The organism is Massilia timonae (assembly GCF_001866515.1).
Classification (GTDB): domain Bacteria; phylum Pseudomonadota; class Gammaproteobacteria; order Burkholderiales; family Burkholderiaceae_D; genus Telluria; species Telluria timonae.
The window spans coordinates 2,194,052-2,251,722 of the sequence record NZ_JRYB01000001.1; the positions used below are offsets into that span (position 1 = coordinate 2,194,052).

Sequence of the window (57,671 nt, forward strand, 5' to 3'; positions counted from 1 at the left end):
CCTGGCCCGCACCGAGCAAGAACCGCTGCTCAAGAAAGTGCGCAAGATCCTGCGCGCGCAATACGGCTTTTCGCGCGGCGAAAAGCAGAAATACCATATCGACGCCGTGTTCTCGATGGAACCGCTGCGCTATCCCGATGCTGGCGATGCCTGCGCGGTCGATCCGAACAGCATCACGGGTCTGAACTGCGCCGGTTTCGGTTCGAGCATGGTCGTCACCGCGACCTTCGGCATGGTGACGGCCGGCCAGGTGCTGCGCCGGCTGGCTGAGGCGGCGGTTGCCGCCAAGGCTGCAGAGGCGGCCCTGGAGGCCAGTGCGGTCCCGGCAGGGCAAACTGTGCAAGCCGAAGCGGCCTTGTTATCATAAGATTGTTGCAACCGTCCGGTTGCCTATTCTTGGAAGAGCACTCATGATTCGTCGATCCGCATTCATTGCACTGCTGCTGGCCGCCGCGAGCGTCCAGGCGCAGGAAGGCGCGCAGGACGCCAGCAAGCCGACCACCCAGCCGCCGCCGGACGTGCAGCAGTCGAGCACGCCGCCGGTCGCGCCGCCTGACAACCAGGTCCCGGCGCCGGTGGCCGAGGCCCCGGCGCCCCAGGTCGAGATCGTCGACCGCGTGGTCGGCACCGGCAAGGAAGCGACGCTGGGCAGCAATGTCGTGGTCAACTACTCCGGCTGGTTCCACAAGCCGCTGGCCCGGCAGCAGCGCGGCCGCAAGTTCGACTCCTCGCTCGAGCCAGGCCGCGAGCCGCTCGAGTTCCAGCTCGGCGCGGGCCGCGTCATCAAGGGCTGGGAGCAGGGCGTGGCCGGCATGAAGGTCGGCGGCAAGCGCACCCTGATCATCCCGAGCGCGCTGGCCTACGGCAAGCGCGGCGCGGGCGGCGGCGTGATCCCGCCCGATTCCGACCTGATCTTCGACGTGGAACTGCTGGACGTCCGATAACGTCAAAATTTGTTCGACAACGGGAGGCGGCATGAGAATCGCGAACGATGTCACTGAACTGATTGGCAATACCCCGCTGGTGCGCATCCGCAAGCTGGCGATGGAGAGCAAGGCCGACCTGGTCGGCAAGCTCGAATTCCACAATCCCGCGCACAGCGTCAAGGACCGCATCGGCCTGGCCATGATCGAGGCCGCCGAGGCGGCCGGCCTCATCACCCCCGACACCACGGTCGTCGAGCCCACCAGCGGCAACACCGGCATCGCGCTGGCGATGGTGTGCGCGGCGCGCGGCTACCGCTGCAAGCTGGTAATGCCCGAGACCATGAGCAACGAGCGGCGCATGCTGCTGCGCGCCTACGGCGCCGAGCTGGTGCTCACGCCCGGCAGCGAGGGCATGCTGGGCGCGATCCGGCGCGCCGAAGAGATCGTCGCGAACGATCCGCGCGCCTTCATGCCGCAGCAATTCAACAATCCCGCCAACCCCGAGGTGCACCGCCGCACCACGGCCGAGGAAATCTGGCGCGACACCGATGGCAAGATCGACATCCTGGTCGCGGGCGTCGGCACCGGCGGCACCATCACCGGCGTCAGCGAGATCATCAAGCAGCGCCGGCCCGGCTTCCAGGCGATCGCCGTGGAGCCCGAGGCGTCGCCGATGCTGTCGAAAGGCACCAAGGGCCCGCACCCGATCCAGGGCATCGGGGCCGGCTTCGTGCCGCAGGTCCTGAATACCGCGTCCTACGACGAAGTCATTTGCGTGAAGAACGAGGATGCCTTCGAGACGGCGCGCGCCGCAGCGCGCGAGGAGGGGCTGCTGGTCGGCATCTCGTCGGGCGCGGCGCTGTGGGCCGCGATCCAGGTGGCGCGCCGGCCGGAGAACGCGGGCAAGCTGATCGTCGTCATCATTCCCTCGTTCGGCGAGCGTTACCTCAGCACGGCCTTGTACGCCAATCTGGCGGGATAATCGTCTTCAACGCGTCCTGGTCAGTGCGCGTGGCCCTGCAAGGTGCAATGGTGGTGGATCGTTCCCTGTTCCACCTGCAGCGTGCAATGGTGGATCGCATAGTCCTTGCGCAGCGTGTGCTCAATGGCGTCGAGCGCCGCGTCGCCCGGATAGCCGCCCGGGATCACCAGGTGGGCGGTGAGCGCGGTCTCGGTCGTGCTCATGGCCCAGATATGCAGGTCATGGACCTCGGTCACGCCGGGCTGGCCGGCCAGGAAGGCCTGCACCTTGCCGGCGTCGACGTTCGGCGGCACGGCCGCCATCGACAGCTGCACCGACTCGCGCAGCAGCGACCAGGTGCCGATCACGATCACTACCACGATCCCCAGGCTCACGATCGGATCGATCCAGGTCCAGCCCGAATACATGATCGCCAGGCCCGAGATGACCACGCCCAGCGACAGCGCGGCGTCGGCCGCCATGTGCAGGTAGGCGCCGCGGATGTTCAGGTCGCCCTTGCTGCCGGCTAAAAACAGCCAGGCCGAGAAGCCGTTGATGACGACGCCAATGGCGGCCACGATCGAGACCGTGGCGCCGGCCACCGGCGCCGGCTCGGCGATGCGCTGCACCGCTTCCCAGGCGATGGCGCCGCAGGCCACCATCAGCAGCAGGCCGTTGCCCAGCGCCGCCAGGATCGACGAGCCGCGCAGGCCATAGGTGTAGCGGCCCTTGGGCGCGCTCTTGGCCAGCAGGGCGGCGCCCCAGGCCAGCATCAGGCCCAGCACGTCGGACAGGTTGTGGCCGGCGTCGGCCATCAGCGCGGTGGAGTGGGCGATGAAGCCGTAGGTGAACTCGACGATGACGAAGGCCAGGTTCAGGCCGATCGCCAGGGCGAAGGCGCGGCCGTGGCCGTCGGGCGAGGGCATGTGGTGGTGATGGTGCCCGAAGCCATGGGAATGGCCGTGATCGTGACCGTGGTCGTGGTCGTGATGAGCGTGTCCGTGCTGGTGGTCGTGTGCGTGGTTCATGCGTCCATTCCGTTGGCGGGTTCGGCGATGTGTTCGAACATGGTGGAGAGCAGGCTGCTGATGTGGGCGTCGGCAGCCGAATAGAAGACCTGCTTGCCCTGGCGCTCGGCCTTGACGATGCGGGCCGCGCGCAGCAGGCGCAGGTGGTGGCTGACCAGGGAGTTGGACAGCGTCAGGCTGGACGCGATATCGCCCACCGCCGTCGGCTGGGCCAGGCAAGCCAGCACGATGCGCAGCCGGGTCGGGTCGCCCAGCAGGTGGAACAGGTCGGCCAGCTGGCCGATCGCTTCCTCGGGCGGCGGGGCGATGGGCTGGGCGGGCGGGTGTGCGGTCGTCAAGGGTGGCTCTAACATGTGAATAGATGTTCATATGTTAGGCGAAAACAACCGCGCCCGGCAAGCGCGGTCGTGTTCAGTGTCGTTTCCTGTCGATCGGCTGACCGTCGTCGTCGCGCTCTTCGAGCTGCCCCAGCCCGAGCTTCTGCAGCTGCGGCAGGATCTTGCGCCGCTCGCCGACCGCCACCACGATCATCCGCTCCGGATCGAGATACTCCCGCGCGACTCGCTGCACGTCTTCCATGCCGACCTGCGCCAGCTGCCGCGCCAGACTGTCGTAGTAATCCGGCGCCAGGCCATACACGAACAACTCGGTCAGGCTGGCGCCGATGTCGGCATTGGTCTCGAACTGGCCCGGCAGCGACAGCAGCTGGGCGTTGCGCGCCGCGTCGAGTTCGGCCTGCGACAAGGGTTGTTCGCGCATGGCCGCGATCTCGCGCAGGATCTCGCGCACCGACTCTCCGGTGGCGTCCTGCTGCACGCTGGCCTCGACCGAGAACGGCGCCGGGGTGCGGTCGTAGTCGAAGTGCGAGTAGATGCCGTAGGTATAACCCCTGGTTTCGCGCAGGTTGTTGTTCAGGCGGCTCGAGAACATGCCGCCCAGCGCGCCGTTCATCACCTGCAGTGCCGGGAAGTCGGGCGTGTCGCGCGCGGGTCCCATGCACGCCACCTGCAGCGCCGTTTGACCTGCGTCCGGCTGGTCGACCAGCACCAGGCGCGCCGGCGTGGGCCGGGTCTCGGCCGGCTTCACCTCGGGCGCGGCGGCGGCCGGCCAGGCGCCGAACTGCGCCTCGGCCAGCGCTTCCAGCTCGGCGCGCGTGATGTCGCCGGTGACCACCAGCGCCGCATTGGACGGCACGTAGTGGCGCTTCCAGAAGCCGGCGATGTCCGCGCGCGTGGTGGCGCGGATCGCGCCTTCCAACCCCAGCTGGCCATGGGCCTTCGGATGGCCGCTGCCGAACAGGGCGCCCGCCGCCGCCAGCGCCGCCACCGTCTCGGGGTCGTCGCGCTGCTGCGTCAGGGAGCCCAGGCGGTCCTGCCGCTGGCGCTCGATCTCGGCCGCCGGGAACGACGGATGCTGGACGATGTCGGCCACCACCTCGAGTGCGCGCGCGAAGGTCGCGCGCAGGGCCAGCAGCGACACGGTCGAGACGTCGTCGCTGCTGCCGGTGTCCATGAAGGCGCCCAGTTGCGCGATCTCGTCCGCGATGTCCAGGGCGCTGCGCGTGGCCGTGCCTTCTTCCAGCATCTGGGCCGTGAAGCCGGCCAGGCCGGGCAGCTCGACCGGATTGGCCGCGCCGCCGCTTTTCACCACCAGCTGGCTCGAGACCAGCGGCAGCGCCGGATTGTGGTGGTGGATCACGGTGAGGCCGTTCCTGAGCTTGAAGGTCTCTCCGCGCGGCAGCTTCACCTTCGGCGTGGGACCGGCCACGGGCGGCGTCGCGCGCCACGGCTCGGCATCGTTGAGCGCAGCCTGGGCGGACTGCGGCGCCGCCGCCCTGGGCGCCTTGGGCGCGCGCGGATCGTCGACCTTCGGCTTGCCGGGCACGCCGGTCACCACGGCGCGCGCGTCCGGCTTGAGCCAGGCCTGCACCGCGCGCTGCACGGCGGCGGCGTCGATGGCGCGCAGGCGCGCCAGGTCCCTGGCCAGGTAGCCCGGGTCGCCCGTGTACAGGTTGTAGTGGTTGAGCTGCTCGGCCAGGCCGTCGCCGCCGAGTTTTTCGAGCGACGCCAGCAGGGCCGTTTCCAGGCTGTTGCGGGCGCGTTCCACTTCGCGTTCGGTCGGGCCGTCCTTGCGCAGACGCTCCAGCTCGGCGTCGATCGCCGCTTCCAGTTCCTGCGGCGTGTGGCCGGCGCGCGCGGTGACGTCGACCACGAAGGTCGAGCCCAAGGCCAGCGAAGTCTGGGTGCTCGACACGTCTTGCGCGATCTGGCGTTCGTACACCAGCGATTTGTACAGGCGGCTCGACTTGCCGCCGCCGAGGATGGTGGCGGCCACCGCCAGCTCGGCGTCGCCCGGCTGGTAGGCGGCCGGCGTCAGCCAGCCCATGAACACGCGCGGCAGCTCGACCCGGTCGCGCACCACGACGCGGCGCTCGGCCGTGATCGGGGGCGTGACCACCCTGGGACGCACGACGTCCGGCCCGCGCCGCAGGCTGCCGAAGTAGCGCTGCACCAGTTCGCGCGTCTTGCCCTTGTCGATGTCGCCGGCGATCACCAGGCTGGCGTTGTTGGGGCCATAGTAGTCGGTGAAGAATGCGCGCACGTCTTCCAGCCGCGCGCCCTGGATGTCGGCGTGCGAGCCGATGATCGAGGCCGCATACGGGTGGCCCTTGGGGAACAGCGTCTGCAGCAGCGCTTCCTCGACGAGGCCATACGGCTCGCCCTCGACGGTCTGGCGGCGTTCGTTGCGCACCACGTCCTGCTGGTTGCTCAAGGCCTGCTGGTCGAGCACGTCCAGCAGGTAGCCCATGCGGTCGGCATGCACCCACAGCGCCAGCTCGAGCTGGTTGCTCGGCACCGTGTCGTAGTAGCTGGTGCTGTCGAAGCCGGTGCCGCCATTGCTGTCGGTCGCGCCGGCGCCTTCGAGCAGGCGGTCGGCCTCGCCGCGCGGGATGTGGCGGGTGGCCGCGAACATCATGTGCTCGAACAGGTGGGCGAAGCCGGTCAGGCCGGGCGCCTCGTTGGCCGGGCCCACGTGGTACCACAGGTTGACGGCCACGATCGGCAGGCGCTTGTCCTCGACCAGGATCAGCTGCAGGCCGTTGGGCAGCACGGTTTTTTCGAAGGCGATCGACGGGACCGGCGCCGAGGCGGGCGCCAGGGGCGGCTCCTGGGCCTGGCCGGACGCCGCGGTGGTGGCCGACGCCGTGGCCAGCATCACCGGGACCATCAGGGTGGAAATATTCAAATACTCTCCGTAATTCAATGACAACTGCCGATGCCGCGGTCGAGCGTCGCCCCGGCCGGCACCCGCTCGGGTTCGGCGGCCAGGAATTGCCACTCATAGCCGTCCGCCAGCAGCCGCAAACGCAGCACGCCGTCGAAGCTGGCTTCGCGCACCTCGCTATTATCCCGGATACGCAGGAAAGGCGTGGCGTAGGCGCCGCCGGTGCCGACCACGAACTGGCGCAGGCCGCGCGCCCGGTCCGGCCGCCCCCGGGCATCCTGGGGCGCGAAGCGCTCGTAGTCGTGGTCGTGGCCGGACAACACCAGCTCGGCCCCGGCCCGGTGCAGGATGTCCCAGGCATCGGTCATGCGGCCCGGGCCGCGGTGGCCGCCGGAACTGAAGGAAGGATGGTGCCAGAATGCCAGCGTACAAGAGGCGGTGCTGTTTTCCAGCTCGGCGCGCAGCCACGCCAGCTGGGTCGCGTGCCGTTCGCCTTGCAGGTTGCTGTTGAGCGAAACGAGCAGCCACGAACCCAGGCGCAGGCTGTAATAGCCATTGCCGTCGACCCCGCGCGCACGGTCACCGAAGTAGTCGAAATAGGGCAGGGCGTCCTTGGTGTTGTACTCGTGGTTGCCCGGCGTCGGCCAGGTGCGCTCGCGAAAGCGGCCCCAGGTCGGGGCGTAGCAGTCGGCGAATTCGCGCGTCGTGCCATTCGGATAAGTGTGGTCGCCCAGGGTCAGCACCACGGCCCTGGGGTCGGCGCGCAGCGCCCATTCGACCAGGGTCGCGGTGGCGGCGGCGCCCGACCAGCGCGGGTCGGGATGCTTGCAGCGCGCGATGTCGCCGGCCGCGTAGACCGTATGCGCCGCGGATGAAGCGTGGGCCGGCGCTGCATGGGGCGCTGCATGGGACAGCCCAAGCGCTGCGCAGGCCAGCGACAACAGGATGGCGCCCGCGGCCGGGCAGCGCAGCGCCATCGCCGGTCTTACTCGACGAAGCGCAGGATGCCGCGCAGCGCGTGGGCGATGGCCTGCTCGCGCACCGCCTCGCGGTCGCCGGGGAATACCAGGCGCTCGGTATGGACATGGTCGCCGCGCGCCCAGCCGAAGCACACGGTGCCGATCGGCTTGCCGGGCACGGCGCCGGTCGGGCCGGCGATGCCGGTGGTCGAGACGCCGATGTCGGCATTGCTGTTGGCCACGGCGCCCGCGGCCATGGCGGCGGCCACTTCTTCGCTGACCGCGCCGAACTGGGCGATCACGGCGTCGGGCACGTCCAGCATCTCGTTCTTGGCGGTGTTCGAATAGGTCACGAAGCCGCAGTCGAACCAGTCGCCCGAGCCGGGGATGGCGGTGAGCGTGTAGGCGATGCCGCCGCCGGTGCAGGATTCGGCGGCGGCCAGCATCATTTTCTTGGGGCCGAGGGTGTCGCTGACTTTCTGGGCAAGATCGATGAGTTCGTTCGTCACGTGGGTCTCCTTTGCAAGCCGCCGGCCGGGCGAGTGCCACGTCGGGAAACCGGTCGGACTTGCTTCATTCTAGCGCGCTGCGCGAGCGCACGGTGAGCAAACGGCAGGCCAAAGTTTCAAAAATTGCTACCCAAACCGCAAGCGAACGTTTACAGTGCCAGCCGCATTCTCATCCCGGCCCGGCTTGATAAATGTTTCGTGCGACACACAGCACAAGCGTGCTGCTATGCTGGGATGATCGATTTCTCGTCTTTGTTAGAACTTTTACATGCCGCGCATGCGTTCCCGTGAGCGGTCCGTGGAGGAAGCATGAGCCGCCAGCGCTCTATCCGCAAGAAGCTGGTGGCGGTGGTGATGACGACCACGTTCGTCGCGCTGCTGGTCTCGATCGCCATCGTGATCGGCTATGACTTGCGCAGTTACCACCGCGCCCTGGTCAACGACCTCTCGACCCAGGCCGAACTGGTCGGCCACATGACGTCCGCCGCGCTGAGCTTCGACGATCCGCGCCTGGCCAACGAGAACCTGGCGCTGCTGCGCACCAGCCCCCTGGTGCGCGCCGCCGCCATCTACGATTTCCAGGGCAAGCTGTTCGCTTCCTACGCCGCCGCCGGCGAGCCACGCGATATTCCCCAACGCCTGGACGCGGCGAGCCTGCCCGGCGAAAACAGCGCGGAACTGGTGGTGCGCCAGCCCATCGTCGAGAATGGCGACACGGTGGGCACCGTCGTGCTGCGCGCCGAGAACCGCCTGCTGGCGCGCACCATCGACTATCTCGCGATCGCGGCCGGGGTGACCCTGCTGGCGATGGCGATCGCCTACCTGCTCATGTGGCGCCTGGGCCGCGGCATCACCGAGCCGATCATGGCGATCAGCGAAATCGCACGCGAGGTGGTGGCCACGCGCGACTATTCGCGCCGCGCGCCGCGCATCGGCGACGACGAGGCGGCCGAACTGGCCGACTCCTTCAACGCCATGCTGACCGAGATCGAGGGCCGCACCCGCGAGCTCGAGGGTTCGCACAGCACCATCCTGAGCGAAGCCCAGCAGCGCACGCGCGCCCAGCAGGAAGTGATGCGCCTGAACGAGCAGCTGGAACAGCGCGTCGACGAACGCACCCTGCAGCTGGCGCTGGCCAACGCCGAACTGGCCAACGCCAACGAAGAGGCGAAGAGCGCCAACCAGGCCAAGTCGGCCTTCCTGTCCTCGATGAGCCACGAGCTGCGCACGCCGCTCAACGCGATCCTCGGCTTCGCCCAGATCCTGACCTCCGACACGCTGCCCTCGACCCTGGAGCAGAAGAAGGAATTCGCGAACCACATCCTCAAGTCGGGCCGCCACCTGCTCACCCTGATCAACGAGATCCTCGACCTGGCCAAGGTCGAATCGGGCACCATCACGCTGTCGATGGAACCGGTGGCGCTGGCCGACATCCTGCTCGAAGTGCGCACCATGATCGAGCCGATCGCCGCCACCCGCAAGGTGCGCGTCCTGTTCCCGGCGGTCGACGGCGCGGTGGTGATGGCCGACCGCACGCGCCTGAAACAGGTGCTGCTCAACCTGTTGTCGAACGCGGTCAAGTACAACCGCGAAGAGGGCGCGGTCGTCGTCTCCTGCGAGCAGTCGGGGCCGGAGCGCCTGCGCCTGTCGGTGCAGGACACCGGCCACGGCCTGAATCCGGAGCAGCTGGCCAACCTGTTCCAGCCCTTCAACCGCCTGGGACAGGAAGCCGGCGCCCAGGAAGGCACCGGCATCGGCCTGGTGGTGACCAAGCGCCTGGTGGAACTGATGGGCGGCGAGATCGGCGTCACCAGCAGCCCGGGCGTGGGCAGCGTGTTCTCGATCGAACTGGGCAGCACCGCGCCGCTGGCGTCGGCGCTGCCCGAGCGCGGCCCGGAGGCGCAGGCGGCGCCGAGCGCCCCGCCCGCCGAAGGCGAGCCGCACCTGGTGCTGTACGTCGAGGACAACCCGGCCAACCTGCGGCTGGTGGAGGAAATCGTCGCCTTCCGGCGCGACCTGAGCCTGCTGTCGGCCCCCGACGGCCACCTCGGCCTGGAGCTGGCCAAGGCGCACCGCCCGGACGCCATCCTGATGGACCTGAACCTGCCGGGGATGAGCGGCTTCGAGGTGCTGCGCCAGTTGCGCGCCGATCCCGAGACCACCTGGATCCCCGTGATCGCGCTGACAGCCAACGCCATGCCGCGCGACATCGAGCGCGGCATGGCGGCGGGCTTCCACCGCTATCTCACTAAGCCGATCGACATCGACAAATTCACCGAAGCGATCAACAGTACGCTGGCGCAGCAGCCCGGGACGGGCCAGCCAGGCGAAAGGAAGGCCAGATGATTTCCCTGTCCGACATCCGGCGCGCGCGCATCCTCGTCGTCGACGACGAGCCGGTGAACGTGCAGCTGCTCGAATACCTTCTCAAGACCACCGGCTACGAGAACGTCAGCTCCACCTACGATCCGCGCCAGGTGGTGGCGCTGCACCTCAAGCACCGCTTCGACCTGATCATCCTCGACCTGCACATGCCGGGCATGGACGGCTTCGAGGTGATGGAAGCCCTGAAGCCGCTGGAAAGCGATTCCTGGCTGCCGGTGCTGGTGGTGACGGCCGAGCCGGACAAGAAACTGGCGGCGCTCGAAGCCGGCGCGCGCGACTTCATCGGCAAGCCCATCGACACGGTCGAGGTGATGACGCGCATCCGCAACCTGCTCGAGGTGCGGCTGCTGCACCGCGAATCGATCGACTACGGCAGCCAGCTAGAGCGCCAGGTGCGCGAGCGCACCGCCGAACTGGCGCGCTTTCGCGGCGCGATGGACGCCACGCCCGACGCCCTGTTCCTGATCGACACCGCCAGCATGGCGATGGTCGACGTGTCGGAAGGCGCCTGCCGCATGCTGGGTTTTTCGCGCGACGCGCTGCTGCGCATCGACCCGGTGGCGCTGGGCCTGGCCACGCGCACCCAGCTCGAACGCCTGCTGGGCGGCGGCCCCGCCCACGATGGCGAGTCCGAGTCCGAGGCCGACATCGTCGAGACCGAGCTGCTGCGCGCCGGCGGCGAAGGCTCGGTGGCGGTCGAGATCAGCTGGAAGCTGCAGGAACAGGACGTCGGGTACGCCGCGCAGCGCATGCTGATCGCGGTGGCGCGCGACATCAGCGAGCGCCTGCAGGCCCAGGAAAACCTGCGCCATGCGGCCAGCTACGACGCCCTGACCGGCCTGCCGAACCGCACCCTGTTCTTCGAAAACCTGCGCGACACCATCGAGCTGGCCCAGGACAAGAACTGGCGCGTGGCGGTCCTGTGCATCACGCTCGACCGCTTCAAGGTGATCAACGACACGCTCGGCACGCGCGGCGGCGACGAGCTGCTGCGCCAGTTCAGCACGCGCCTGGTGCGCTGCGTGAAGGTGCGCGATTCGGTCGGCCGCCTGGGCGGCGACGAGTTCGCGCTGATCCTCACCATGCCGCGCGAGCAGCAGGACGCGGTGAACATGGCCAACGACGTGCGCGATTCCCTGCGCCTACCGTTCGACCTGCACGGCCAGCCGGCCGCGCTGACGGCCAGCATCGGCATCGCCATGTACCCGGACGACACGACCGACCCGGGCGCGCTGGTCAAGTACGCCGATACCGCCATGGTGCGCGCCAAGGAGGCCGGCCGCGACGGCTACCGCTTCTTCACCGCCGGCATGAACGTGCAGGTGCTGGCGCGCCTGGACCTCGAGCTGGCCCTGCGCGGCGCGCTCGAAGATTCCCAGTTCGTGCTGCACTTCCAGCCCAAGATGGAATTGAACACCGGCCGCATCGCCGGCACCGAGGCCTTGCTGCGCTGGCACCGCCCCGGCTACGGCCTGGTGTATCCGGCCGAATTCGTGCCGGTGATGGAAGAGACGGGCCTGGTGGTGCGGGTCGGCGACTGGATCATCGACGAAGCCTGCCGCCAGATCGCGGCCTGGAACGCGGCCGGCGTGCGCGACGTGCGGGTGGCGGTGAACGTGTCGAGCCGCCAGTTCGTCGAGGGCGACCTGGAGGGCGTGATCAAGGACGCGCTGGCGCGTCACGACGTCGAACCGGGACTGCTGGAGCTGGAGCTGACCGAAAGCGCGCTGATGCAGAACGCCGAGCGCACCACCGAGGTGCTCACGCGCCTGAAGGCGCTCGGGATCCGCATCGCGATCGACGATTTCGGCACCGGCTACTCGAGCCTGGCCTACCTGAAGCGCTTCCCGATCGACAAGCTCAAGATCGACATCGCGTTCGTGCGCGACATCGTCAACAATCCGGACGACGCCGCCATCGCGCTGGCCATCATCAGCATGGCGCACAGCCTGCACATGCAGGTGATCGCCGAGGGCGTCGAGACGCGCGCCCAGATGGCCTACCTGCGGCGCCACCGCTGCGACCAGATCCAGGGCTTTTATTTCTCGCGCGCGCTGCCGGCCGACCAGCTGGCCGAGATGGTGCTGTCCAACCGCGCCAAGCCCGAAGAAAAGCAGACCGCCGACGACAAGGTGCAGACCCTGCTCGTCGTCGACGACGACCCGAACGTGCTCACCGCGCTGCACCGCCTGTTCCGGCGCGACGGCTACCGCGTGCTGACCGCGTCGTCGCCGGCCGAGGGCTTCGAATTGCTGGCGCTGTACCGCGTGCACGTGATCCTGTGCGACCAGCGCATGCCGGTGATGAGCGGCACCGAGTTCCTCAGCAAGGTCAAGGAGATGTATCCCGAGACCATCCGCATCATCCTGTCGGGCTATACCGGGGTGGACTCGGTGCTCGATTCGATCAACCGCGGCGCGATCTACCGCTTCTACACCAAGCCGTGGGACGACCAGCAGCTGCGCGACAATGTCCGCCTCGCGTTCCGGCATTACTGGATGACGTACGGGCCGTATGACGACCGCAAGACGCCGCGCGAGGAAGACCAGCGCGGCGAGGCGGCGGCCTAGGGTCTGGCTTGCTACTTGTTGGCAGTAGCAGCGGTTTGCAAATTAACCCGTACGCAGCGCAGTGCGCAAGGCCGGTCTGTCTTAATTCGATTGGTACATCTGCTGCATCTGCTGCAGTTGGACCCGGGTTGGCGCGAAACGACTGATCGATCTCGACCGCGCCGTGGATGAAGCGCGGCCCGAGCGGCGTGACCACGGGATGCGATTCCAGCGCCATGCGCTAGCCGGCCCTGAGGCGCCGCGGGCGGAAGTGCAAGAGCAGCGCCGAGACCAGGAAGTAGAAAGCGCCGAAGCCCGCGTAGCCGGCCACGGTGGCGACCGTCGGCTCGGCCGGCATGCGCGCCTGTCCGATGAATACGGCCCCGGCCAGCGCCGACTGTGCGCCGCTCAGGACCATCGCCCACTGGGCGCCATGGGTTTTCCAGCGCCGTACGCCGGTGCCCAGTTGCAGCAGGCCGGACAGGATGGCCCAGGCGCCGAACACGGCCAGCACGCGGTGCATGTCGGGCAGGGCGACGGCCAGCGCCAGCGCCACGACCAGGCTTGCGACGACGTTCAGCAACTGGGTGCGATTCGCCGCCAGTCCGCCGCTGCGGCGGGCGTCGACCAGGTTGGCGAAGGCATCCCAGGCGGGATAGGCGACCAGCAGCACGGCGCCGGCGAGCGTCGAATGCGGCGCGACCGCCAGCACCGCAAGCACCCAGGCGCTGGAAAAGACGGCGCGCACGAAGTAGTAGCGTTTGAGCCAGCCTTCATGGGTGCCGCCGGCAAGGTTGGTGTCGTGGTTCATGATGTCCTCCATTTATTTACCTACTAGTTGGTAGGCCGTTGAGTTAAAAAAAAGCCGGTCTGCCGGACCGGAATCGTTTTCAAGCCGGCGCCTCGACGCGCGCCAGCTGGGCGGCCGTAATGGCGCCGAACACCTTCGCATCGCCATAGGCACGTGCCGACAGCATGGCGCCGTGCACGGTGGCCATGAAGACCTCGGCTTCGACCTCGGGCGGCTGCATCAGCCGGATCGTGCCTTGCTGGACGCCCCGTTCCAGCACCGAGGCCATCCAGCCCGACAGGAAGCGGAAGTAGCCGCGCACCTCGACCGCCACGTCAGCCGGCAGGATCGGCAGTTCGCCGGCGAGCAGGGCGCACACGCAGAACGGCGCGCTCAAGTCCTCGATACATTTTTCCCAGTACTGGGTATAGGCACGCAACATGGCCAGCGGGTCGGGAATCGCCTGCTGCAGCCGCTCGATCCCGTCAGCCGTCGCCTGGCGGTGCTGCACGACGATGGCCTTCACCAGGTCGACCTTGTTCGGGAAGTGGTGGTGGATGCTGGCCTTGCGGATGCCGACCACGTCGGCGATGTCCGCGTAGCTGAAGCCGTTGTAGCCACCGGTCACGATCAGGGCGCGCGCGCAGGTCAGGATGTCTTCCGAGGTGTTGGACAGTTTCTTCATGCTGGAATCCTACCTTCTGGTAGGGAGGTGAGTCAAGCGACGTTTCAATCCGGCGTGCGCGCCATCGCACTGAGATAGTCAGCTGCCGCTGAAGTGATCCCAGCCTGTCAAGCCCAGGTGGAGCGGCGCGCCGTGCGCGTCGACCAGACGCAGGCCGGGGGCGGTCTCGATCGTGCCGACCCGGGTGACCGGCGTGGCGGCCAGCGTCGCGGCTTCCAGCACCGCCGCGCGCCGTGCAACGGGGGCCGTGAAGCACAGTTCGTAATCGTCGCCGCCGGCCGCGGTGAAGCGGCGCCGCAGTGCGCGGTCGTGGCGCGCCAGCGCCGGGCCCGCCGGCAATGCGTCGACGTCGAGCGTGGCGCCGACGCTTGACGCCGCCAGGATGTGCCCCAGGTCGCCCACCAGGCCATCCGAGATGTCGAGCGCGGCGTGCGCAATCGGCGCCGCGGCCAGGGCCAGGCCCAGGGCCACGCGCGGCGTGGGCATGTGCAGCCTTGGCGCGGCCTGCGCATGCGCCTCCGGGGAGAGTTCGACCTCTTTCCAATAGCCGGCCAGCGCCAGGCGCGCATCGCCCAGCGTGCCCGAGATCCAGATGTCGTCGCCCGGCCGCGCCGCAGCGCGCCGCAGCGCATGGCCGGGCGCCAGTTCCCCGAACACGGTGATGCAGATATTCAGCGGCCCCTTGGTGGTGTCGCCGCCGATCAGTTCGCAACCGTGTTCGTCGGCCAGCGCGAACAGGCCGCGCGAGAAACCGTCGAGCCATGCCTCGTCGGCGCGCGGCAAGGCCAGCGCCAAGGTAAAGGCGACCGGCCGCGCGCCCATCGCGGCCAGGTCCGACAGGTTCACGGCCAGCGCCTTGTGGCCCAGCATGAAGGGATCGGCGCCGGCGAAGAAATGGCGGTCCTCGACCAGCATGTCGGACGAGATCGCGATCTGGCGGCCAGGCGTCGGGGCGAGCAGGGCGCAGTCGTCGCCGATGCCCAGCGCGACGTCGGGGCGGCCGGGGCGCTCGCGGTGAAAAAAGCGTTTGATGAGGTCGAATTCGGAAAGCATGGCGGCGATTGTACCGTCCTCCGTTGGCCTGCCTGGAATTGCTGCAACCGCACATAAGTGTGGTGAAAATACGTAGCCATTGACAACTTGCTGTCTGATAGAATCAAAGACCCGATTTGCTTCAGGAAGGCTGCCCAGCATGGATTCGTCATCTGACAAAAAAGAAGAATTACGTCAGCAACTGCGTCAAGCAGCGCTCGAGTATCACCAGTTCCCCCGTCCCGGCAAGATCAGCGTGGCGCCTACCAAGGGCCTGCTGAACCAGCGCGACCTGGCGCTGGCCTATTCGCCGGGCGTGGCCGCGCCTTGCGAGGAAATCGTCAAGGATCCGGCCGCCGCCTACAAGTACACCGCGCGCGGCAACCTGGTCGCCGTGATCTCCAACGGCACCGCCGTGCTGGGCCTGGGCAATATCGGTCCGCTGGCGTCGAAGCCGGTCATGGAAGGCAAGGGCGTGCTGTTCAAGAAGTTCGCCGCGATCGACGTGTTCGACATCGAGATCAACGAGACCGATCCCGACAAGCTGGTCGACATCATCGCCGCGCTCGAGCCGACTTTCGGCGGCGTGAACCTGGAAGACATCAAGGCGCCCGAGTGCTTCTACATCGAGCGCAAGCTGCGCGAGCGGATGAAGATCCCGGTTTTCCACGACGACCAGCACGGCACCGCGATCATCGTCGGCTCCGCCATCCTGAACGGCCTGAAAGTCGTCGGCAAGAGCATCAAGGAATGCAAGCTGGTGGTCTCCGGCGCCGGCGCGGCCGCGCTGGCCTGCCTCGACCTGATCGTCGACCTGGGCTTCCCGATCGAAAACATCTTCGTCACCGACCTGGCCGGTGTCGTCTATAAAGGTCGCGTCGAGCTGATGGACCCGGACAAGGAACGCTTCGCGCAAGACACGCCGCACCGTTCGCTGGCCGACGTCATTCCCGGCGCCGACATCTTCCTGGGCCTGTCCGCCGGCGGCGTGCTCAAGCAGGACATGGTGGCCAAGATGGCCCCGAACCCGCTGATCCTGGCGCTGGCCAATCCGAATCCGGAAATCCTGCCGGAAGACGTCAAGGCGGTGCGCGGCGACGCCATCATCGCCACCGGCCGTTCGGACTATCCGAACCAGGTCAACAACGTCCTGTGCTTCCCCTATATGTTCCGCGGCGCCCTGGACTGCGGCGCGACCACCATCACGCGCGAGATGGAAATCGCGGTGGTGCACGCGATCGCCGACCTGGCCCATGCCGAGCAGTCGGACATCGTGGCCTCGGCCTACGGCATCTCGAACCTGTCCTTCGGTCCGGAATACCTGATCCCGATGCCGTTCGACCCGCGCCTGTTGACCCATATCGCTCCGGCCGTGGCCAAGGCCGCGATGGATGGCGGCGTCGCCAGCCGTCCGATCGAGGACCTGGCGGCCTACGCCGAACACCTGCAGCAGTTCGTGTACCGCAGCGGCACCTTCATGAAGCCGCTGTTCCAGGTCGCCAAGGATGCCCCGGCCGAACTGAAACGCATCGTCTACGCCGAGGGCGAGGACGAGCGCGTGCTGCGCGCGGTGCAGGTGGTGGTCGACGAAAAGCTGGCGCGCCCGATCCTGGTCGGCCGTCCGGCGGTGCTGGAGCAGCGCATCGAGAAGTTCGGCCTGCGCCTCAAGCTGGGCGTGCACTTCGACGTCATCAACCCCGACTTCGACGAGCGCTACCGCGACTACTGGACGACCTACCACCAGATGGTGATGCGCAAGGGCGTGACCCAGGACCTGGCCAAGCTGGCCATGCGCCGCCGCCACACCCTGATCGGCGCCATGATGATCCACAAGGGCGAAGCCGACGGCATGATCTGCGGCACCTACGGCACCACCCAGATGCACCTGGACTTCATCGACCAGGTGCTGGGCAAGCGCGCCGGCGCCAACGTCTATGCGGCGATGAATTTCATCATCACGCCGGAACGCCAGCTGGCCATGGTCGACACCCACGTCAACGAGAATCCGAACGCCGAGCAGCTGGCCGAGATCACGATCATGGCGGCCGAAGAGCTGGAGCGCTTCGGCATCAGCCCGCGCGCGGCCCTGCTGTCGCACTCGAACTTCGGCAGCGCCAATACGGAGTCGGCGCAGAAGATGCGCGCCGCCCTGGCCCTGGTGCAGCAGAAGAAGCCGGAACTGGAAGTCGACGGCGAGATGCACGGCGACGCCGCGCTCGACGCCAAGAACCGCGCCAAGATCATGCCGGAATCGACCCTGAAGGGCGACGCCAACCTGCTGGTGCTGCCGAACATCGATGCCGCCAATATCTCGTACAACCTGCTCAAGACGGCGGCCGGCAACGGCATCGCGATCGGCCCGGTCCTGCTCGGCTGCGCGCGTCCGGTCCACATCCTGACCCCGTCGGCGACGGTGCGCCGGATCGTCAATATGACGGCGCTGGCCGTGGTGGACGCTGTTTCCCAGCGGTAAATCATTCAGCCGGTTTGTACTTGACGCCTGCCTCGCGCGCCTTGCGCCGGGGCAGGCGTTTTTGTGTGCACCTGTCTCCAGCTGTCGCCGTTTGTCGTTTTGCAAAGACACTGGTAACAAACCGTAAGCGACGGTCGCAGCGCGTCATTTTCGGGTCATAATGTTCAGATAAGTGTTGATTTAATTGCACACATTTCTGGCGTGCAATTAGGCAAACCGACCTCCTCTGTTACAATCCTTGCTTTCGCCGGGCTCGTCAGGTAATACGTGGCGCCCGCAAGACCACTTCATATCCATCCAAGAACATGCAAAACAAACGAGCCCTCATCACCGGTATCACCGGCCAGGATGGCGCCTATTTGGCCCAGTTGCTTCTGGAAAAAGGCTATCACGTCACCGGCACCTACCGTCGTTCGAGCTCGGTCAATTTCTGGCGCATCGATGAGCTCGGCATCACCTCGCATCCGAACCTGTCGCTGGTCGAATACGACCTGACCGACCTGGCCTCGAGCCTGCGCCTGATCGAAACGTCGCAGCCGAGCGAGGTGTACAACCTGGCGGCGCAGAGCTTCGTTGGCGTGTCCTTCGACCAGCCGGTGACCACCGCCTCGATCACCGGCCTGGGCGCCGTCAACCTGCTCGAAGCGATCCGCATCGTCAATCCGAAGATCCGCTTCTACCAGGCGTCGACCTCGGAAATGTTCGGCAAGGTGCAGGCCATCCCGCAAAAAGAAGATACGCCGTTCTACCCGCGCAGCCCGTATGGCGTGGCCAAGCTGTACGCGCACTGGATGACCATCAATTACCGCGAGTCGTACGACATCTTCGGTTCCTCGGGCATCCTGTTCAACCACGAGTCGCCGCTGCGTGGCCGCGAGTTCGTGACCCGCAAGATCACCGATTCGGTGGCCAAGATCGTGCAGGGCAAGCTGGAGCTGCTGGAGCTGGGCAATATGGACGCCAAGCGCGACTGGGGCTTCGCCAAGGAATATGTCGAAGGCATGTGGCGCATGCTGCAGGCCGACAAGCCCGATACCTATGTGCTGGCGACCAACCGCACCGAGACCGTGCGCGACTTCGTCACCATGGCCTTCAAGGCGGCCAATGTCACGCTCGACTGGAGCGGTTCGGGCGAGCAAGAGGTCGCCCACTGCAGCCAGAGCGGCAAGAAGCTGGTGGGCGTCTCGCCCAAGTTCTACCGTCCGGCCGAAGTCGACCTCTTGATCGGCGACCCCGAGAAAGCCAAGCGCGAGCTGGGCTGGGAGCCGAAGACCACGCTCGAAGAGCTGTGCCAGATGATGGTCGACGCCGACCTGCGTCGCAACGAACAGGGCTTCTCGTTCTGATATGACGCGCCTGGCCACGGATGACGTTTCCGCCCTCGCCAAGCAGGCGAGCGGGCGCGAAGGGGAGGGCCGCCGCGCCCTGATCACGGGCCTGCGCGGCTTCACCGGCCATTACCTGGCGCAAGAACTCACGGCCGCGGGTTACCGTGTGTTCGGCACCGTGATGCCGGGCGAGGAAACCGGGCCGGATATGTTCGCGGTCGACCTGTGCGACCGTGACGCGGTGGCCGCCATGGTTGCCGAGGCCAGGCCCGACGTCGTGGCCCACCTGGCCGGCATCGCCTTCGTCGGCCATGCCAACGTCGAGGCGATCTACCGCGTCAACGTGGTGGGCACCCGCAACCTGCTCGAGGCATTGGCCGCCGGGGCGCATCGTCCCACCAGCGTGCTGCTGGCGTCGTCGGCGAATATCTACGGCAATGCCAACGTGCCGGTGATCGACGAAAGCGTGCCGCCGGCGCCGGCCAACGACTACGCGGTCAGCAAGCTGGCGATGGAATACATGGCGCGCCTGTGGATGGACAAGCTGCCGATCACGATCGTGCGTCCATTCAATTACACCGGCGTGGGCCAGGCCGAGAATTTCCTGCTGCCCAAGATCGTCAACCATTTCCGCCGCAACGAACAACGCATCGAACTGGGCAACCTCGCCATCGCGCGTGATTTCTCCGACGTGCGCATGGTGGCGCGCAGCTATCGCCGCCTGCTGGCGGCGGCGCCCGCCGGCGAAGCCTTCAACGTCTGCTCGGGCACCCCGCACTCGCTCTCGAGCGTCATCGAGACCATGGGCGAGATCGCCGGCTACCGCATCGATGTGCAGGTGAATCCCGCCTTCGTGCGCGCCAACGACGTGCTTCAACTGACTGGCAGCAATCGCAAGCTGGCCGCCGTGATCGGCGACCTGGCGCCGACCCCGCTGCACGAGACGCTGGACTGGATGTACAGGGCGTGAAACCGGCAGTCATCAAGGTCGGTCTGGGCACGACCATGGTCGAGCCCGGTTTGACCGGTGGCCGGCTGGACGGCATCGGCGTGTACACCCGGGCCCTGATGCAGCACCTGCCCGCAACGGGCTGCGAGGTGGCGCCGTTTTCCTGGCCCCGCCTGCGCCAGGGCGATGCGGGTATCTCCATCGGCCAGGCGTTCCCCCGATCGTTCGAGGCGGCGACCCTGACCGACCTGGTGACGCCCGGGGCGCACCGTGTCCACATGCCGGCCGACATCTTCCACGTGACCGATTACCGCGTGGTGCGCATGGATTGCCCGGTGGTGGCCAGCCTGCACGATGCCCTGCCGATCAAGCACCCGGAATGGTGCAACCCGCGCCTGCGCAAGCTCAAGAACTGGCTCCAGGCCAAGGCGGCGCGCAAGGCCGACCACGTGATCGCGCTGTCGCACTTCGCCATCGACGAACTGGTCGAATGTTTCGGCGTCGACGAGCGGCGCATCTCGGTGGTGCCCTGCGGCGTCGACGAGGAATGGCTCGCCGCACCCGAGCCGCGGGCAGTGGAGGCAACCCTGGATGCCTACGGCCTGCAACCTGGCTATTTCTTCTTCGTTGGCACCCTGCAACCGCGCAAGAACGTCGAACGCCTGCTGGAAGCGTATCTCGCGCTGCCCGCGTCCTTGCGGGGCGAGCGCGGCCTGGTGATCGTCGGCGCGCCCGGCGCGCGCAGCGAAGCCCTGGTGGCGTCGATCAGGGCGGCACAGGCGGCGGGCGAGAACGTGGTCTGGCTGGATCGCTTGACCGACCATGGGCAATTGCGCGACCTGTATGCCGGCGCCGGCGTCTTCGTTTTTCCTTCCTTGTACGAGGGCTATGGCATTCCGGTACTGGAAGCCTTCGCCTCGAACGTGCCGGTGGTGGCCTCGAACACGACCTCGCTGCCGGAGGTCGCGGGCGATGCGGCGCTGCTGGTCGATCCGCTGTCGAGCGGCGCCATCGCCGACGCCATGCGCATCCTGGCAACGGACGGTGTTGCGCGCGCGCGCTGTATCGCCGCCGGACGCGCTCGCGCCGAACAACTGACATGGCAAAACACCGCACGCCTGACGGCGGAGGTGTACCGTGCCGTCCTTTCGCAGTAAGCTGAGCTGATTATGCGTGTCCTTCATTTCTACAAGACCTACCACCCGGATTCGGTGGGCGGGGTCGAACAGGTGATCCGCCAGATGTGCGTGGGCACCGGCCGCCTCGGCGTGAGCAATACGGTGCTGTCGCTGTCGCGCCAGGACAAGCTGGACCCGTTCGAATTCGAAGGCCATATGGTCCACCGCGTGCCGCTCAATGCCGAGATCGCGTCCAACGCCATCTCGGTGCAATCGATCGGCGCGCTGGCGCGCCTGGCGAAGCAGGCCGACGTGGTGCACTACCACTTCCCCTGGCCGTTCATGGACCTGGCCCATTTCATGGCCCGGGTCGACAAGCCGACGGTGGTCACCTACCACTCCGACATCGTGCGCCAGCGCCACCTGCTGCGCCTGTACCAGCCGCTCAAGCACCGCTTCCTCAAGAGCGTCGACGCGATCGTCGCCACCTCGCCCAACTACCTCGGTTCGTCGACCGTGCTGGCGCGTTACAGGCAAAAAACCTCGGTCATTCCGTTCGGCCTGGACCGCGGCACCTATCCGCAGCCCGAGCCGGCCCGCCTGGCGCACTGGCGCGAGCGCGTGGGTCCGAAGTTCTTCCTGTTCGTGGGCGTGCTGCGCTACTACAAGGGCCTGCACATCCTGCTCGAGGCGGCCAAGGGTCTCGACTATCCGATCGTGATCGTCGGCGCCGGGCCGATCGAGGGAGAGCTCAAGGAACAGGCCGCGCGCCTGGGCCTGTCCAACGTGATGTTCGTCGGCGCGATCGACGAACCGGACAAGGCGGCGCTGCTGACCCTGTGCTATGCCGTGGCTTTCCCGTCTCACCTGCGCTCGGAAGCCTTCGGCATCTCGCTGCTCGAAGGCGCGATGTACGGCAAGCCGATGATCTCGAGCGAGATCGGCACCGGCACCACCTATATCAACGTCGATGGCGACACCGGCCTGGTGGTGCCGCCGTCCGACCCGCAGGCGCTGCGCGCGGCGATGCGCACCTTGTGGGACAACCCCGACATGGCGCGCGCCATGGGCCGGCGCGCCGAGCAGCGCTTCGAAGAGCTGTTCACGTCCGAGCAGATGGCGGCCAACTACACGGCGCTGTACCACGAGCTGGTGGCGCGGCGCGCCGTCAAGCCGAGCGGCACGGTCGCCGACCCGACCTCAGTCAGGCCGTCTCCGCCCACCTCGACCTGATCTCGCGGATCGCCGGCATCTGGTCGGCGAACAGCTCCACCAGCTGCGGGTCGAAGTGGCGGCCCTTCTGCTCGCGCAAGAAATTGACCGCCTCTTCTTCGGTCCAGGCCTTCTTGTACGGCCGCACCGAGGTCAGCGCGTCGAACACGTCGGCGATCGCCACGATCCTGCCGACCAGCGGAATATCCTCTCCTGCCAGGCCGTTCGGATAGCCGCTGCCATCGTATTTCTCGTGGTGGGTCAGCGCGATCTGGCGCGCCAGCGCCAGCATGCCGCCATCGTGCTCGCCGATGATCTCGGCGCCGATCGTCACGTGGCCCTGCATGATCTTCCATTCCTCGGCGTCGAGCGGCCCCGGTTTCTGCAGGATGCGGTCGGGGATGCCGATCTTGCCCACGTCGTGCATCGGCGCCGCGTGCAGCAGGTCGTCGGCTTCATGCTCCGTCATGCCGGCGGCGATGCCGAGGATGCGCGAGAAGTGGCTCATGCGGATCACGTGCAGGCCGGTCTCGTTGTCCTTGTACTCGGCCGCCAGGCCCAGGCGCTGCACGATCTCGAGGCGGCTGGCGCGCAGCTCTTCCATCCGCACCAGCGACAGGTGGGTGCGCACGCGCGCGCGCACCACCGGCGGGCTGACCGGCTTGGTGATGTAGTCGACCGCGCCGGCCTCGAAGCCTTCGACTTCGTCGGCGGTCTCGGTCAGGGCAGTGACAAAAATCACGGGAGTCGAGGCGGTGGCGGGGTGCGCCTTGAGGGCGGCGCACACTTCGTAGCCCGACATCCCGGGCATCATCACGTCCAGCAGCACCAGGTCGGGCTGCTCCTGGCGCGCCAGTTCGAGCGCGCGCGCGCCGTCCTTGGCGAACAGCAGGCGGTAGTGGTCTTGCAGGATCTGGCGCAGCAACTGCAGGTTGCTGGCTTCGTCGTCGACCGCGAGGATCAACGGGCGGGTATTCGGTTGGCTCATGCTGGGGATTCGTTGGAAACGTCGTCAAGCGCCCCATCACCCAGCAGGCCGATGACGGCCTCCAGGTGCCCGAGGGCGAGGTCGAAGTCGAAGTCGGCGATCGCCGACTGGACCTGGGTCACGCGGGTGGCGGCCGGATGCGCCGCCAGCGCCGCGGCCAGGCTGGCCATGGCGCCGTCGTTCAGGGCGCCGCGGCGCAGCGCCTCGAGCAGCACGCCGGCGGCGCGCCGCGCGCGCGCCAGGTCGACCGTGCTGCCCGGCGCGACTGGCGCGGGCGTCGCGGCGACGCTGCGCAGCGCCTCGAGCGCCGCGTCCAGCGCATTGTTCGCCACCACCAGGGCATTGGCGACCTGGCGCGCATCGGTCGGCACCGCATCGGTGGCCTGCTCCAGGGCGGCCAGGGCGTCGGCCAGCAGCTCGAGGCCGACGTTGGCGGCCGCGCCGCGCACCTTGTGCGCCAGCATGCGCAGCTGCTGGTGCTCGCCGCCTGCGGCGTGCAGGCGCAGCGCCTGGCCCAGCGCGGCGTACTGGCGGGCGAAGTGATCGAGCGCCTCGGCATAGGCGTCCTCGCGGTTGCTCCAGCGGTGCAGGCCGGCGCGCCGGTTCAGCACTTCGCGCGCCGCATTGGGCGCGGCATGTGCGTCCGGCGCGCTGCCGGGCAGTCCGAGCACGCGCGCGATCTCGTGCGACAGCGCGAACCAGTCGACCGGCTTGCTGGCGAAACCGTCCATGCCGGCGTCGACGCTGGCCTGGCGGTGTTCGGCCAGCACGCTGGCCGTCATCGCGATCACCGGCAGGCGACTGCGCCCGCTGGCCTGTTCCTGCTCGCGGATCGCGCGGGTGGCGGCCAGGCCGTCCATGGTCGGCATCTGGAAGTCCATCAGCGCCAGGTCGAATTCGCCGCTGGCCGCGAGTTCGACCACGGCGGCGCCATCGCGCACCGCGGTCATGGTGTGGCCGCGGCGCGTCATCAGGAGCTGCATCAGTTCCAGGTTCTGCGGCACGTCGTCGGCCACCAGCACGCGCAGCGGCGGCAGCACGGCGGCGCTGCGCACGCGCGGCGCTTGGCTGGCAAAGCGCGCCAGCACCAGCGGCACCCGCACGTGGAAGGTGGTCCCGCATCCGAGCTCGCTCTCGGCCCAGATCCGGCCGCCCATCAGCTCGACCAGCTGCTTGCTGATCGTGGTGCCGAGACCGGTGCCGCCGAAGCGGCGCGTCATCGAGGCGTCGGCCTGGGTGAACGGGTCGAAGATGGCGGCCAGGCGCTCGGGCGCGATGCCGATCCCGGTGTCGATCACGGCGATGCAAAGCTGGTCGCCTTCGGCGCCGACCTTGAGCGTCACGCTGCCCCTGGCGGTGAACTTGATCGCGTTGTCGAGCAGGTTGGTCAGCACCTGGCGCATGCGCAGCTCGTCGCCGCGCAGGCCGGTCGGCAGCGCCGGATCGTACTGGATGTCCAGGTGCAGGCCCTTGGCGCGGGCGTTCGCGGCCAGGGTCGAGGACAGTTCGTCGATCAGCGACAGCAGGTTGTAGTCGTTCTGTTCCAGCTCCACCGCGCCTTTTTCGAGCTTGGCGGTGTCGAGGATCTCGTTGAGCAGGCGCAGCAGGGCGCGGCCGGCGCTGCGGATGGTGTCCAGGTGGCGCCGCTGCTCCACGTCCAGGTCGCCGTCCAGCAGCACGTCGGTGAAGCCGAGGATCGAATTCATCGGGGTGCGGATCTCGTGGCTCATATCGGCCACGAAAGTCGCGCGCGCGGCGGCGGCCTGCTCGGCGGTTTCCTTGGCGGCGCGCAGCGCTTCTTCCATCTGGCGGCGCTCGGTGATGTCGAGGATGACGCCGTCCAGCCATTGCACGTCGCCGGCCTCGTCGCGCACCGCGGTGCCGTTTTCCCACAGCCAGCGCACGCCGCCGTCGGCGTGCAGCAGGCGGTATTCGACCAGGTAGGGCCGGCCTTCGCGCAGCGCGGCGCCGGTTGCCTTCGCCACCCGGATGCGGTCTTCGGCATGGATCAGGGCGCCGAACACGCGCCGCGGCGGTTCGCCCAGGAAGTCGGCGGCCGGATAGCCGGTGACGCGCTCGACCGCGTCGCTGATGAAGACCATCGGCCAGTCGCCACTGAGCTTGCTGCGATAGGAGATGCCGGGGATGTTGCCGATCAGGGAACGGAACTGCTGCTCGCTGTCGCGCAGCGCCCCTTCCATGGCGCGCCGCTCGCTGATGTCGGTGACGAAGCAGACGAACATGTCCTGGTCGCCCAGCTTGGCGTGCCCCATCGCGCCGCGCACCGGCACCAGGCTGCCGTCCTTGCGCAGGCCGAAGGTCTCGGTGCTGGTGTTGACGCCTTCCAGGCTGCCCCGGGACAGCACGTACAGCAGGCCGCGCTCGGACTTGCGGTCATTTTCATTGAGCAGCACAGCGATGTTGCGGCCGACGATCTCGTCGCGCTTCCAGCCGAAGATGCGCTCGGCCGAGGCGTTGAATTCGGTGATGGCGCCGTCGCGTCCGACCGTGATCACGCCGTCGACGGTGGTGGTGAGCAGCGCGCGCATCCAGGCTTCGCTGCGCGCCAGGCCGAGGTACATCTCGCGGTAGCGCAGCAGGCCATTGGTGGCCACCACGCCCAGCGACAACGCCACCGTGATGAGCGTGATCGACAGCGCCAGGAAGTCGCTGTTGGAACCGTTCAGGCCCAGCGGGTCGACCTCACCGGAGAAGCGCGCCGCCGCCATGCCGGTGTAGTGCATGCCGGCGATGGCGCAGCCCATCACCACCGCCGCGATCAGCAGGCGGCGCGCATCGGTCATCGACTTGCAGCGCGACAGGCCATGGCGCACGCCCAGCGCCAGCGTGGCCAGCACCACCGCGACCACGATCGACAGCGCGAACATGGCCGGGTCATAGTGGAGGTCGAGGAGCGTGCGCATGCCGGCCATGCCGGTGTAGTGCATGGCGCCGATGCCGGCGCCGACCAGCACCCCGCCCACCAGCAGGTGCGCCAGGCGCAGCTGGGGACGCGAGATCAGGTTGAGCGCGACCCAGGACGCGCCGATGCTGGGCAGGGCCGACAGCAGGGTGATGCCATGGTCGTAATGGACCGGCGTGCACAGGTTAAAGGCGAGCATGCCAATGAAGTGCATCGACCACACGCCGGCGCCCAGCGCCAGGCTGCCGGCGCCGAGCACGATGGCGCGGTGCGCGGGATTGCTGCTGGCGCGACCGGTGATCTGCAGGCCCATCCAGGAAGAAAAGATCGCCACCAGCAGCGACAGCACGACCAGGCGTGGCTCATAGACGCCATAGGCGAGCATGGACGGGTCGGTAGGGGCGTTAAATAGTTGCAACATGAATTCGTGGGTAGTCAAGACAGGAGAGTCCTGTCCGTAAGGCATGACCACGAAGTATGGCATTTTCCCAGCTGGAAATGTTGTTGGCGACCGGAATGAACAGACGATTGGCGCGGTTTTGTAGCGCCTGAGCGACCATTTTTGTGCATTCCTTGTTCAAGGATTATGGTCTTGGCATGCCGGAGCGCGCGGGACGGCACGCTCGGCGGATCGGGGCGCCGGCGCCGGTTATCGCGTTACGTCGGCCGGGCCGGGCGGCAGCGTCGCCTCGAAGCTGGCAGGCGGCAGGCCCTGGCACCAGCGGCGCCACATCAGGCGCAGCGCGTGCTCGATGCCGTCGGCGACCCGGGTCATGGAGTCCGACGTGGGCAGCGCATAACGTTCGCGCAGGGTGGCGCGCAGCGCCGCCAGCGCCGCCAGGTCGCCGCAGATGGCCAGGCCCTTGGCGACGAAATCGTCGGCGCTGTGCGCGACGAAATGGTGCAGCCCGCAATGCTCCAGGAAGCAGGCGGTTTGTCGTCCGGTCACGGTGCCTGCGTCCAGGGTCAGGGTCGGCACGCCCATCCAGCCGGCGTGCATGGTCGTGGTGCCGCCCGGGTACGGGAAGGTGTCGAGGCACAGGTCGACCTGCTGGTGCAGCTTCAGGTAATCGTTCAGCCCGATGCGGCCATGGAACTCGACCCGGTGCGCGGCGATGCCTTCATGGTCCAGCCAGGCGCGCAGCTGGGCATGGTCGTGCTGTTCCGGCATGCCGCCTACCAGCAGCCGCGCATCGGGCAGCGCGCGCAGCAGCATCCCCCAGGCCTTGATCACTTCGCTGTTGAATTTGCTGAGACGGTTGAAGCTGCCGAACGTGACGTAGCCGTTGGCCAGGGCGGGCAACGGGCCGACGTCGGGCGCGCTGGCCACCGGCTCGAAGGGTATCAACAGCGGCAACTGCACCAGCTTTTCCACGAACAGGTGGTCATACTGTCCGTGCGGCAGGAATTTTCGGTCGACCAGGTAGTAATCCATCGCCGCCAGGCCGGTGGTGCCGGGATAGCCGATCCAGGACGCCTGGACCGGCGCCAGCCGGCGCGCGAAGGCGGGCAGCCGGTTGAAGGCGGTGTGGCCCGACAGGTCGATCAGGATGTCGATGCCGTCGGCGCGCACCTGCCGCTCCAGTTCCTCGTCGTCGAGCGCGGCGACGTCGCGCCAATGGGGCAGGTGGCCACGCAGGCGTTCGGTGACCGCGTCGACCAGGGTATGGTTGTAGTAGGCATGCAGCGTCAGCCCGGGGCGTTGCCCGAGGCGCTCGAAGACCGGTTCGATGAAGGAGACGACCGCATGGTTGCGCAGGTCGCCCGACACGAAGCCGATGCGCAGGCGCCGCTCCGGCTCCGGCGTATTGTCCAGGGAGGTGGGCGGCGCGGTCCTTTGTTCGACCAGCCTGCCGTACAACCGGTGCTCGGCGAACAGTGCGTCCGGCGTCAGCCCGGGCATTTCGCTCAGGCAGAACAGCATATTGCTGTGGGCATCGGTCTGCTCCGGATTTCGCTCCAACAAGTCGCGATAGACGGCCACCGCTTCGACCAGCCGGCCCTGGGTCTGCAGGATCAGCGCAAGCGTGATGGCCGCCTTTTCATGCCGCGGATCGAGCGCCAGCGCCGCGTCGGCGTTGGCCTGCGCCTCGGACAGCCGTCCACGCTCGGCCAGGGTGATGGCCAGGTGGTTGTGAGCATCCACGTTGCCCGGCCGCAGCGCCAGGGCGCGCCGCAGCACGTTCTCCGATTCGTCGAGCCGGTTGGCGCGCATCAAGAGCATGCCCAGGTTGCTGAGCGTTTCGGCATCGTCGGGGTCGAACCTGGCCGACATGGCCATGGCGTTCAGGGCCCCATGCGCGTCGCCGCGCCGGTGATAAATGCCACCCAATAATTTCCAGCCGAATGAGTGCTGGGGAAAGCGTTCGACGAGCGCACGCGCGGCGTGCTCCGCTTCCTCGGTGCGTCCCTGCGCGAATAAGGCGGCGGCGGCATCGATCTCGCTGCTATCGGGCGCGCCCGAGCTGGCCAGCTGCCGTTCGATGTCGTCGATCGCCTGACCTTGCAGGCCGTGGGTCCGGCCGAGCTGGAGCAGTTCAGCGGCGGCGGCGAACTGGCGCGCCTCGATCAGGGCGGCGAGATAGGCCAGCCAGTGGGCCTCCTGGCCGGGGTCGGCTTCCAGGGCGGCGGCGAAATGCGGGATCGCCGTCTCGGCATCGCCGGCGCGGCTGGCCAGCACACCCACGGCGTGGTGGGCGCCGGCGTGGCCGGGCTGGAGGTCGAGCACCGCCCCGTACAGGGCCAGCGCCTGCTCGAGGTTGCCCGCTTCGGTTTCGTGGTGTGCGGCCTGCATGGCCTGGTCGACGATCTGGAGGACGTCGGCGCTGGGGGGGAGCGTGCTCATGGCGCTACATTAGGGTATGACGCGGGGGAGGGTCAAGGAGAGGGCATGCGCGGGCTGGATAACAAAAAAACCGCTGGTCCGGGGAAGGATGCGGGTTTCAAGCTTGGTTAGGTCGGTGCCTCCGGCCGGAATCTGAAATCCATAATAATCAGATGCTTAGTGGATCGGTGCGTAATTTTTGGGGAGTGGTTATTTGCCGACGAATCCAACTCCAACCTTCACCAAGGTTTGCTCGATGAAAGCTGCAGATACACTTTACTTATGTCTCTCCCAAATAATAAAGTGACAACTAGCGTGACACAGGGGATCGTCAGATGTGACCCCGCGACTGACCCTGTAATGGGTTTGCTTCACGGATGGATAGGGCTCCCTGCGAGCGGGCAACCCTCACGCGATCATGCATTTGGCGCGTTGCCGCGCTCATTTCACTATCGATCAGGGGCGGACGACCTGTCCTGCCTATGCCGACACTTGAGTCGCATCACAGGACACAGCACTCGTAATTCTACGCAACGAATTTTCTTGTTAAAAAGAAATCATGTCTGTACACTCCCCGTCGATACTGCGATAGCGATGTCACATGGTCTGGCGTGCTTTCGATAGAAATGCGGCTATCTCGGTCTTTCCTCAGCATGAACAAAAATGTTCGAGGGTTGATTGGGCCATCTAACCCGCGAAGAGGGAACTGTGCAAAATACAAATACATCAGGCAGCAGCCATCTGGCGAGTGGTCAGCAATTAGACTACTTGGATGGATGGCGGGGAATCGCTATTTCACTACTGCTGGTCGGACATTTCTTTCCCTACTCGCAACTCAAATTTTGTGGAACTGCTGGCGTGCATTTTTTCTTTGTTTTGTCGGGTTTCCTTATGGCAAAGCAGCTTTTCCTACACGAAACCCCGCTTCCGACGTTCTATAAGCGACGAATTTCGAGGATTTTCCCCGCTCTATACGCCTTTATCGCGATAACGATTATTTCCTATTTGATCGCGGGACTTCCTGTGTCGTGGGGGACGGCACTAGGCGCTACCGCGCTCATAAGAAATTATTATCCTGTCGGATTCGGAAATGCGCTTCCTTTCGATCATATATGGTCACTGTCGGTCGAAGAGCACAGCTATATAGTATTATCGGCGCTTGTGATTTTTTTTCCAAGTAAAATCGAGAGACAACGGATTGCACTGGGAATGCTTTCATTCTGCTGCCTCATCATGGCAGCGGTGTATACGATAAAATTTTCCGGCCCTGCGCTTTACCGCGAGAAGTTGATCCACACGGAAGTTGCCGCGTTCGGCATCTTCTTCTCCGGATTTTTGCTTCTATGCCTGCGAAACGGGATTAATAGATCGATCCCGCCCTTCGTTTTTTATACGCTACCGATAATTGCGATAGTAACTTATAGCACAAGTGCTCCACCCGCAGTGACTATGGTGGTCGGCCTGGTCTCGCTGGCGCTGACGGTAAATATTCTCCATAAAGCACCTGAGTGGATGCTGCGAGTCCTTTCGCTTCCCGCACTGCGCAAGCTTGGGTTATGGTCATATTCACTGTACTTATGGCAACAGCCATTTTATGCACTGAAGAATAAAGGACTAATTTCAACTTCGGCTGCGTTTCTTTTGGCATTGCTTGCCGGAGTATTGTCGTATTATCTAATTGAGGCGCCCGCTAGGAACTATTTGAATAGTACTTGGGCGCGGAAGAAGAAACCGGAAAATGCTACTCCCTTTATTTCAGATGCTTTACTTGCTGTTCGGAAAAACGAACATGACGATGTCGATAGAGAAGTGATGCCCCGTAGCGTGCCATGATTTGACGAGGACGCGTTTGCTGCTCGGATCGATTCGAATCCTAGTAGTCAATTCCCGTCTGATCATAGACGCATTTAACGAATAGCTAGGGCTATTCTCTATGCCAGTCATTGAGTGCCAGAATCGACGTTTTCCTGCCAGTGGCCTGTTGTGGAATCTGGTGGTCGTACAGCTTCAGATAGTTCAGCAACACATCCGGAGGGTCACATCCGGAGGGTCACGTCTGACAATCGGACATGGCCTCTACAGTAATCCCGGGTATTGGGCAATAACGGCTGAGCCCGTGTCCGATTGTCAGACGTGCTCCTGTCGCTTTTTGGTGGGCGGGATGGCGTTTGCGATCCGCTTGCCGCTAGTGGCACATCGTACGCTAGCAAGCGGCCCAGCTTGAAAAGCAAAAAACCCGCTCTTCCGAAGAAGTGTGCGGGTTTCGCTAATACTGTCTATCAGTGGTGCTCCGGCCGGAATCGAAGAATAGGCTAAAACCCGCATGAATGCTAGGGTTCGCTACCTTGTTCCGTAGAGATACCGTTAAAAATACCGTCAAATCTTCACGTAGCTACCCGCTCTCACACAATCTCACCGAGATTCAGCCCAGCGCGCTGGTCAGAGTTTACCATGCTGGTTCGCGCGGTTGACGTATCGTCTTATGATTGGTCCAGTCTGCCGTCTCCACTATCTGACACCCTTTGGAGCAGAATATGTCCATGAGTTCCAAGTCAGTGCACGATGCTACGGTTGTCCTTCAGGACGTTGCAAATGCAGCACATGCCCTCGGGCGCATTGCCAGCACGTTTAGCGAAATTCTTAAGAGTGTTACCGATTTGGAGGCACGCGTAGAGGCGCTTGAGCGTACGATTGCGCTTTCGGAATTTGCGAAGGCCAAGGGCAGTAGTGGAGGTTTGGAGCTGCAATGGCCAGCGTGCGAAGACATGGGCAGTCACGTTGACACAACCACGGCGGCGCGTCTACTTAGGCGCACGCCTCAAACTTTACGAAAATGGGCATGTTATGAAGATGGGCCACTACGCCCAGTTCGGATTAGCGGTCGCCTTGCGTGGGCAGTTGCCGACATTCGTCGCTTACTTAGTAACGGCAAATCATGAGATTTATCTGTGGGCCACTGTGGTCAGCGCCACAAGCCGTATTTGCTAATTCGTAATGCGAAGGTCACCAGTTCGATTCCGGTCAGCGGCACCAAAATTCAGTAATTAGATCAAGGGGTTACATGATTTTACATGTAACCCTTTTTTCTTTCGTGGCGCTGTAAGCAAGTTGTGTAACCGCTGTGTAACCCGGCTCACTCAACATTAGCCTTGCAGGTTGAGTGCCCGCATCCTATTGAATGGGATGCCTAATTTGCTGTGTGGACCGCTAGAGGCGGTCACAGATTCATCAACAGCAGACAGCATGCTACGGCGCTTCCTGGACATTCCCAGGCTCTGATAGGAGCCGTTCGACCGCGCCGATAAGGCCTTGCCTCTCGTGCGCGGGGATGCGGTGCAAGCGAATGAGAATTAGGGCCATGTCATCTTCCTTGCAATAGAAGTAGCATTCAGGGACATCAAGTACTTGGGCGACTCGCTCGACCAGTGAGAAGTCCGGCACATGCTTCCCCCGTTCGTACTGGTTCATACGCGCGCTCGAAGACATCTCATCGATCCCCGCCAAGACGCCAAGTTTTTCCTGAGACAGGCCGGCCTGTAAGCGGGCCTCCTTCATTCGCTTCCCAAACAAAGACATCCATAGCCCCTAAAGGCTAAGATATTCTTAGTATTTTATTGACGTTACACTAAGGAATCCTTAGGATTGCTGGGCTAAAAATAGGAGGCAATCAATGATTCACACCCGTATTCCACCTGCATCAACCCAGGACGATCGCATCGATGATTTTTTGGCCAAGACGGAGCGCGACCTGTTCATCTTGGAGGAGGCGGCGACACGCCGGGTACTCTTTAATGGCTTGAACAAGCGGCAGCTTATGGAGGTCGTGTGGACGCTCCAGGGGCGCGACTACCGCATCGAGCGCCGCATGGGCACCGCACTCGACGACATCGGTAGGGATACGGGAGCAACTTACCAGCTCGGTGATCTTTTTGGCCTTGAGTGGGATGTCTACTTTAAGAACGGCGCAGAGCAACCGTGGCGGAAATCCCGCCTTACCGCGTTCGGGGCGAACGAGCGCGAGGCAATCCTGAATCTGTTGGACGATGGCTTTCGGCGCGCCGCGTGGGACGACTACTTCTACGTCCGACTACAAGGCGTGACCGACCTGCGCGGGATGGGCACCACGTGTTTGAACACCAGAAGCCGGCTAGGCTTCTACTAAAGAGGAAAAGAAAGTGACACTTAAAAAAATTTGGTTGGTGGTGGTTTTAGCTGGTTGCGCTTCTACGACGGGCGTGATCTCGACGGGTAGTAATCAGTATATGGTTTCGCGAGAAGACAACGGTCCGACTGCGTCGCTGGGCCATCTCAAGGCCGCGACAATGAAGGACGCAAGCGCGCACTGCGCCGGCCAAGGGAAAACCATGCAGATCCTCCGGGAGACGGATACTCCGCGCTCGCTCGGCCAGTTCCCGCAAACCACGTTGCATTTCACCTGTATTTGAGCCGGATGGCTCCTAGCAGCTCTACGGCAGACTAGTGCCATGCCGCTAGGCGCCCTATTTATTGTCGAGCTGGCAGCGCGACGTTACGATACTGGCCATGACGAGTTTCTCTACGCCCTCAGTTCACGCATGCCCCGGTTGCGGTGCCTTTTTCCTTCGTCGGCGACTTCGCAGTTTTAATTTTTTCGGTTCCCGAGACTGGTCGGACGGCGTGCCGAGCATGTGGTGGCGCCAGGAGCCGTTGGTCCGTTGCACCACTTGCGCTGCACTCTTCTGGCTGGAGGATATCGAGCCTGTCGGGATCATGCCCGAAGCCTCGCGGCCGATAGGTCGGTTTAGACGCGCGTGGCTGCGCTTGCGCGGCGACCCGCAAGGGCTGCTTCAAGGCGAAGAGGAATGGGGCAGGGCCATGGCATCCTGGGGGCAGGCGAACTACATCGGTAGCGTGAACTTTGACGATGTCATGTACGTCTTGGCCCGCTCCAAAGGGATCAGCAGGCCCCGGGTTCTCTGGCTGCGGAAGCGCATCTGGTGGGGCTTGAACGACCGCTACCGCAGCTGTCAGGATGGCTCGCCCATTCCCGATGTACCGATTTGGCCGCAGGCTTTGGAACGGTCCAACATGGAGGCTATCCTAACCATACTGCGGGACGGCGATGGGCATCCATCGGAGATGATCGAGCAAGGCGAATTGCTGCGCCAGCTTGGCCGTTTCGACGAGGCGATCGCGGTGCTGAAAGCTGTGCCGGCTGACGGACATAGCGAGGTCAGGGCAGTCAAGATCGAACGGCTCGCAAGAAGCGGCGACTCGCAGGTGCGGGAGTTACACCCTGCAACATGGTGATAGATTCGATTGCTTTCAAACTTTAAAGTCCAATTTCCATCCGAAGTTGACGATGAGTAGCTAGGTCGGTTCTCATCCAAAAACTACGCGGGCGACTACCCAGCGGCCACGTGCATCGTCCCGATCACCACGTACCCGTGAAGCCCTAATCAGCGATCCTGATTTGGTCTCTGCCAACGTCCTCCTGCACGCATGCGATAACTTGGTCCCTGACTTGGGGTGGGGCGGGCTTCCTGCTTACTCAACAAGCATTTATCTGCGTGAAGAACTCATCAATCAGCGTCGAGAACATTTATTTCATCAACGATGCAGGTGGCGCAATAACGTGCGGAAACTCTGAACTAATTTGACTAGGAGCAAGCATATACATTTGCTTTCTAAACGAAACCGTATTGTGTAGCGTGACACAATACAATACCATTGAGCCGTCTTCGAAGGCTAACATCCGTTGAGAGCGATTTATGAACATTGCTACCGAACCCCGCCACCCTGGAGAGCGCATCAAGACCGAGGTCTTCCCGGCCAAGATGACCGTAACAAAGGCCGCAGAACTTCTCGACGTCGGACGCCCCGCGCTCTCAAATCTGCTCAACGGTAAAGCGTCCCTTTCCGCCGACATGGCGACCCGGATCGAGAAGGCATTTGGATTCCCGCGCAAGGACTTGCTCGAAATGCAGGCTCAGTACGATGCTTTCAAGGCTAAGCAGAAAAGCACTCCCGCGGGCGCGAAACCGTACGTGCCACCCTTCCTGTCGATCACCGCCAACGATATTGAGGCCTGGGCCTCACAAAACATTGCGGCCAGGAGTCGGTTCGCAGTATTTCTGCGGACCCTGGTGCATTCGACGGGCATCGGGCTGACCGAAGTGGACTTCCCGGGTAACGACGATTCCCAAAGAGTCGGCTGGGATGGCCGGGTCGTTGCCGGAGAAGGAACGCCATGGGTACCCTCCGGCCGTTCTGGCTGGGAGTTCGGCACTAATGAAGACCCGAAAACGAAAGCGGACGGCGACTACAAGAAGAGCGTAGACGCCGCTGACGCGGCAGATATGGTGTCCACAGCGTTCATCTTCGTCACCCCGCGGCGGTGGCCAGGCAAGAACGCTTGGGCAAGCAAGAAAAAGGCGGAAGGGCTATGGAAGGACGTCCGCGCCTACGATTCCAGCGATCTAGAGCAGTGGGTAGAGCAATCGATACCCGGGCAGGCGTGGTTCGCCAACGAGACAAGTGTGCCAGCTCACGACGTCCGCTCTCTGGACAAGTGCTGGGCGGATTGGGCGAACGTGACCGAGCCACCGCTTCCCGGAGCGCTGTTTGCCCCTGCAATTGAGGAGGCAAAACGGAAGCTACATTCCTACCTGTCGAAACCTGCGAGCGGGCCTATCGTCATCGCGGCTGACTCCACCGGCGAAGCGTTGGCGTTCGTGGCCCAGTGTATCGGCCCGATGGGAAGCGCAGACCTGGAAACCTACCGGTATCGGACCTTGGTATTCGACAAGCCCGGCGTCCTGCCGAGGCTGGCAGGTGGGGCCAGGCCCTTCGTTCCGGTCGTGCATTCGCGCGATGTCGAGCAAGAACTGGCGCCTTTTGCACACCAGATGCATTCGGTGGTCGTGTACCCTCGAAACGGTATCAATATCGAACCCGACATCGTGCTGGAGCCCGTAAGTTTCGAAACCCTCGAATCTGCGCTGAAGGAAACAGGGAGGAATAGGGACGACATCAAGAAGCTTGCAAATGAGTCGGGTCGCTCGCTGACGGTGCTGCGGCGTCGGCTTTCCAAGCTCGAGGGAGTGAAGACGCCCCCGTGGGCGACGCAGCAGCACAGCCCCGAAAGCCTCATTGCATTTATGCTAGTCGGCGCATGGAGCTCGGTGAACGAGACCGATAAGGCCGGGCTGTCCTTGCTTTCCCGTAACCGCGATTACGAGGACCTGGAAAAGGACTGCCAGCGCCTCGTCCAGCTGAATGACGCCCCAGTCTGGTCAATCGGCACGTATCGAGGAGTGGTCTCGAAGATCGACCTGCTCTACGCCGTTGCGGGGTACGTGACGCGCGACGACCTCGTACGGTATTTCGATGTGGCCCGAATGGTGCTTGGCGAGGACGACCCGTCGCTGGATTTAGCAGACGACCAGCGGTGGACGGCCTCGATCCACGGAAAGACCCGCGAGTTTTCCAGCGCCTTCCGCCAGGGAATCGGCGAGACGCTCGTTCTGCTGGCCGTGCACGGCGTTGCGCTCTTCAAAGGCCGTCTCGGAATCGACACCGAGGAGCAAGCGGCCTTGGTCGTGCGGGACCTTCTCAAGTCGCCCTTGACGACCCGGGCGCTGGAAGCGAACGACCGCGATTTGCCGCTCTACGCGGAAGCAGCCCCGACCGAGTTCCTTTCGATAATCGAGCGTGACCTCCAGTCTGACGAGCCGGCGGTTTTCGGTCTGCTGCGTCCGGCAGGAACCGGAATTTTCGGGAGTCCTAGCCGTACCGGGCTACTTTGGGCCTTGGAAGGGCTCGCTTGGAATCCGAACACACTGCCCCGCACAGTCATGGTTCTCGCACGGCTGACCCAGATAGAGATCAACGACAACTGGGTGAACAAGCCGGGGCATTCGCTTGGCGCGATCTTCAGGGCTTGGATGCCTCAAACGGCTGCGGGCCACGACGATCGGCTTGGATTGGTCAAGACCCTCTTCCGGAAGTTCCCAGACGTCGCCTGGACGCTATGCGTCGCGCAGTTCGGCAGCCACCACGAGGTAGGCGACTATAGCCACAAACCCGCCTGGAGGCCTGATGGGTACGGGTTCGGCGAGCCGTTCGCTACTTGGGGACCGATTCTGGAATTTCGGGCCGCGATGGTCGAGCTGGCCCTAACTAGGGATGTCTACACGCTCCGGATGCTGTGCGACCTCATCGACCGACTCCATGATTTAGGGACGGCCGAGCAGGATAGAGTTTGGGCATTAATCAAGGAGTGGGCGAATACCGCCAGCGACGGCGACAAGGTTGCGATGCGCGAAAAGATCCGCATCTCCACCCTCTCGCGTCGGGCTGCCGTTAGGGCGAAGACGAGCGGGAAAGACAGTCAGGTCGCGGCAACGGCGAAAGGCATTTACGAGGCACTTGAACCTGGCAACTTGGTGGACAAGCACGCGTGGCTCTTCAAGGGCCCTTGGATCGAGGAGTCAGCCGACGAGCTTGAAGACATCAACAGCACAGACTACGAGGAACGCGACAGGCGGATCCTCGCCCAACGGGTCGACGCGCTCAAGGATATCTTCAAAGCCCAAGGGATTGACGGCCTGCTTGACCTGGCGATCCGCTGCGGCGCATCCGGGACCGTTGGAGCAATCTCTGCGGAAATGGTCTTGAACAAAACGGAGCTTCTTGGGCTTCTTTCGCATGCATTTAATAAGAGGGGCGAAGGCGGCCCAGTGGCCCGAGCATCGGATTGGCTGATACAGGGAATCCTCGGCGCCATAGCCGAGGACAGCGAGCGTGAAGCATTCCTCACGTCCGCGATATCAGAGCTTGGACCAGAAAACGCCGTACCGCTTCTTATGCTGGCACCTTTCGGAGAATCTACCTGGTTGCTTGTTGAGAGCCAAGGGACGGACGCTGAGGAGTCTTACTGGAGAAACGTTGTTCCAAGCTGGATTCGCGACTCCTCCTCCCTGGCACTGACCAAGGCCGTCGAAAAGCTCATGAAGGCGCGAAGGCCAAGGGCTGCCTTTGCCGTATCCAAAGACCAACCGAAAAAGCTGCCGGTGCGAACGCTCTTCCAACTCCTTACCGAAATGGCGCGCGACGGGGACGACAAGCCGGGCGAGTACATGCTTGAGCACTATTACGTTGAAAAGGCTTTCAAGTGCGTTGACGCTGCTACTGAGCTTTCCCTGGAGCAAAAGGCAGGGTTGGAATTTGCGTATCTCGATGTGCTGGACCGCTCATGGGACCAGAGGGCGAAATCTGGGATCCCGAACCTGGAGCGCTACATCGAAGACCATCCCGAAGTCCTAGTGCAGGCAATGGTTTGGACATACAGGCGCGCGGACGGAGCGGAAGACCCGCCGGAATTCAAGGTGGAGCCGGACAAAGCCAAGCAAATGGCCGAGCGGGGCTACAAGCTTATCTCGGCGCTCAAGCGGATTCCGGGAAGCGACGCACCCAATGATAACGACGCCGTGAAGCGGCTTGCGAAATGGGTTGCAGAGGTCCGAAAATTGTGCGCCGAACTGTCGCGAGCCGGAATTGCGGACATTGTCATTGGGGAACTGCTCGCTTCGGCACCGGTTGGCAAGGACGGCGCGTGGCCGTGCGAGACTGTTCGTGCAGTCATGGAAGACGTGCAGTCGGAATCCATGATGAGGGGCGCCCACACCGGCAAGTACAACTCCCGTGGCGCACACACGCGTGGCCCGGGCGGAGACCAAGAACGCCAGCTCGCGGACATGTACCGCAAGTGGGCTCAACAAATCAGGGCCACTTCACCGTACGTGGCCTCAGAGCTCCTTCTGAGTCTCGCAGAAACGTACGAGCGAGAGGCCTCGCGAGAGGATACCGACGCGAAACTCAGTCATCGCCTTCGATAATGTGCTTGAAAGCCGACCGCCTCCTTGCGGGCTCTATGTGCATGATAGGTTCTGAGAGTCCCTCTAAAAGTGTCTCATAACGTCATGTCGCAGAGAGAGAGAGAGCGAGTAATTCTACTAGCTCAACAAAAAATTTTGACGGTTCGACCGATCGCTTGCTTGAAAGGGGGGGGGCGACTTTCTCACCCCCCCCCCGGAGGGAGGGGCACCCTCCGACTCATCTGCGAAGCGGCTTTAAAACATTTTCCACTCCAAAGATGCTGCGCAGCGAAGTGTGCGCATATCGTTCGTACTTGTGTAGCGTAAGTGTTGATGGCCAAACGAATTGATGTGTAGGGAAGTCAGCTACGGGTAGGAGGTAAATTTGTTCGACGTACTGGTTCGCTTGGTCTGCACGAACCCATATTACAAAGTCGGCAGCAGGTTCATGAGCCAGGGTGACCTTCCAGCATGGGTGGCTTCGCTCAAATCGACACCGAGTACACAGCAGACGAACTGTGACACCGTTCAGAATGTACGTGCGTGGGCTGAGCTTTATCATGGTAGCCTTCGCCGCGGCGGCACACCGTTCAAGCTCGATCGTCATATCGCGGGTGATGCATCGCATGCGATACCGTGTGATCACATTGCGCGACGTCGAGGGCCAGCTTACCCCCGCAAGGCCAAGCGCAGAGGTAAGTCCATTGAAGCGGAAGGCGTAGGATTTTACGGCCGGGCCACCGCTCGAATTGATTAGGTCAGGAGTGACCCTGCCGTGCTCGATGAAGATAGCGCGTAGGCTATCGAGCATCTCATCGTCAGTCCAATGGCGTCTACGCCGTTGCCGCTCTTGTCGGGCCTCCTCCAGCCTATCTCGTGAGACGATCGCCTGGAACGCGTTATCGACTTTTACCCAGTTCGCTGGAGTGTTCGACCGTTTTGAACTCTTCAAACGCTGGGTGCTGCGATTAAATACAAGTGTGCCTGCGTACTTGTCATTCGTAAGGACCTGTTTAACATGGAACGGTGACCAGGGCCGGCCAAACTCGTTCGCTGTCCCCTCGTCATTCAAGCGCCGAGCGATGCCAGTGTCGGACAGCCGTTCAATCAAATACATGTCGTAGATGCGGTTGATTACTTCGACTTCGTTCTTCGGTCCAAGCGTGTATGTGACGTGGTCAGTAGGCATGTTCTTGCGCTCACCTGGGCCAAGTACACTTTTCGCTTCCCCTGAAGCAGAGACCGAAATGCGCCTCAACCCGTAGCCGGCTGTACCTCCTTGCTTAAATCCTGCCTCTGTAAGCCGACACTGTGCTCGGAATACCTTAGCGGATAGCTCCCGGCTGTACTCGGCCGCCATCGCTCGTTTGAGGCCCTTGAGCACGGCGGCCAGTGGCGATCCATCGTTCTCGAACGGTTCGGCGCAGTAGGCAACTGCAATGCCAGCGCGGCGGCAGGCATACTCGTAGTATGCGCTTTCATCAACGTCTTGGAAGCGACCCCAGCGGCTAATGTCATAGACCAAGACTGTGCTGAACTCGGCACGCTCTGACTGAATGTCGGTCAGGAGTTTCAGCAATCCCACACGGCCATCAAGAGTCAGTCCGCTTCGCCCTTGGTCCCGATATATTTTGATGACTTCTAGGCCGTGTTGGGCCGCGTGCTCTCTTAAAGCCGCTTCCTGATGCGCCGTGGAGTAGGTTTGATGCTCAGTCGACGCCCGGACATAGAGCGCGGCCCTATTTGTCTCGCGTCTTAGCATTTGACCGCCTGACGAATGACAGTCGGGTTGCCGAAAATCGAGTCGATTGTCGCGAATCGTAGCGCGGCGTAGCGATCAAGGTTTGACGCTTTGAGATACATAGGTCCGTCTGCCAAGTCTGCGGACGAGATCAGGAAGTAGTCAGTGATTTCACCATGCGTCGGGTCCATTCGCCCGGCGATGACGAAGTCGACCTCAGGCTTTAAGCTAATCTTCCAACTCCGCAAACCACGTCGGGGAGTCCGAGGTACAGCTACCTCAATTTGTACACGTATGTCTCCATTGAGTACTACCTTGAATGGCGTTGAGGTGGGTTCGATGTTACCCCCTGCAGCCTGTATAAGTGCCTCGACCTGCGCTAGGAGGCGATGTCGCATGACCGACAACTTCGCCTTTGTTTCGACGAACGCATACGTCAGTGAGCGCGGCAGGGCGGCTGCTGTGTACGCCTTCACCAGTGAGCCAAACGACCGCACAAAGAGTTGCGGGTCTGGCATTGCTGAGTCCGCTGCAATCACCTTCGCGTTGACCTTTCCGTGCCGTCGATAGCAATCCTGTAGGAGGGCAAGCAGCTCAGGGCGAGTGTATCGGCGCAGTCGGCGAGCGTGCTCTGCCTGAACTCGCTCAAAGAAATCAAGCGGAATGATTGGCTCGACCGCATTAGGATTTACGACCCAGTCAGAGCGAGCGTTGCGCACGCGCCGATTAGACAGCTTCGATGAGCGCCTGTTATAAGCAAGAGCACCGCAGTATTTAATATTGGATAGCACAGAGTGCACCATGGCCTGCGTCCAAGGCCGTCCGAACTCACTTGGCACCTGCTCGCTCGTCAACAACCTGACGATGGCTGCTTCGCTGAGTTGATCGTTCAAGTAGCACGAATAAATTCTGCGCACCGTGGCGACTTCTTCATCAGGACCATGAATAAGAATCACCCGATCCGTAGCTGAGATTTTAGCTTCACCATATTCGAGTACTGCCCTTGGTTCGCCGCTGGCTTTGATGGCCAGACGGCGTAGGCCATACCCAGCATGGCCACCCTGCTTAAAACCCATTTCAATGAACCGGCACTGAGCAGTGAACACCTTCTCGGACAGCTCGCGACTGTACTCAGCGGCCATCACCCGCTTCATGCTTTTCAAGAGAGAATCGTAAGGGCCTCCATTGCCTGAGAACTGCTCGCCGCAGTAGACGACCTCGATACCTGCCCGCCGGCAGGTATGCTCGTGATAGGCCGCCTCATCAATATCCTGGAATCGCCCCCAGCGACTGATGTCGTACACGAGGATACGACTGAAGTCAGGTTGGACAGATTGGACATCACTCATTAGTGCACGCAGGCCAGCTCGACGCTTGATGTCAAGACCGCTTTTGCCATCGTCCGCGTACTCGCGGATGATAGCGATGCCATGGTTGCAGGCATATTCCTGGATTTTCGCGCGCTGGTGGTCTGTCGAATAGTCCTGACTCTCCGTCGACATTCTGACGTACATCACAGCGCGGTCCTTGACCTCGTGCATCATATTCGTCCCCAACGTTGAGCCAGCTCAATATGAACAATGGCCGTTGAGAGACTATATAAGAACAACCACAGCGCACGAGTGAACTATGAGTCCTTTAGTGTTGGCAACCGCCGTCGAGCTGTCACGGCTTCACGGGGTTCGATATGCTGCCGCCTACTTACATGAAAGTGGCGTCAGCATCCAGGTGGCCATAGATTTGCTTACACGCTTGCCAGCGAAGTTACCGGACGTGGGGTCACAACTGTCAGGACAGTGGAGCGTGAGACACCGAATTGTTTCGCCAGGGAGCTAATACTCTGCTTCCTAGCATGACCCTCCACTATCGCTCGGCGCTGCTCTTGCGTCAGCTTAGAGGGCCGTCCTAGGGACTTACCTTCCGCCTTGGCCCTAGCTAGTCCAGCTTGAGTACGCTCGACAATCAGATCGCGCTCCATCTCAGCCACAGCCGCCAACATGGCAAGCATGAGCTTCCCGGCAGGCGATGTCAGGTCGAGCTTCCCGAGCTGGAGCACGACGACCTCAACGCCAAGAGCGGCTAGTGTCTTAATGGTTGTAAGGACGTCTGGGGCATCGCGGCCAAGACGGTCTAGCTTCGCCACTACGACCGTGTCCTTCTTTCTCAATTTCGCCTGCATGGCGCTGAACTGTGCTCGCTGCGATGCGTGCGCTTTGCCGCTTACTGTGTCAGCGAACCAGTACTCAACTGCATACCCCGCGCGTTCAATCTCAAGCCGCTGGTTGTCCGCTGTTTGTTCTGCTGTTGATACTCGCCCATACCCAAACACCGCCATCGCCGCCTCCAAAGTGTTGAAAAACCTCATCAATATATATCAACATGTTGATAAAGACAAAGGCTATTTTTCTAACATTCGCTAAGGGACGAGCAACAGGGTGTTAGAAAACGGTCGTTTTTGACTTTATATCTAGAACGTCAGAGAACCAGATTGGGGATACAATACTTCGGTAGCCGATACTGCCACCTATGGAAAGAAAATGACACAAGAGCACTTGGAATTTGATGTTGAATTAGATGAGCCGGCAGAACATCAGGTTAATCGTGACCTCCTGAATCAGGCTGTCCTGTATGGGACAGATTGGACTGTTGAGACCGCGATTTCGCAGCTCCGGCAGGAAAATATCTTCTTGCAGCCGACATTTCAGCGTCGAGATGCTTGGCGTAAGCTGAACAAAAGCCGTCTTATAGAATCAATTCTGCTAGGGCTGCCAATTCCTCAAATCGTCCTTGCCGAGAGGCAGGATGAGCGTGGTAAGTTTATCGTGCTGGACGGTAAGCAGCGTCTGTTAACATTGTTGCAATTCTATGGTGCTGCTGCCGGAAGCCCGAATAATGGATTTGCCCTGACAGGGATGGAAATCCTTAAAGAATTTGAAAATTTGACGTTTGCCGAGCTGCCCCCGGAAGCTCAACGACAGTTCATGAACTATGCAGTTCGGAGCTCTGTCATCCGTAATTGGCCCGACTCAGCTTTCTTGGAGATCGTCTTCATTCGGCTAAACGAGGGAAGCGTGAAGCTTTCCCCGCAGGAGTTGCGCCAAGCCATTGCAACCGGCCCGTTTACAGAGTATTTGGAGGGAGCTTCTGCGGGGTCCCAAGCAATTAAATGTTTGCTCGGCTTGACTGAGCCTGATTTTCGAATGCGTGACGCAGAGTTGCTGCTGCGTCTAGTGGCCTTTAAGATGTGGCCTGCTCGCTATCGAGGAAACATGAAAGAGTTCCTTGATACCGCGACACGGGAGTTAAACGCTGCTTGGGATGTACATCAAGCGCGCGTTATCCAGGTTGTAGCAGACATCGAGGCCGCGATAGAATTTGGGATCGCCGCGTTCGGTGTCAAGACATTCGGTCGCAAATGGCTGGGCGACAGATTTGAGCGACCATTGAATCGCGCTGTAATTGATGTGCAGGTCGCCTATCTTCAGGATGCTGCGGTACGTGCAATGCTGACGGGGCGCGAGCCTGAACTTGTTCAGGAATTTCAGCGCGTCTCAGGTGACCCGGAGTTTGCTCGATCTGTTGAGTCAACGACGAAGAGTCTCGCGGCAACAAACGCTCGCTTCCAGTTGTGGGGGGCAGCGATGTCTCAATTGACCGGTGGAGTTGTTCAGCCACTCGTGATTGGCTGAGAGGTGCCGACTTGAATCAGCCGGTTCCTGCCGAGTCACCAGCATTCTCGCAATTCATACAAAGCGTATCTCAGCTAAAAATCGCATTCTTACCTGCAGCGCAAAAGACAACTTACTCGGATAGCGAAGTTGTTGCTGCGAAGGCATTTTTAGTTTTTGCTCATGCGGAATTGGAAGACTATTTGGAGCAAGCCTGTCGCATGAAAGCGAACAAGGCGTTGTCCGAACTCCAGACTAATGGGCTAACTGGAATCACCGCATTGAGCTTAATGGCATACTGCGGTGTGGCGACTTCTAGACCAACGGAAATTGCGAAATATCAGCAGACACATAAGAACTTGGCTAGAGACTTCGCAACGTTTGCTTCGCCTTCAACAAGAGCATTACTCAGCAGCCTCAAGACTGCAGTCGGTGTTCACTCGGAGCTTTGCCGCAAGAACAACGGCATCAAGGAAGCGAACTTGTTGCCTATGGTAGTCCCCTTGGGGCTAGATCCGTTGAAAATCGAAACGAGCTGGTTACTGGAGCTAAATAGTTTTGGGGTCGACCGAGGTGCTCATGCGCATCGCGGCCTGGCCAGCGTTAAACGAATCGACGACCCGTACGGTGCATCGAAGCAGTTGGATCGTATTATTGATGGCCCGCCTGGGAGCGCACCGGCAGCCGGCTCGTCAATTCAAGTCCACTCGCTACGATCCTTGGACGCATACCTGCGAAGCTAGCCTCTGCCCTTGTCCCTTCTTGCGTTTGGCACGCATGCGGAGGGGCTCCGGGGCTAGGACCGAGGTAGGGACTAACCTGCATCCCGGCGATTCAGCCAAGCGTGCACAGCTTGGTGATGGGTGCTGCTTAAGCGGGACAAACGCACTAGTAGTCGCCTGTGTCGACTGCGCCACTTGTAAGGTTGGCGTCCTACCACGGCCTTGCCTGGTTCGGCGCCCATCTGGGACAGCAACTTTGAGCGCGTAATGCGCGCACGATCTGCGGCGGTCGCGGCAACGTTCGTCCTATACCGAAGCCTGTGGCAGTGCCGGCACGCCAACTCACCTGCACGGTAGTACAACGACTGAAAATTCCCCTCGTGCGCGCGTGGACACTTTAGGAGGGGACGTACACGATCGTTTAGGCACTGAACGGGCACAATGTCCACGATCCACGTGCGACCGCCGAGGAAGACCGCGAGGCGGCTCTCAGCAAGCACAGCAATGGTCCGCACGTCCCCGTCGTCCAAGACGAGTCTGGATGATTGTGTGGCCTTCGCGGCCCGAATCAGCTTCGGCAGGTTCACCTCGAATGCATTTTCGAGGACCGGCACTCTTGGCGCCTTTGCTCTTTTAATTTCGGGTACCTAAAAGAAAAGCAAACCGGGCACATGCATGCGCGGTTCATGGTTGGGGTAGGGATCGGGGCGGGAACTCCAGCGCGTCTGTAATTGGCCCCAGGGATGCAGCTAGAATATCGGACGAAAAATAATTCGTCTGCCTGACCCAGGCGGCTGGCCGCTGCTGCGCCCCGAGTTCGATCCATTGGCGGCCAGCACAGGCGTCCGCAACTGCGTGTGTACGAAGCCGAGGGAGCACTGCCTGCACCACTGCATCGCTTGACCCATTGATGCTGCATGCGGAGCGCGCCTTCACGCGCCCCACCGAGGAGGTGCGCGAGCAACTGGCTGGGGTGATACGTTGCAATCAAAAGCAAAAGCCGCTTGCGGTCTATAAGGTAGGCCACATGCGGCTTTCGGGTAAATAGTATATAAAAGGATTCCCCTTTTCCTTACATATCCCCCTCTTGTCCGGTCCCATGCCGCGCCAGAGAGGATACTGCTTTTATTGCTCTTATTGCCGTTATTGCTTTTCGTCCGGTTGGTCGATGAACTCAGATGCGATGTAGGCCGCGCGCGTCTTACCTTTCCCGCTAGGCGACTTCGTATCGTAGCGGCGGATGTCGCGGTCTGATTCGAGATTCTCGAACACACTGCGGCGCATGCGGGTGTCTGCCCCTTTGAACTTCGCGGACTTCCTTGCCAGCTCGAAGACGGTCAGGCCACGGCGGCCGGCCTTCAGGATCAGATTGGCGACGTCGTTGCACAGGGCTGCGAATGGGGAGTCGGCGATGTTATCGGCCATTCGGCTGATCGCCCGGTCAGCCCAGAAGGTCACGTAGTCAATCGCCCATTGCGCGTGCTCGGCGCCGATTACGTTCGCCTCGCAGGAGTGAGCGACGATCAGTGAGACGCGCATGGCGATCTCCCGCACTCGGCTGTACATCTCGGCCATGCCGTGCATTTCCAGCTCGTCCATGCGCTCGATGCAGCGCAGCTCCAATTCTGTGAACAAACGTCGCGCCTCGCCCGAAAAATCCAAAATGCCCGGAAGCGCCACATCGCTGTGCGCCATGTCGATGACATCCGCCAAATCCCCGCCGCCCGTGACGCGGCACTCGCGGACCCAGCGAACCAGATCGTCGGGGATCTTGACTTGATCGACAAAGCGGGCCGGCTGGCGCCCCAGATCGGATTCAACGACGATAAGGCGGTTCAGAAAGCCATCCGTCAACGCTCCCGATCCTACGGCCTCGTAGAAAGGCGTGGGCGTGGTCATACCCAGCACCGTCAGTGCCGGATTCTCCACATGGCGTGGTCCCAACCCGTCACGTTGCGCCTGGGTCAGGGTGGCGGTAGAGAAAGCCTTGGGCTGGAGCGTGCCTCCGCAGCGGCCGAACACCTCCATGAGGCGTTTGCGCGCCGTACCGCCATTGGTATTATTCTTCGCGTTGGCGGTCTTCAGCATGTAGCCAAATTCATCAATGATAGCGATGTGGGTGGGATACGCGCGCAGCATCGAGTCAATAGCGCTGTCGGACGTGTATTCGGACGCCGGGGACATGGCGGAGAACTTGGCGGCACGCAGAGCGCGCTCGATGGCGGTCTTCGCATGCTCCTTGCCAGCGCCCGATACTCCGATGTTAAGGAAGAACAGCGACGGCCAGTTGTCATTGGTGGTGCGGAACTTGCGCCCCATGGCGACGCTGCCGAGCGCCAGCGCCGCCTGCACGGCGAACATGGGCTGCGGCTTCATGGCCGTGGCGTTGGTCCAGTCAACCATCAGGCCAAGCTTGCCGGGGATGTTCAGCAGGTGGGAGGGGATATCGCATACGGGCTTTGCGGGCATGTGAACTTCATCGGGCACGGCGACGGGATTTGCCGCCGTGCCGTACTCCGGTTCGGCGACACGCATGCGGTTCAGGCTGTCCAGCAGCTTGCTGATGTCCACATCCTTGATGCGTTCCTCCTCGGCCATTATGCGGACCGTCTCGTACGTGATGCCGCGGCCCGGCTTGAGGCTGTTCCATGCCTTGGCCACAGCACCGGCATCATATTTCTCCGGGCAGGTCCGGCTCCACTCGTCGGCAATATCGAACATCTCCTTGGACTGGTTGCGAGAGTGCAGGCCCATCAGCACCTTCAGCCATGTGTCCCGGCTGCACGCGGCGGAGATCACGGCCAGGTCGTATTTGACGCAAGCGAGCTCGTAGGGCAGCAGTGGTTCGGCGTTGGCCGCGATCTCTTCTCCCGACTTAGTCACCTTTGCGGACTTGCTGAAGTGGTCCGACACCCACTGCGGGAGGTCTGCCATCACCTGGCCCTCGAACAGGTCGCTGGAAGCTTCCATCTCGTAGCGGCGGCCAGATGAGTGGACAGAACCGGGACCGACTACGTAGCCGTTGACCTTCAGATCGATGTTCTTCCCCAATTTATCCGTGAAGCTGAGCGAGCTGTCGGCCAGGAAGTAATAGTGGCTGCCGCCCGCGCCGGTCAGCACCTCGACGGTTTCCGGGAGGTGGCCGTGGACCTTCTCCAGCTCTTCCAGAGCTTCTGCGCCGCCGACCTTATAGCGGTCCACGTCCACCACTACGGCCATTTTGTCGGTATTGCCGATCGCTTGGCCCAAGCGCACGCCGTAGTTCAGGTCAGGTTCGTATTTGAACCACATGTTGATAAAGGCCGGATTTTTGGTCGCGTCTTTGAAGGGGTTCGTACGGCGTGGATGTTTGCCGGCATGGGGGCAAGCAGCGTTGCCGCAGGTGCACTTGCCATTTTTCATTCCGTGCAGCGGGAACACAGTATGACCCAGCGATGCCATGAGGAGTGCCTGTGCGTGGGCTGGCGAGACGGTTGCAGAGGTATCGTAGGGATTGCAGTTAAGCGTCGCTACGGACGCTGAGTCAGTGGGCATGCCACCCATGCCGGCCTCAAAGGCATCGGCCTTGACCTGGGTAATGAAGTGCTCAGCGGTCGAGACAGCATTGCTGGCAGGCTCGTCGCTTGCCGGGCAGGCGATGGTGGCGGATGGCGGCGCCAGTTCGGCGACTTGCGCATCGTCCGGGTCTTTAAATTTGAGGGTTGAGTTCATTGGATCGAAGATGATGACGCGGGCAGCATAGCGCGCGTCGAGGTGGAGAAACGGGTTACCGCTAATAGGCGCTCAGGTTCTCGATGCGGATCTTGTCCAAGTCCGCCAAGTAGTAGGTGCAGACCCCGTCCTTGGTAACGTAAGCTACTTTGGGCATGTCCTCCCACGGGATGTTGCAGAACGCCATGGCGACTTTGTAATCAACCACCGTCAAGGGATGGAATTGAGGGTAGTTGGGCATCGGGATGGTCGCCGGAGCAAACGACTTGAGGTGGCCGCTCAGCCATTCCGGATTGTTTTTGATCAGCGTCAGCTCGTCCAGCGAGTATCGGCGCCGGTTCATGTAGCATTGACCGAAGATGTCGCGGTGGAATGCATTGAAATGGTTGAACGCCGGTTCGGTGAGGTTCAGGAACCAAGCGGCGTGTTGCACATCAACGATGGGCATGGAGGCCAGCAAGAGGCGTTTGTCAGTCAGCGGCGCAGCGTTCAGGGTGCGAATCTGGTGACCCACCGGCACCTGAGTCATGGCCAAGTTGCATTGCAGTTCATCGTCATCACCCGCGTTCCAAGCGTCCATCCGGTGGCGCAGCGCATTATTGAGTCGGGCCTGGGGGATGGTGGAGGGAGTCGCGTCGAACAGCAATTTCACCTTTGCGTCCAACGCGCGCAGCGGTTTGTAGTGAGCCATCAGCAGGGTTTTCGCGGCCAGGCTCGCGAGCAACTGCTGGGTCAAATAGGAGGAAAATGCGGTCATCATGTCTTTCTGAGAATTTACTCATGGGGCAGTAGAGGGCGGGGCAGCGGATTCGGGGTAATTGCCGAACCAAATGCCGGTATTGCGCGGGATTTAGTTGCTGATGGTGCGCTCCGCGATGAAGGCATCGACCTCGTGGGTGTGCCAGCCAGTCACGCAGGGACCGAGTTTCAAAGGCTTGGGGAATTTGCCGTCGCGCACCCAGCGCCAGATAGTGGCCGGGCTGACCGGCAGGATGCCGGGTTTCTTAGGCGTGCTCGCAAGTTCTGCGATGCGAATGATACGAGGGGACATCTGATACTCCGGTTTAACGTCACATAACGCAACCGAAGTATTCCAATTTCAGCCGGCTAAATCACCGACGAAAGGTGTCACAGTTTTTTGTTGCTCACCATGCGCTCAAGGTCACGAATGCTACGCGGGTGGAGCTTTGCCAGTGCTTCGAGCGCGGCCTTCACGGTCCGAAACTGTGGACGGATTTGTTTGTAGTCCGCGCGGACCATAAACCGCTCCAGCTTGACTTCCGTCTCCACCAGCCAGCCGGTCTTTGCCAAACGATCCATAGCGTCAAGCAGCACCTGAGCCGCACGCTCGCTCGAGATGATAATGTGATCTTCCGGGTCGTCCTCGGGGTTAAAGCAAAACGTACCGGACTCGCTACGGATGGGCGGCCCGTATGCTTTCAGCAAATCCTTAGCTGCATCGCGAGCCTCTTGCGAAGCTGTACCTCGTCGGCCCGGTGCGTGCGGCGTGCGATCGTGGCTCTCGTTCGGAAGCCGGCCGCTCTCGGCAAAGTACTCCCATGCGTCTAATAGCGCGGGGGCGGAAGCCACGTTAACCATGCTCGGTCCATAGGCCTCGACGAGTTTCGCCGCGCTAGATCGTGCTTTTTGTGACGCCTTACGGCCCTTCTTTGGGGAATGCGCCATTCGCTAGTCCTTCAAAATGTTGGTAGATACTTCAGCCGACAGGTTAGTCTCGCCACGAAGCGCGTCCAGGTAATCCGCCCAGCGCTGCATCATTGTGCGACGGGCGGGCAGATGGGCAGTGCGGTTATACGCCCGTCCGTTGGCATCCTTGACGGTATGCGCCAGTTGATGCTCGATGTAGTCCACGCGCTCTTCAAGTACCTCGTCGAGGATGGTGCGTGCCATGGCACGGAAGCCATGGCCGGTCATGACATCTTTGCCGAAGCCGAGACCGCGCAATGCTGCATTGATCGTGTTCTCGCTCATGCAGCGGTCTCCGGTGCGGATACTCGGAAAGACATACTTGCCGTCGCCCGTCATCAGGTGCACGGCGCGCAGGATGTCGACGGCCTGTGTGGCCAAGGGGACGATGTGATCGTTCCGCATCTTCATCTTGTGCCCAGGGATGCGCCACTCGGCGGCGTGCAGATCGATCTCGATCCATTCGGCGCTCCGTAGCTCACCAGGGCGGACGAACACCAGCGGCGCCAGCTTGAGCGCGGCAGCAGCATAGGGGTGGCCGCTATAGCCATGGATCGCCTTGAGCAGCTTGGCTACCTCGTGGGGTTCTGTAATCGCTGCGAAGTGGTTCGCCTTCACCGATGCCAGTGCGCCTTTGAGATCGGCCGTAACATCGCGCTCCGCCAAACCAGTGGCCACCGCGAAGCGAAACACCTGCCCGCATAGCGATTTGACGCGATGCGCGGATTCATTTGCGCCGCGCGCCTCGATCCTTTGGACCGCGACCAGCACATCGCGCGGCTTGATGGTGGAAATGGGCAGCGATCCGATGGCAGGGAAGAGGTCCTTGGATAGCCAGTTCTGGACCTTCTCCTGCGTCGTCGCGGCGCGTTCGGACTTGGTCTTCTCGAGCCAGCGACGCGCCACTGCCTCGAACGTGTGTTCGCCGGCGATCAGTTTGGCATTCTTGGCATCGCGCTTGGCGACACCCGGATCGATGCCGTCCGCAAGCAGTTCGCGCGCCTCTTGGCGTCGTGCGCGCGCCTTAGCGAGACTGACGTCGGGGTAGACCCCCAAGGCCAGCGTCTTGCGCTTCCCGAGGAAGCGGTAGTCGAAGCGCCAGTATTTGCCGGCGGCGTTGACGAGCAAGTACATGCCTTGCCCATCACTGTGTTTGTCTCCGCCAGGTTTAGTTTGTTTAACCTGTCGGATAAAGGTATCCGTTAAGCTCATGCTCTCTCTCATCGTGACGGTATGTGTTCATCGGTATTTGGAGATACCGCCAAAAATGACGGTATCTGCGTGCGATGGGCCGAAGCCTGATGAGATGAAGAGAGACAACAAAAAACCCGCTCTCCATAGGGAGGGTGCGGGTTTTAAGATGAGATAAGACGGTGTAATTCATGGGTTTGGTGCCTCCGGCCGGAATCGAACCGGCACGCCTTTCGGCGCTTGATTTTGAGTCAAGTGCGTCTACCAATTCCGCCACAGAGGCCCAATAGCAGGCGCGCATCTTAGCACATGGCGCACACAACTGACCAGTGTGCGAAAGAAATTGGCACAACGCGGCTTCAACTCACCCCTGCGCACGCAGCCAAGCCAGTCCCGGCGCAGCCGCTCAGCGCGCGATCCGATGCTGCAACAGCCGCAAGCTCCCCACCGGCCCGACGATCTCCAGCACGTGCTCGCGCACCGCCACATTGATCGCGCCTTCTTGCCCGCGCAGCCAGGGGCGCGGACGGAAGTAGCGGATGCTGGTGCTGTCGGTCGCGGTACGCCGGTAGCCCAGCGCGCCGAGCGCTTCGTCGAGCGTGCTGATCATGTAGTGGGCATCGAAGCGGGTGCGCATCTCGAAGCGGCCAGGCCCGAGCATGTACACCGGCAGCAAGCCGCCCACGATGGCCGGCAGCACCAGGTAGGGCAGCGGCGTGTCGGGGTCGATCACGTGCAGCGCCAGCACCAGCAACGGCAGCCCGCCCAGCAGGGTCAGCGCCCAGGGCAGGGACTGGCGCCAGGTGTCGATGCGCCGTAGAAATCCGGGTCGCTCCCGGACGCGTACGATCTCTGAAAACGTCACACTCTTCATGGTGATCTCTCCCTCACAGCATCTTGTGCAACGGTCCATGTTGACGCCTCAATTTATAGTGACGCAACACCCCATTCAGCCCGGTAATTGATCTGCATCGACTCGCCCATTGTGACGAGCGGCCCCCGGCCGGTGCTTGACTCCGCGCAAACACGCATCCTTTGCAAACAGGTTCTCATATTGGCAACACATGCCGCGCACAGGTGAAGTTCGTTGCCTGCAAGCTCCTTAAAACGAACAAGCCGCACGGTGTGCGGCTTGTCGAGGTGCATGTTTTACTGCGTGCGGCGGAACAATCTGAAGCGCTCATCGCGGTCCGAGGCGCGCCGGCCTTCCCACAGCGGGATCGTGTTGCGCACGCCCCATTTGCGCAGCAGCGCGCGGTCGTTGCGGCTGCGCAGGCTGTCCTGCAGCAGTACGTAGTCGCACTTGCCGCCGGCCAGGGTGACGAAGGGCAGGCGTCCGTAATAGGCCAGCGAGGCGCGCTGGGCCGGGCCGACATTGGTCTCGATGCAGTCGGTGTCGGCCGGCAGGCGCGCCGCGATCTGCTGGGCCACACCGGCGTAGCTCTTGCCGTAGTTCAGGTCGGGCAGGAACAAGGTCATCAACAGCACCCACAGCAGGATCAGGCCGCCGGACGACAGCACCACCGCGCGCCACAGCACCGCCGGCTGGCGCGACAGGCGCCAGTGCACCAGCATCACCCAGCCGACGCTGGCGGCGGCCGCCACAGTGAAGGTGACGATGCCGATTTCGGGCGTGAAGCCGGGCACCAGCTTGAGCGCGTTCTTCGCCAGCTGGGCCGGCCAGCCGGTCAGCTTGGCGATCCAGAACAGCCAGATGGTGGCGCCCAGCATGGTCAGCACCATCACCGAGAACCAGTCGATGGCGTTGATCGCGCCGCGCTTCATGGTCGGCAGGCCGAAGGCGGCCATCAGGGCCAGCGGCGGCAGCATCTTGAGGAAGTCGCTGTTCTCGGGCACCGGGTCGCACAGCAGTTGCAGCACCAGGGCCAGGAAGAAGAACACCGGCAGCACGATGTGCAGCATCTGCTGCTGGCGGCGCCAGGCCCAGACCGCCCAGATGGCGAAGGGCCAGGCCGGCCAGAAGAACCAGACGCCGATGCGGAAGAAGGTCTTCACCGCCACCCAACCGGGCAGGCCGAACTGCTCGGCGTTCCAGGCCAGCCAGTCGGCCACCGGCGGCAGGCCATACGGCTGCACGACGACGGCGGGCAGGATCCACACCAGGGTCAGGCCGAAGCCGACGCCGGCCGCCACCAGCAGGTGGCGCAGCGCCTGGCCGGCGGGCATGTCGAGGTAGCGGGTGCAGGCGAACAGGGCGACGATCAGCACCAGCGGCGGCAGGAAGCCCTGGGTCAGGGTCAGGGCGCCCAGGGCGACGCCGACCAGCACCGCATTGCGGGTGCTGGTGTGCTCGACGTAGCGCACGGCGCGGTACAGGAAATAGGCCAGCAGCGCGCCCTGCAGGGTCGCAGCCAGGGTCAGGTGGCTTTGCAGCAGCAGGCCCAGGCTGCCGAGGTAGATCAGGACGGCGGTGTCGCCCAGCGTGCGGCCATAGTCGTCGGGCTCGGGCTGGCCGCCGAAGGCCAGGCGCAGCGGCTGCGCCTCGGCGCGCCGGCCAAGGTGGAAGGCGGTGTACCACAGCGACATCGTGCCCAGCACGAAGATGCCGATGGTCGAGACGCGCGCGGCCAGCACGTCGCCCAGGATCCAGCCGAACAGCTTGATGCAGATGGCGCCCAGCCAGAAGGCCAGCGGGCCCTCGTCGACGCTGGCCAGGCCGGCGATGTTCGGGTACAGCCAGTCATCCAGGCCGCCGTGCGCCATGGTCCACATGATGCCGAAGCTGCCCGCGTCTTCCTTCCACAAATCGCGGCCGATGATGCCGGGCAGGATGTACAGCATGCCCAGCGCAAGCAGGGCCCAGCGGGGCAGCGCCAGGGTGGCGGCGGCGGGGAGACGGACTGGTTTCATCGGCGAATCTGATGGATAAATAACTGCGTAGTATAGCTGCGAAAAAAAAGAAGCCGCTGAGGCGGCTTCTTTCGCGAAGCCCGAAGGCTTCGAAGATTCTACTGCGGCAATTAGCCGTTGGCGACCGAGGTCTTCGAGCCGACCGAACCGAACTTCTGGCGGAACTTCTCGACGCGGCCAGCGGTGTCGACGATCTTGTGCTTGCCGGTGAAGAACGGGTGCGATTCAGCGGACACCTCGATCTTGACCAGTGGGTATTCTTTACCTTCGTGGGTGATCGTTTCGCGGGTGTTGATGGTCGAACGGGTCACGAATTTGAAGTCGCACGACAGGTCGTGGAAGACGACTTCGCGGTAATCTGGATGGGTATCGGTCTTCATGGTTCTGCTTTCTATTGAGTTGGTAGCCAAACAGCACTTCGTCGGTCGAACAGCTTCTTGACCCGATTGCCGATCACTTGCCAGGGGTTGGACTGAACCGGAGATTATAAAGCGGTTTCCGGCGTCAGGCAATGCCAAACAAAAAGGCAGCCCGAAGGCTGCCTCTGCACGCGTTGCGCTGGGGCTGGTCAGCCGCCGCGGCGCATCATGTCGAAGAACTCGACATTGTTCTTGGTCGCGCGCATCTTGTCGAGGATGAACTCCATCGCCTCGATCTCGTCCATCGAGTACAGCAGCTTGCGCAGAATCCAGATCTTTTGCAGCTGGTCGGGCTTGATCAGCAGTTCTTCGCGGCGGGTGCCCGATTTGTTCAGGTTGATCGCCGGGTAGACGCGCTTCTCGGCCAGGCGGCGCTCCAGGTGCACTTCCATATTGCCGGTGCCCTTGAATTCTTCGTAGATCACGTCGTCCATGCGCGAGCCGGTCTCGATCAGCGCGGTCGCGACGATGGTCAGCGAGCCGCCTTCCTCGACGTTACGGGCGGCGCCGAAGAAGCGCTTCGGACGCTGCAGCGCGTTGGCGTCGACACCGCCGGTCAGCACCTTGCCCGAGGCCGGGATCACGGTGTTGTAGGCGCGCGCCAGGCGGGTGATCGAATCGAGCAGGATGACCACGTCCTTCTTCATTTCGACCAGGCGCTTGGCTTTCTCGAGCACCATCTCGGCGACCTGCACGTGGCGGGTGGCCGGTTCGTCGAAGGTCGAGGCGACGACTTCGCCGCGCACCGAACGCTGCATCTCGGTCACTTCTTCCGGACGTTCGTCGATCAAGAGCACGATCAGGGTCACGTCGGGGTGGTTCGCGGTGATCGCATGCGCGATGTGCTGCAGCATGACCGATTTGCCCGACTTGGGCGACGCCACCAGCAGGCCACGCTGGCCCTTGCCGATCGGCGAGATCAGGTCGACGATGCGGCCGGTGATGTTCTCGGCGCCGTTCATGTCGCGCTCCAGGCGCAGCGGCTCGTTCGGGTGCAGCGGGGTCAGGTTCTCGAACAGGATGCGGTGCTTCGAGGCTTCCGGCGATTCGCCGTTGACCTTGTCGACCTTGACCAGCGCGAAGTAACGCTCGCCGTCCTTCGGCGTACGCACTTCACCTTCGATCGAGTCACCCGTATGCAAGTTGAAACGACGGATCTGCGACGGCGAGATATAGATGTCGTCGGTCGAAGCCATGTAGCTCGCGTCCGGCGAGCGCAGGAAACCGAAACCGTCGGGCAGGACCTCGAGGGCGCCGTCGCCGAAGATCTGTTCGCCCTGCTTCGCGCGCTTCTTCAGGATCGCGAACATCAGTTCCTGTTTGCGCAGGCGGGCTGCGTTGTCGATGTCGAGGCCGATTGCCATTTCCAACAGCGCGGAAACGTGCATCGCCTTCAGTTCAGATAAATGCATGTGTGTGGGTGACCCGTGACGGGTGAATGTGGTAGGGGAGGGGACTGCGTGGGTTAATCAAGGCGGGAGGGTGACTCCCGGCCAATATTGTGACTGCGTGGCGACTGCGCGGGCGCGCCGTCGCCGCTATATTACTTGGATCAGATGTTGCTGTCGATGAAAGCGGTCAGCGGACCCTTGGCGACGGCGCCGACTTTCTGGGCTGCGACCTGGCCATTCTTGAACAGGATCAGGGTCGGGATGCCGCGGATGCCGAACTGGGCCGGCACGGCCTGGTTCGCGTCGACGTCCATCTTGGCGATCGTGATCTTGCCTGCGTATTCCTTGGCTACTTCTTCCAGGATCGGGGCAATCATCTTGCAAGGACCGCACCACTCGGCCCAGAAATCGACCAGCACCGGCTGCTCGGACTTGAGCACGTCGGCTTCGAAGGATGCATCGCTGATGTGTTTGATGTTTTCGCTCATGGTTTCCTCAATGTGAGGTAAGAATCGTTATTAACGCCTTGAGACAAGTCATGCGGGAAGTCTCGACCGGCTGCCGTGTGTACTGCCTTGCCAATATTGCTGCTACACAATGGTGGAGGCACTGTGTGCGAATTTCAATATTGGAAGAACGGCTAGAGGGTGTCAGGCGGGGAATGAGGCGAATAATACCCCATTTTTTTAAAAAGTGTTCAGGGCCTTGTACAAAATCTCAACATTCCAGCGCATGACGCAGTTGCTCGGGCATGAGCGGCTTGCGGAACGAGCCCACCACCCGCAGGCCGAGGGCGCGCGCCAGTTCGGCGGCCGCCTCGCGCACTTCGTCCTCGAGGGCCGACAGCAGGATCACCCTGCCGGCATAGCCAAGGCTGGCCGCGGCCTGCAAGAACTCGATGCCGTCCATCTCGGGCAGCACCAGGTCGCAGATCAGGACGTCGGGCATGGCTTCGTCGAGCCGGGCCAGGGCCTGGCGCGCATCGAGTTCGAGGACGATCTCGCACGGCCCGCAGGCGTCGAGCATCTCGCGCATGACCTCCAGCAGCAGATGGTCGTCGTCGAGCACCAGCACGCGCAGTTGCGCGAAAGGCGGGTCGGCGTCGTCGGGAGGCATGGGCGACATTATCTGGAATGGGTAATCGGATCGACGGCCATTATCGCGAAAAACCGGCAAGCCGGGTTGTCTGAATCCGCATTTATTTATCAAACACTGCCGGTGAAGCGCGCCAGGTGTCCCGGATGCCACATGGTGGCCACCGACGCCACCCGGCCGGCCGAGGTGGTGCGCCGGTGCAGCACCAGGCACGGGGCGCCGGCCGCGATCGCCAGCAGGCGCGCCTCTTCCGCCGGCGCCGGCTGGGCCTCTATCGTATAGCTGGCCCCCTGCAGCGGCGCGGCCGCCATCAGGTGCTCGTTGGGCGTGATGCGCGCAAAATCCTGCTCCAGGTAGGCCGGGGCGCAGGCCGGGTTGACCCAGCGGTCCTCGAGCTGGACCGGCGTCTCGTTCTCGAAGTGGACGATCAGCGA

44 protein-coding genes and 1 tRNA gene (2 of these 45 running past the window's edge) are annotated in these 57,671 nt (G+C 62.8%); 17 read left to right on the forward strand and 28 right to left on the reverse strand.

What is annotated here, in order from left to right; genetic code table 11:
• The 3 genes in view from tcdA to cysK are tightly spaced (at most 43 nt apart) and all read left to right on the forward strand, a layout consistent with a single transcriptional unit that may run on beyond the window.
• Window positions 1–367, forward strand: partial view of a tRNA cyclic N6-threonylcarbamoyladenosine(37) synthase TcdA gene (gene tcdA / locus LO55_RS09505; protein WP_071361273.1) — the final stretch only. The gene continues 536 nt to the left of window position 1, outside the view; only the last 367 of its 903 coding nucleotides appear in the window; the start codon falls outside the window, past its left edge; it ends in the stop codon at window positions 365–367.
• A 43-nt stretch (window positions 368–410) separates the two neighbouring features.
• Window positions 411–944 carry an FKBP-type peptidyl-prolyl cis-trans isomerase gene (locus tag LO55_RS09510; RefSeq protein WP_005665028.1) on the forward strand — a complete coding sequence of 178 codons (534 nt, stop codon included), beginning with the start codon at window positions 411–413 and terminating at the stop codon, window positions 942–944.
• A 31-nt stretch (window positions 945–975) separates the two neighbouring features.
• A complete protein-coding gene (cysK, locus tag LO55_RS09515) occupies window positions 976–1,908 on the forward strand; it encodes a cysteine synthase A (protein ID WP_071361274.1) in 933 nt (310 codons plus the stop codon).
• Between the two features lie 20 nt (window positions 1,909–1,928).
• On the opposite strand, the gene LO55_RS09520 is transcribed toward cysK, so the two are convergent.
• From LO55_RS09520 to LO55_RS09540, 5 genes are read right to left on the reverse strand one after another with little or no spacing between them, the layout of a single operon-like run.
• Entirely contained in the window at window positions 1,929–2,915 is a 987-nt protein-coding gene (locus LO55_RS09520; protein WP_071361275.1) for a cation diffusion facilitator family transporter, read from the reverse strand.
• Complete coding sequence (locus LO55_RS09525) at window positions 2,912–3,268, reverse strand: ArsR/SmtB family transcription factor (protein ID WP_177185513.1); 357 nt, start codon at window positions 3,266–3,268, stop codon at window positions 2,912–2,914. Before LO55_RS09525 ends, LO55_RS09520 begins: the two co-directional genes overlap by 4 nt.
• Before the next feature lie 58 nt (window positions 3,269–3,326).
• The gene (locus LO55_RS09530; protein WP_071361276.1) at window positions 3,327–6,161 is read right to left on the reverse strand and encodes a M16 family metallopeptidase; all 2,835 of its coding nucleotides are present in this window, start codon (window positions 6,159–6,161) and stop codon (window positions 3,327–3,329) included.
• 14 nt (window positions 6,162–6,175) lie between these two features.
• A complete protein-coding gene (locus tag LO55_RS09535) occupies window positions 6,176–7,117 on the reverse strand; it encodes a metallophosphoesterase family protein (protein WP_071361277.1) in 942 nt (313 codons plus the stop codon).
• Window positions 7,118–7,125: 8 nt separating this feature from the next.
• Window positions 7,126–7,608 (reverse strand): CinA family protein, encoded by a 483-nt coding sequence (locus LO55_RS09540; protein WP_083415273.1) that lies wholly within the window; start codon window positions 7,606–7,608, stop codon window positions 7,126–7,128.
• Between the two features lie 309 nt (window positions 7,609–7,917).
• On the opposite strand from LO55_RS09540, the gene LO55_RS09545 reads away from it, so the two are divergent.
• Complete coding sequence (locus LO55_RS09545) at window positions 7,918–9,954, forward strand: sensor histidine kinase, YfiR-like protein-associated (RefSeq protein ID WP_071361278.1); 2,037 nt, start codon at window positions 7,918–7,920, stop codon at window positions 9,952–9,954.
• Window positions 9,951–12,563 carry an EAL domain-containing protein gene (locus LO55_RS09550; protein ID WP_071361279.1) on the forward strand — a complete coding sequence of 871 codons (2,613 nt, stop codon included), beginning with the start codon at window positions 9,951–9,953 and terminating at the stop codon, window positions 12,561–12,563. Before LO55_RS09545 ends, LO55_RS09550 begins: the two co-directional genes overlap by 4 nt.
• A 220-nt stretch (window positions 12,564–12,783) precedes the next feature.
• Here LO55_RS09550 and LO55_RS09555 read toward each other — a convergent pair whose 3' ends face one another.
• From LO55_RS09555 to thiL, 3 genes are all read right to left on the reverse strand, one after another.
• The gene (locus tag LO55_RS09555; RefSeq protein WP_083415274.1) at window positions 12,784–13,353 is read right to left on the reverse strand and encodes a hypothetical protein; all 570 of its coding nucleotides are present in this window, start codon (window positions 13,351–13,353) and stop codon (window positions 12,784–12,786) included.
• Between the two features lie 79 nt (window positions 13,354–13,432).
• The gene (locus tag LO55_RS09560) at window positions 13,433–14,017 is read right to left on the reverse strand and encodes a TetR/AcrR family transcriptional regulator (RefSeq protein ID WP_071361280.1); all 585 of its coding nucleotides are present in this window, start codon (window positions 14,015–14,017) and stop codon (window positions 13,433–13,435) included.
• Window positions 14,018–14,095: 78 nt separating this feature from the next.
• On the reverse strand, window positions 14,096–15,070 hold the full coding sequence (thiL, locus tag LO55_RS09565) for a thiamine-phosphate kinase (RefSeq protein WP_071361281.1): 975 nt from the start codon (window positions 15,068–15,070) through the stop codon (window positions 14,096–14,098).
• Between the two features lie 139 nt (window positions 15,071–15,209).
• On the opposite strand from thiL, the gene LO55_RS09570 reads away from it, so the two are divergent.
• From LO55_RS09570 to LO55_RS09590, 5 genes are all read left to right on the forward strand, one after another.
• Window positions 15,210–17,522, forward strand: a complete 2,313-nt coding sequence (locus LO55_RS09570; RefSeq protein ID WP_071361282.1) for an NADP-dependent malic enzyme — start codon at window positions 15,210–15,212, stop codon at window positions 17,520–17,522.
• A 305-nt stretch (window positions 17,523–17,827) separates the two neighbouring features.
• Window positions 17,828–18,868, forward strand: a complete 1,041-nt coding sequence (gmd, locus tag LO55_RS09575; protein WP_071361283.1) for a GDP-mannose 4,6-dehydratase — start codon at window positions 17,828–17,830, stop codon at window positions 18,866–18,868.
• A gap of 1 nt (window position 18,869) precedes the next feature.
• Window positions 18,870–19,820, forward strand: a complete 951-nt coding sequence (locus tag LO55_RS09580; RefSeq protein ID WP_083415275.1) for a GDP-mannose 4,6-dehydratase — start codon at window positions 18,870–18,872, stop codon at window positions 19,818–19,820.
• Window positions 19,817–20,956 carry a glycosyltransferase family 4 protein gene (locus LO55_RS09585; RefSeq protein WP_083415276.1) on the forward strand — a complete coding sequence of 380 codons (1,140 nt, stop codon included), beginning with the start codon at window positions 19,817–19,819 and terminating at the stop codon, window positions 20,954–20,956. The genes LO55_RS09580 and LO55_RS09585 overlap by 4 nt, the downstream gene beginning before the upstream one ends.
• A 12-nt stretch (window positions 20,957–20,968) precedes the next feature.
• Window positions 20,969–22,150, forward strand: a complete 1,182-nt coding sequence (locus LO55_RS09590) for a glycosyltransferase family 4 protein (RefSeq protein ID WP_071361284.1) — start codon at window positions 20,969–20,971, stop codon at window positions 22,148–22,150.
• Here LO55_RS09590 and LO55_RS09595 read toward each other — a convergent pair.
• The 3 genes from LO55_RS09595 to LO55_RS09605 form a co-directional block, all read right to left on the reverse strand.
• On the reverse strand, window positions 22,122–23,117 hold the full coding sequence (locus LO55_RS09595) for a response regulator (RefSeq protein ID WP_005665061.1): 996 nt from the start codon (window positions 23,115–23,117) through the stop codon (window positions 22,122–22,124). The genes LO55_RS09590 and LO55_RS09595 overlap by 29 nt on opposite strands.
• Entirely contained in the window at window positions 23,114–26,461 is a 3,348-nt protein-coding gene (locus LO55_RS09600; RefSeq protein WP_071361285.1) for an MHYT domain-containing protein, read from the reverse strand. Before LO55_RS09600 ends, LO55_RS09595 begins: the two co-directional genes overlap by 4 nt.
• A 228-nt stretch (window positions 26,462–26,689) precedes the next feature.
• On the reverse strand, window positions 26,690–28,885 hold the full coding sequence (locus tag LO55_RS09605) for an O-linked N-acetylglucosamine transferase family protein (protein WP_071361286.1): 2,196 nt from the start codon (window positions 28,883–28,885) through the stop codon (window positions 26,690–26,692).
• 687 nt (window positions 28,886–29,572) lie between these two features.
• On the opposite strand from LO55_RS09605, the gene LO55_RS25790 reads away from it, so the two are divergent.
• The gene (locus tag LO55_RS25790; protein ID WP_177185514.1) at window positions 29,573–30,697 is read left to right on the forward strand and encodes an acyltransferase family protein; all 1,125 of its coding nucleotides are present in this window, start codon (window positions 29,573–29,575) and stop codon (window positions 30,695–30,697) included.
• A 1,413-nt stretch (window positions 30,698–32,110) separates the two neighbouring features.
• On the opposite strand, the gene LO55_RS09610 is transcribed toward LO55_RS25790, so the two are convergent.
• Window positions 32,111–32,419: a helix-turn-helix domain-containing protein gene (locus LO55_RS09610; protein WP_229410117.1), complete on the reverse strand. Its 309-nt coding sequence runs from the start codon at window positions 32,417–32,419 to the stop codon at window positions 32,111–32,113.
• Window positions 32,420–32,534: 115 nt separating this feature from the next.
• Between LO55_RS09610 and LO55_RS09615 the strand changes: the two genes are divergently transcribed.
• The 4 genes from LO55_RS09615 to LO55_RS09625 all read left to right on the forward strand — a co-directional run bounded on the left by LO55_RS09615 (window position 32,535) and on the right by LO55_RS09625 (window position 38,742).
• Complete coding sequence (locus tag LO55_RS09615) at window positions 32,535–33,026, forward strand: hypothetical protein (protein WP_071361288.1); 492 nt, start codon at window positions 32,535–32,537, stop codon at window positions 33,024–33,026.
• A gap of 13 nt (window positions 33,027–33,039) precedes the next feature.
• A complete protein-coding gene (locus LO55_RS26290; RefSeq protein WP_143054488.1) occupies window positions 33,040–33,309 on the forward strand; it encodes a hypothetical protein in 270 nt (89 codons plus the stop codon).
• Between the two features lie 97 nt (window positions 33,310–33,406).
• Window positions 33,407–34,153 carry a hypothetical protein gene (locus LO55_RS09620; RefSeq protein WP_143054489.1) on the forward strand — a complete coding sequence of 249 codons (747 nt, stop codon included), beginning with the start codon at window positions 33,407–33,409 and terminating at the stop codon, window positions 34,151–34,153.
• A 461-nt stretch (window positions 34,154–34,614) separates the two neighbouring features.
• Window positions 34,615–38,742, forward strand: a complete 4,128-nt coding sequence (locus tag LO55_RS09625) for a HigA family addiction module antitoxin (RefSeq protein ID WP_083415280.1) — start codon at window positions 34,615–34,617, stop codon at window positions 38,740–38,742.
• A gap of 217 nt (window positions 38,743–38,959) precedes the next feature.
• On the opposite strand, the gene LO55_RS25800 is transcribed toward LO55_RS09625, so the two are convergent.
• The 3 genes from LO55_RS25800 to LO55_RS09635 all read right to left on the reverse strand — a co-directional run bounded on the left by LO55_RS25800 (window position 38,960) and on the right by LO55_RS09635 (window position 42,827).
• Window positions 38,960–40,483 carry a recombinase family protein gene (locus LO55_RS25800; protein ID WP_083415281.1) on the reverse strand — a complete coding sequence of 508 codons (1,524 nt, stop codon included), beginning with the start codon at window positions 40,481–40,483 and terminating at the stop codon, window positions 38,960–38,962.
• Window positions 40,477–42,006, reverse strand: a complete 1,530-nt coding sequence (locus tag LO55_RS09630) for a recombinase family protein (protein WP_071361290.1) — start codon at window positions 42,004–42,006, stop codon at window positions 40,477–40,479. Before LO55_RS09630 ends, LO55_RS25800 begins: the two co-directional genes overlap by 7 nt.
• A 200-nt stretch (window positions 42,007–42,206) precedes the next feature.
• Window positions 42,207–42,827 carry a recombinase family protein gene (locus LO55_RS09635; RefSeq protein ID WP_229410118.1) on the reverse strand — a complete coding sequence of 207 codons (621 nt, stop codon included), beginning with the start codon at window positions 42,825–42,827 and terminating at the stop codon, window positions 42,207–42,209.
• Window positions 42,828–42,999: 172 nt separating this feature from the next.
• Between LO55_RS09635 and LO55_RS09640 the strand changes: the two genes are divergently transcribed.
• Complete coding sequence (locus tag LO55_RS09640; protein ID WP_071361291.1) at window positions 43,000–44,151, forward strand: DUF262 domain-containing protein; 1,152 nt, start codon at window positions 43,000–43,002, stop codon at window positions 44,149–44,151.
• Between the two features lie 11 nt (window positions 44,152–44,162).
• The gene (locus LO55_RS26295; protein ID WP_143054490.1) at window positions 44,163–44,873 is read left to right on the forward strand and encodes a hypothetical protein; all 711 of its coding nucleotides are present in this window, start codon (window positions 44,163–44,165) and stop codon (window positions 44,871–44,873) included.
• A 1,122-nt stretch (window positions 44,874–45,995) separates the two neighbouring features.
• Here LO55_RS26295 and LO55_RS09645 read toward each other — a convergent pair.
• The 13 genes from LO55_RS09645 to hutC all read right to left on the reverse strand — a co-directional run.
• Entirely contained in the window at window positions 45,996–48,563 is a 2,568-nt protein-coding gene (locus LO55_RS09645) for a bifunctional DNA primase/polymerase (RefSeq protein ID WP_071361292.1), read from the reverse strand.
• A 61-nt stretch (window positions 48,564–48,624) separates the two neighbouring features.
• Window positions 48,625–49,323 carry a hypothetical protein gene (locus LO55_RS09650; protein ID WP_071361293.1) on the reverse strand — a complete coding sequence of 233 codons (699 nt, stop codon included), beginning with the start codon at window positions 49,321–49,323 and terminating at the stop codon, window positions 48,625–48,627.
• A 90-nt stretch (window positions 49,324–49,413) separates the two neighbouring features.
• Window positions 49,414–49,614: a helix-turn-helix transcriptional regulator gene (locus tag LO55_RS25805; protein ID WP_083415282.1), complete on the reverse strand. Its 201-nt coding sequence runs from the start codon at window positions 49,612–49,614 to the stop codon at window positions 49,414–49,416.
• Window positions 49,615–49,691: 77 nt separating this feature from the next.
• Entirely contained in the window at window positions 49,692–50,249 is a 558-nt protein-coding gene (locus LO55_RS09655; RefSeq protein ID WP_143054491.1) for a hypothetical protein, read from the reverse strand.
• A gap of 3 nt (window positions 50,250–50,252) precedes the next feature.
• Window positions 50,253–51,482 carry a tyrosine-type recombinase/integrase gene (locus LO55_RS09660; protein WP_071363743.1) on the reverse strand — a complete coding sequence of 410 codons (1,230 nt, stop codon included), beginning with the start codon at window positions 51,480–51,482 and terminating at the stop codon, window positions 50,253–50,255.
• Window positions 51,483–51,659: 177 nt separating this feature from the next.
• Window positions 51,660–51,744, reverse strand: a tRNA-Leu gene (locus LO55_RS09665).
• A 123-nt stretch (window positions 51,745–51,867) separates the two neighbouring features.
• Window positions 51,868–52,335: a hypothetical protein gene (locus tag LO55_RS09670; RefSeq protein WP_071361295.1), complete on the reverse strand. Its 468-nt coding sequence runs from the start codon at window positions 52,333–52,335 to the stop codon at window positions 51,868–51,870.
• Between the two features lie 275 nt (window positions 52,336–52,610).
• Window positions 52,611–54,332 (reverse strand): ArnT family glycosyltransferase, encoded by a 1,722-nt coding sequence (locus tag LO55_RS09675; protein WP_071361296.1) that lies wholly within the window; start codon window positions 54,330–54,332, stop codon window positions 52,611–52,613.
• 110 nt (window positions 54,333–54,442) lie between these two features.
• The gene (locus LO55_RS09680; protein WP_005665079.1) at window positions 54,443–54,712 is read right to left on the reverse strand and encodes a type B 50S ribosomal protein L31; all 270 of its coding nucleotides are present in this window, start codon (window positions 54,710–54,712) and stop codon (window positions 54,443–54,445) included.
• Between the two features lie 188 nt (window positions 54,713–54,900).
• Window positions 54,901–56,163, reverse strand: a complete 1,263-nt coding sequence (gene rho, locus LO55_RS09685) for a transcription termination factor Rho (protein WP_005665081.1) — start codon at window positions 56,161–56,163, stop codon at window positions 54,901–54,903.
• A gap of 140 nt (window positions 56,164–56,303) precedes the next feature.
• The gene (gene trxA, locus LO55_RS09690) at window positions 56,304–56,630 is read right to left on the reverse strand and encodes a thioredoxin TrxA (RefSeq protein ID WP_005665082.1); all 327 of its coding nucleotides are present in this window, start codon (window positions 56,628–56,630) and stop codon (window positions 56,304–56,306) included.
• Window positions 56,631–56,859: 229 nt separating this feature from the next.
• On the reverse strand, window positions 56,860–57,258 hold the full coding sequence (locus tag LO55_RS09695) for a response regulator (RefSeq protein WP_071363744.1): 399 nt from the start codon (window positions 57,256–57,258) through the stop codon (window positions 56,860–56,862).
• 89 nt (window positions 57,259–57,347) lie between these two features.
• Window positions 57,348–57,671, reverse strand: partial view of a histidine utilization transcriptional repressor HutC gene (hutC, locus tag LO55_RS09700; RefSeq protein WP_005665086.1) — the 3' end only. Its footprint extends 378 nt past the window's final position; only the last 324 of its 702 coding nucleotides appear in the window; its start codon lies off the right edge, out of view; the stop codon is at window positions 57,348–57,350.

Excerpts from the sequence above, each read along its gene's own strand:
- LO55_RS09570 (WP_071361282.1), top strand. The coding sequence starts at position 15,210 with ATGGATTCGTCATCTGACAAAAAAGAAGAATTACGTCAGCAACTGCGT.
- LO55_RS09655 (WP_143054491.1), bottom strand. The coding sequence starts at position 50,249 with ATGGCGCATTCCCCAAAGAAGGGCCGTAAGGCGTCACAAAAAGCACGA.
- LO55_RS09590 (WP_071361284.1), top strand. The coding sequence starts at position 20,969 with ATGCGTGTCCTTCATTTCTACAAGACCTACCACCCGGATTCGGTGGGC.
- cysK (WP_071361274.1), top strand. The coding sequence starts at position 976 with ATGAGAATCGCGAACGATGTCACTGAACTGATTGGCAATACCCCGCTG.
- LO55_RS09650 (WP_071361293.1), bottom strand. The coding sequence starts at position 49,323 with ATGATGACCGCATTTTCCTCCTATTTGACCCAGCAGTTGCTCGCGAGC.
- LO55_RS09605 (WP_071361286.1), bottom strand. The coding sequence starts at position 28,885 with ATGAGCACGCTCCCCCCCAGCGCCGACGTCCTCCAGATCGTCGACCAG.
- gmd (WP_071361283.1), top strand. The coding sequence starts at position 17,828 with ATGCAAAACAAACGAGCCCTCATCACCGGTATCACCGGCCAGGATGGC.
- LO55_RS09630 (WP_071361290.1), bottom strand. The coding sequence starts at position 42,006 with ATGATGCACGAGGTCAAGGACCGCGCTGTGATGTACGTCAGAATGTCG.
- LO55_RS09615 (WP_071361288.1), top strand. The coding sequence starts at position 32,535 with ATGATTCACACCCGTATTCCACCTGCATCAACCCAGGACGATCGCATC.
- LO55_RS09510 (WP_005665028.1), top strand. The coding sequence starts at position 411 with ATGATTCGTCGATCCGCATTCATTGCACTGCTGCTGGCCGCCGCGAGC.
- LO55_RS09580 (WP_083415275.1), top strand. The coding sequence starts at position 18,870 with ATGACGCGCCTGGCCACGGATGACGTTTCCGCCCTCGCCAAGCAGGCG.
- LO55_RS09525 (WP_177185513.1), bottom strand. The coding sequence starts at position 3,268 with ATGTTAGAGCCACCCTTGACGACCGCACACCCGCCCGCCCAGCCCATC.
- LO55_RS09625 (WP_083415280.1), top strand. The coding sequence starts at position 34,615 with ATGAACATTGCTACCGAACCCCGCCACCCTGGAGAGCGCATCAAGACC.
- LO55_RS09535 (WP_071361277.1), bottom strand. The coding sequence starts at position 7,117 with ATGGCGCTGCGCTGCCCGGCCGCGGGCGCCATCCTGTTGTCGCTGGCC.
- LO55_RS09520 (WP_071361275.1), bottom strand. The coding sequence starts at position 2,915 with ATGAACCACGCACACGACCACCAGCACGGACACGCTCATCACGACCAC.
- LO55_RS09545 (WP_071361278.1), top strand. The coding sequence starts at position 7,918 with ATGAGCCGCCAGCGCTCTATCCGCAAGAAGCTGGTGGCGGTGGTGATG.
- LO55_RS09610 (WP_229410117.1), bottom strand. The coding sequence starts at position 32,419 with ATGAAGGAGGCCCGCTTACAGGCCGGCCTGTCTCAGGAAAAACTTGGC.
- thiL (WP_071361281.1), bottom strand. The coding sequence starts at position 15,070 with ATGCTTTCCGAATTCGACCTCATCAAACGCTTTTTTCACCGCGAGCGC.
- LO55_RS09670 (WP_071361295.1), bottom strand. The coding sequence starts at position 52,335 with ATGAAGAGTGTGACGTTTTCAGAGATCGTACGCGTCCGGGAGCGACCC.
- LO55_RS09675 (WP_071361296.1), bottom strand. The coding sequence starts at position 54,332 with ATGAAACCAGTCCGTCTCCCCGCCGCCGCCACCCTGGCGCTGCCCCGC.
- LO55_RS09595 (WP_005665061.1), bottom strand. The coding sequence starts at position 23,117 with ATGAGCCAACCGAATACCCGCCCGTTGATCCTCGCGGTCGACGACGAA.
- LO55_RS09560 (WP_071361280.1), bottom strand. The coding sequence starts at position 14,017 with ATGAAGAAACTGTCCAACACCTCGGAAGACATCCTGACCTGCGCGCGC.
- LO55_RS09550 (WP_071361279.1), top strand. The coding sequence starts at position 9,951 with ATGATTTCCCTGTCCGACATCCGGCGCGCGCGCATCCTCGTCGTCGAC.
- LO55_RS09645 (WP_071361292.1), bottom strand. The coding sequence starts at position 48,563 with ATGAACTCAACCCTCAAATTTAAAGACCCGGACGATGCGCAAGTCGCC.
- LO55_RS09555 (WP_083415274.1), bottom strand. The coding sequence starts at position 13,353 with ATGAACCACGACACCAACCTTGCCGGCGGCACCCATGAAGGCTGGCTC.
- LO55_RS09600 (WP_071361285.1), bottom strand. The coding sequence starts at position 26,461 with ATGTTGCAACTATTTAACGCCCCTACCGACCCGTCCATGCTCGCCTAT.
- LO55_RS09660 (WP_071363743.1), bottom strand. The coding sequence starts at position 51,482 with ATGAGCTTAACGGATACCTTTATCCGACAGGTTAAACAAACTAAACCT.
- rho (WP_005665081.1), bottom strand. The coding sequence starts at position 56,163 with ATGCATTTATCTGAACTGAAGGCGATGCACGTTTCCGCGCTGTTGGAA.
- LO55_RS09635 (WP_229410118.1), bottom strand. The coding sequence starts at position 42,827 with ATGAGGTTTTTCAACACTTTGGAGGCGGCGATGGCGGTGTTTGGGTAT.
- LO55_RS25800 (WP_083415281.1), bottom strand. The coding sequence starts at position 40,483 with ATGCTAAGACGCGAGACAAATAGGGCCGCGCTCTATGTCCGGGCGTCG.
- LO55_RS09620 (WP_143054489.1), top strand. The coding sequence starts at position 33,407 with ATGACGAGTTTCTCTACGCCCTCAGTTCACGCATGCCCCGGTTGCGGT.
- LO55_RS09640 (WP_071361291.1), top strand. The coding sequence starts at position 43,000 with ATGACACAAGAGCACTTGGAATTTGATGTTGAATTAGATGAGCCGGCA.
- trxA (WP_005665082.1), bottom strand. The coding sequence starts at position 56,630 with ATGAGCGAAAACATCAAACACATCAGCGATGCATCCTTCGAAGCCGAC.
- LO55_RS09695 (WP_071363744.1), bottom strand. The coding sequence starts at position 57,258 with ATGCCTCCCGACGACGCCGACCCGCCTTTCGCGCAACTGCGCGTGCTG.
- LO55_RS25805 (WP_083415282.1), bottom strand. The coding sequence starts at position 49,614 with ATGTCCCCTCGTATCATTCGCATCGCAGAACTTGCGAGCACGCCTAAG.
- LO55_RS09680 (WP_005665079.1), bottom strand. The coding sequence starts at position 54,712 with ATGAAGACCGATACCCATCCAGATTACCGCGAAGTCGTCTTCCACGAC.